Source organism: Roseivivax sp. (genome assembly GCF_054552075.1).
In genome coordinates, this window is sequence record NZ_JBTOLZ010000016.1 from 1 (window position 1) to 54,442 (window position 54,442).

Here is a 54,442-nt window from a genome sequence, read left to right on the forward strand (position 1 = left end):
CTTGGCCCCTATGCCGGCCTGGTGCTCCTTCAGGATGCCAATGATCTGCTCTTCGCTGAAACGGCTTTTCCGCATCGTCTGTCTCCTCGTTTGGAGAACAGGCTAACTTCAAACCGCGGATTTTTCAGGGGAGCAGGTCAAGCCCTGTGCCTTCCGCCGTGCCCGGCCCCATATCCTGTCCCATCTTCACCTCCCGATCCGCCGCTGCATCCCGGAAAGTCTAGTCAACCCAAGCGGGTGTTGCGTTGCGCGCATCCCGCAGCGCGCGGTTGGTTAAGAATTGTTTACGATCAGGAAACAAACACTTTTTCGAATGTGGCATCCTTGCCGCGTGGGTGGAGAAACGCGCCTGGGTTGAGCGGCTTTCGCGGTCCGGGCCTTTTTGAGCGAGGGGAATTGGATGCCGGTCACAGAACAGACGCGCGCGGCGCGCTTTCCGGGCGGGGTGCCCGCGGCGGCGCTGCATTACCTGGAACACACCGAGGGCGGGATCTCGCTTCGGGCCCTGGCGCGGCGCTCGGGCGTGCATGCCTCGACGATCCTGCGGCAGATCCGGCGGCTCGAGATGCGTCGCGACGATCCGCTCGTCGATGCCGCGCTGACGCGGCTCGGAGAGATGCCGGCGCTCGAGACGAAAAGCGCGGGCGGCGGCGGCGAGGCGGCGGAACAGGCCATGATCGGCGCGCTGGCGCGGTTGGCCGAACCGGGCGCGGTGCTGGCCGTGGCGCGCGACATGGACAAGGCGGTGGTGGTCCGCGACGAGGCGGGCGGCACCAGCGCGCGGCTCGCGGTCCTGCGCGCCGAGGAGGCCGAGGCCATGGCGCTGCGCGACTGGATCGCCTGCGCGAGCCCCGGGCGGATCTCGCGCTACCGGATCACCGCGGCGGGACGGCAGGCGCTGGCGCGGCAGGGGCCCGAGGCGCCGGGCACGCCCCTCCGGCCCTGCGCGCAGGACGACCCCGCGCCGGGCCCGCGGTTCTGCGCCTCAGAGGCGCCGCTGACGCTTCTGGCGCGGCGGCGCAGCCCGGACGGGCGGCCGTTCCTGCAGGAACGCCATGTCACGGCGGGGCGGCTCCTGCGTGAGGATTTCGAGCTTTCGGGCGTGCCGCCCCGCGCGGCGCTGGCGATCCTGCGCGGCACCCCGGCCGAGCGCGCGCTGGCCCAGGCCGGGCCCGGCCACGGCCCGGCGCGGGCGCGGTTCCTCGCGGTGCTGGAGCGGCTCGGCCCGGGGCTCGGCGACGTGGCGCTGCGGTGTTGCTGCCTGCTCGAGGGGATCGAGACCATCGAGAAGCGGCTCGGCTGGTCGGCGCGCTCGGGCAAGGTGGTGCTGCGCATCGCGCTGGAGCGGCTGGCGCAGTTCTACCGCTCGGACGAAGGGCAGGCGGCGGAGATGATCGGCTGAGCCGGGGCAGGGCGCGCGGCCCGCCCGGGCGGCGCGCGGCGCGGAAGTGACGCAGGCGCCGCCCGGAGCCGCGCGAAGCCCCTGGAAAGGCCGCAATACCGCCTGGGGCGCGGGCCGAACTCGTCACGGCGCTCGGGTGCGTCGCATGTCCGTTATGCGGCCGGCAGCACTGGCAAATCGGCCCGCTGGGCTTTATGTTGCGCCACAACCATTAAGAAATTGCGTGGACCCTCAAGATGCGCGACCTCAAGATCCCCGGAGAGCGTCACCCGGAAAAGGCCCATCGCCCCGACAATCCCCAGCCGAAGAAACCGGACTGGATTCGCGTGCGCGCGCCCGGCGGCAAGGGCTATGCCGACACCCGCAAGATCATGCGCGACAACAACCTGACCACGGTCTGCGAAGAGGCGGGCTGCCCCAACGTGGGCGAATGCTGGTCGGCGGGCCATGCCACCATGATGATCATGGGCGAGGTCTGCACCCGCGGCTGCACCTTCTGCAACGTCGCCACCGGCCGGCCCGATGCGCTGGATGTCTTCGAGCCGGGCCGGGTCGCCGACGCGGTGCAGAAGCTGGGGCTGAACCACGTGGTCATCACCTCGGTCGACCGCGACGACCTCGACGATGGCGGCGCGGAGCATTTCGCCCAGACCATCCGCGCCGTGCGCCACCGCGCGCCGGGCACCACCATCGAGATCCTGACCCCGGACTTCCTGAAGTGCGGCCCCGAGGCCCTGGAAGTGGTGGTCCGCGCCAAGCCGGATGTCTTCAACCACAACCTCGAGACGGTGCCGGCGCTTTATCCCTCGGTGCGTCCGGGCGCGCGCTATTTCCACTCGCTGCGGCTTCTGCAGCGGGTGAAGGAAATCGACCCTTCGGTCTTTACCAAGTCGGGCATCATGGCGGGCCTCGGCGAGGGCCGCGCCGAGGTGCACCAGGTCATGGACGACATGCGTTCGGCCAATGTCGATTTCCTGACCATCGGGCAATACCTGCAGCCGACCCGCAAGCACCACGCGGTCGACCGCTTCGTGACCCCGGAAGAGTTCCAGAGCTACGAGAAGGCGGCCTGGGGCAAGGGCTTCCTGATGGTCTCGGCGACGCCGCTGACGCGGTCCTCCTACCACGCCGGCGAGGATTTCGCCCGGCTGCGCGCCGCCCGCGAGGCGCAGCTGGCCCGCGCCTGAGCGCGCCTGTCCGAGAGTAACGCGAAAACGACTGGGGCCGCTTAGTCCCGGGCGTTTTTCGTCTCCGCCCTCACGTCCCGTCCGGCAGCGCCTTGAGATAGGCCGCCACCGCCTCGCGGTCCGCGGCGGGCAGCTTGGCGAAGTTCTCGATCACCGCGACCATATGGCCCCCGGCGCTGTCGTAATCCGGCGTGAAGCCGGTCTCGAGGTAATAGGCGATGTCGGTCGCCGACCAGTCCAGCGTGCCGGGCGTGATGCCCGGGATGCGCCCCTCGCCCGAGGGGTTCGGCGCGCCGGTCAGCCAGGCCGAAAGATCGAGCCCGCCCAGGGCGTTCCGCGGCGTGTGGCATTCGCCGCAATGGGCCAGCGCCTCGACCAGGTAGCGCCCGCGCGTCTCGGGACCCTCGGCGAGGTCGGTGACCACCCAGTCCTCCGAGAGGTAAAGCATCTTCCAGCCGCCGAGGCTCGCCCGGATCGAGAAGGGAAAACCCAGCTCGTGCGGCGCGGAGGTGTCCGCGCTTTCCGGCAGTTCCTGCATGTAGGCCCAGAGGTCGGCCACGTCCTGCGGCGCCATCCGCGCATAGGCGGCATAGGGGAAGGCAGGGTAATAATGGCTGCCCCCGGGCGTCGTGCCCCGGGTCACGGCGCTGGCGAAGTCCTCGAGCGTCCAGGCCCCGATCCCCGCCTCGGGATGCGGCGAGATATTGGGCGCGCGGAAGGTGCCGAACTCGGTCTCGAAGGCCTGCCCGCCGGCAAGGACCAGCTTGTCTTCGCCCTCGGCCTTGGGCGCATGGTGACAGGAGGCGCAGCCGGCGGCGGTGAAGACCGCCTCGCCGGCTGCGGCATCCGGGGTCAGATCGGCGTAGCGCGCGGCCTCCACCGCGCGCGGCTGGGTGACCCAGAGGCCCACCCCGGCCAGCACGATGAGCGTCGCGCCCGCGGCCAGCGCCTTGCGCAGCATCGCCGGCCGATCAGTTGGGCGAGGCGCGGTAGCTGTCGTGGCAGGCCTTGCAGGCGCCGCCCAGCTCGCGGAGCCCCGCGCCCACCGCCTCGCGGCCATCGCCCGCGCTGGCCTGAAGCGCCGTGGCCTGTTCGCCGAGCGCCGCCCACTTGGAAGTGAAATCGTCGAAATCGCCCCAGATCTCGGCCTTGGCGCGGGTGCCGTCGCGGGAATCCGCGCCCGAACCCTCGGGCCAGAGCGGCGGCTGGTTCACCATGGAGATCGCCTGGATCGAATCCGCCGCGTCCTGGGCGGCCTCGGCGCTGTAGTCGACCTCGCCCTTGGCCATGTCGCCGAGGATGCCGAGGTTGATCGCGAGGATCCGGAACTGGCCCTGGCGCGCCTTGAGCTGCGCGTCGAAGTCCTGGGCGACGGCGGGCATAGCCAGCCCGGCGATCGCGGCGGCGAGAACAAAGGTCTTCATGGAAAATCTCCCGAAAGCGGCAAGCGGTGCGGGAAGCCTAGGGCGGAGCTTCCGTTTCAGGAAAGCAACGCTTTCGTGATGACGCCGGGTCAGGCGGGGGCGCGTCACGCGCCCGGGCCGCTGTGGGAGAGAAAGCTCCGGCCCGGCACCGCGCGCGGCAGCCCCGGGCCGAGGCAGAGGGTCAGCCCTTGTCGTGCCCGCGCTTCTCGAAGCGCGGCAGCATGGCCGAGAAGTCCCGGCCCGCGCCGTCCTCGCCCTCGACGAAGGTGGCGTAAAGCGCCATGGCGGCGGCCCCGAGCGGCGTGTCGGCATCGGCGGAGCTCGCCGCATCCTGGGCAAGCCGCAGGTCCTTGAGCATGAGGTCGGCCGCGAAGCCCGGCTTGTAGTCGTTGTCGGCGGGGGACTTTGGCCCCACGCCCGGCGCCGGGCAATAGGTGTTCATCGACCAGCTCGAGCCGCTCGAGGTCGAGACCACGTCGAACATCGCCTGCCGGTCGAGGCCCAGCTTGTCGGCCAGCGCGAAGGCCTCGCAGGTGCCGATCATGGTGATCCCGAGGATCATGTTGTTGCAGATCTTCGCCGCCTGGCCGTTGCCCGAGGCGCCGCAATGCACCGCCTTCTGGCCCATGATGTCGAAGAGCGGCTTGGCCTTCTCGAAGCCCTGCGCGTCGCCGCCGACCATGAAGGTCAGCGTGCCGCCCTGGGCGCCGCCGACCCCGCCCGAGACCGGCGCGTCGAGCGGCAGGAGCCCCGCGGCGCTGGCCTTCTCGGCCACGGCCCGGGCGCTGTCCACGTCGACGGTGGAGCAGTCGAGGAAGACCGCGCCCGACGCCATGGCCGGGATCGCCTCGTCGGCGACGCGCCGCAGGATATCGCCGTTGGGCAGCATGGTGATGACCACCTCCGCGCCCGCGACCGCCTCTGTGGCGCTGGTGGCGGTGGTGATCCCCTGGAGCGACACCGTGGCGGTGTCGAAGCCGGTCACCTCGTGGCCCGCGCGGGCCAGGTTCTGGGCCATCGGCCCGCCCATGTTGCCGAGCCCGATGAATGCGATCTTCATGTTCCTGCCTCCTCAGTGAGCGCGTGAAAGTCGAGCGCCACCCCCGGCACCGGCGCCAGCATGGCGCGGGCCTCCTCGAGCGGCAGCGCCGCGAGGTCGTGCTGCCAGTTCGGGCTGCGGTCCTTGTCGATGACCTGGGCGCGGACGCCCTCGAGGAAATCGCCCTGGTCCATGGCCCGATGCGTGGCGCGGTATTCCAGCGCCAGGGCGGCGCGGATGTCCTGCGCCTCGGCGCGGTGGCGGCGGATCAGCTCGAGCGTGACGGCCAGCGACAGGGGCGAGCCCCGCGACAGACCCTTGAGCGCCTTGGCCGCCGTCTCCGAGCCATCGGCGCGCAGGGTCTCGAGGATGCCCGCCAGATCGCCCGACCCGAAAAGCGTGTCGAGCCGGTCCTGCTCGGCGGCCAGCGGGCTTTCGGGTGCGGGTGCCGTCGCCGCCTCGAGCGCGGCCAGGTCGCCGGTCTCCGAAAGCGAGGTCTTCAGCGCCTCCCAGCGGGCCTCGGGCACGAAGCGGTCGGCAAAGCCGCAATGGATCGCGTCGCCCGCGCCCATGCGCGCGCCGGTCAGCCCGAGGTATTCCCCCAGCCGCCCCGGTGCCCGGGACAACAGGAGCGAGCCGCCCACGTCGGGCACCAGCCCGATGCCGCATTCCGGCATGGCGACCTGGGTGCTTTCGCCGACGATCCGGTGCGAGACATGGCCGCCGAGGCCCACGCCGCCGCCCATGACGAAGCCCTGCGCGAAGGACAGGATGGGCTTCGGGTATTCCGCCAGAAGCGCGTTCATCCGGTATTCGTCGCGCCAGAAGGCGCGGGCGGCGTCGTAATTGCCCTTGATGCCCTCGTGATACATCGCGGCGATGTCGCCGCCGGCGCAGAAGGCCTTTTCGCCCGCCGCGTCCAGGATCACCAGGGACACCGCCTCGTCGGCGAGCCAGTCCAGAAGCGCCGCCTCGATCTGCAGGCACATCTTGTGGCTCAGCGCGTTCAGCGACTTCTCGCGGGTCAGCGTGATGCGGCCCGCGCGGCCTTCCTTGCGGATCGAAACCTCGCTCATCCCCGAGCCTCCAGCATCTTGCGCGCCACGATCAGGCGCATGATCTCGTTGGTGCCTTCCAGGATCTGGTGCACCCGCAGGTCGCGGACGATCTTCTCGATCCCGTAGTCGGCCAGGTAGCCGTAGCCTCCGTGCAGCTGCAGGCATTGGTCGGCGATGCGCGAGCCCGCTTCAGTGACGAATTTCTTCGCCATGGCGCAGCGCTTGGTCGCCTCGGGGTGCTTCTGGTCGAGCGACCAGGCGGCCTGGCGCAGGAAGACCCGCGCGGCCTCGAGCTCGATCTCCATGTCGGCGAGGCGGAACTGCAGCGCCTGGAACTGGTCGATGGTCTGCCCGAAGGCCTTGCGCTCGCCCATGTAGGAGAGCGTCGCGTCCAGCGCCGCCTGCGCGGCCCCCAGCGAACAGGCGGCGATGTTGAGCCGCCCGCCGTCGAGCCCGGCCATGGCGTATTTGAAGCCCTGGCCCTCTTCGCCCAGAAGGTTCTCGGCGCCGATCTTGCAGCCGTCCATCTGCACCTGGCGCGTGGGCTGGGAACGCCAGCCCATCTTGTCCTCGAGCGCGCCGAAGCTCAGCCCCTCGGTGCCGTCCTCGACCAGGAAGGCCGAGACCCCGCGCGGCCCGTCCTCGCCCGAGCGCGCCATGACGATATAGGCGTCGGAATAGCCGCCGCCCGAGATGAAGGCCTTGGTGCCGGTCAGGCTGTAGCCCTCGTTGGTGCGCTCGGCCTTGGACTTCATCGCCGCCGCATCCGAGCCCGAGCCCGGTTCGGTCAGGCAGTAGGAGAGCACGGTCTTCATCGCCACCGCGTCGGGCAGGACGCGGGCCTTCATCTCGTCGGAGCCGTAGCGGTCGATCATCGCCGCGCACATGTTGTGGATCGACAGGAAGGCCGCGACCGAGGCACAGGACTGGCTCAGCGCCTCGAAGACCAGCGTGGCGTCGAGCCGCGAGAGCCCCGCGCCGCCGGCCTCCTCGGAGACATAGAGCCCGCCCAGGCCCAGCTCGCCCAGTTCGGGCCAGAGCTCCTTGGGGATGGTGCCGTCCTTCTCCCAGGCCAGGGCGTTGGGGGCGATGCGGTCGGCGCCGAAGCTCTGGGCCATGTCGAAGATGGCCTGCGCTTCCTCGGAGAGCGTGAAGTCCATTATCGGCCTCCCTTCCGGTAAATGAACAAGTGTTTAATTGTTGTGGCAGCCGCGCTGTCCATGTGCAAGCGCGGTTGCCGCCCAGACGGGTCAGAGGACCCATCTGAAGTTGTGGCCGTTGCGATTTGAGACCGCAGCGGCTGTCGATTTTCCTTGATCCGAATAAGCGACCTAACGTTAGGTAAGGCCCAATTCAGTTCATCACCTTTTTTCCAAACCCTATTGTACAGGAGTTGAAACATGCGACGCGTGAAACTGTATTCCCTCGTTCCGATCTTGGTGCTTATCGGCTGCGGGCCCCAACCAGATCGCGGCCCGTACAATACTCCAACCCCAGTCACCAATCCGGTCGCCGAGAAAGCGCTCGGAAAAGGTGCATTCCACATTGATCCTTTCAGGGCGAATTTCATTACCACTCCTGGAATTTACAACGTGAGGGAAGGGCAGGTCCGCCAGATATGCGAGCGCGATACCAGCCTGATCGAAACGATTTCAGAGATGCGAAAGGCGCGTGTCCCTGAAGAGCGGATTATTGAAGACAGCCTTCTGGGTGCCTCCTTCACTGTGAACGTCTTGGGGCAGGACTGGACCTATCCCTACAGGAAAATCAAAGTCACGGGTTACACCATCGAGCGTGTGTTCTCCGGTGACAGCGGAAGTCCGGAAGACTGGATCCTGAAAAACCTCGGAGAGCAGTGTCGCGAGTCCGTTCTGCCCAGGAACAAGCCCTATATGGTCGTGACCGGTATTGCCCGCGCCAAATTCGTCGAGTCGGTGGTTGGCGGCGGCGATGTCGGCTTCGCCTTCGGAGTGGGTCCAGCTGTCATCCAAGGTAAGATCGCTCCCTACGAGGAAGAACGCGAGACGGATCGCATCTTTGCGGTGTCAGGCGACTTCGTTCCCGCCGAAGACGAGTAGTTCGGACGGGTCACCGTGTGACGGAGACGAGAGGCGGGCCGGAACCCGCCTCTCGTCCAGTATTCAGTCCATGGCCTTGAAGTTGAACTCGCCGCCTTCCTTGATGCCCGAGAACCACCGCGAGGTGACGGTCTTGGTCTTGGTGTAGAAGCGGAAGGCGTCGGGCCCGTACTGGTTGAGGTCGCCGAAGGCCGATTTCTTCCACCCGCCGAAGGTGTGGTAGCTCAGCGGCACCGGGATCGGGAAGTTGATGCCGACCATGCCGACATTGACCCGGTGCGCGAAGTCGCGCGCGGTGTCGCCGTCGGCGGTGAAGATCGCGCAGCCGTTGCCATAGGGGTTGTCCATGGTGATCTTCAGCGCCTCCTCGTAGGAGCCGGCGCGGACCTGGCTCAAGACCGGGCCGAAGATCTCTTCCTTGTAGATCTCCATCTCCGGGGTGACGTGGTCGAAGTAGGAGGGGCCGACGAAGAAGCCGTCCTCGTAGCCCTGCAGCTTGAAGCCGCGCCCGTCGACCACCAGGTCGGCGCCCGCGTCCACGCCCGAGCCGATCAGCTTCTCGATGCGCTCCTTGGCGGCGGCGGTGATCACCGGGCCGTAGTCGACCTCGTCCTCGGACGTATAGGGGCCGACGCGCAGCTTCTCGATGCGCGGCACCAGCCGCTCGCGCAGCGCCTCGGCGGTCTCCTCGCCGACCGGGACGGCGACCGAGATCGCCATGCAGCGTTCGCCCGCCGCGCCGAAGCCCGCGCCGACCAGCGCGTCGGCGGCCTTGTCCATGTCGGCATCCGGCATGACGATCATGTGGTTCTTGGCGCCGCCGAAGCACTGGGCGCGCTTGCCGTTGTTGGCGGCGCGGCCGTAGATGTACTGCGCGATCGGGGTCGAGCCGACGAAGCCCACCGCCTGCACGGTCTCGTTGTCGAGGATGGCGTCGACCACCTCCTTGTCGCCGTTGACCACCTGCAAGACGCCGTCGGGCAGGCCCGCTTCCTTCAGAAGCTCGGCCAGACGCAGCGAGGTCGAGGGGCAGCGCTCGGAGGGCTTGAGGATCATCGCGTTGCCCGCGACCAGCGCCGGGGCCATCTTCCAGAGCGGGATCATCGCCGGGAAGTTGAAGGGCGTGATGCCGGCCACGACGCCCAGCGGCTGGCGCATCGAATAAAGGTCGATGCCGGGGCCGCCGTCGTTGGTGTATTCACCCTTGAGCATATGCGGCGCGCCCATGCAGACCTCGACCACCTCGAGCCCGCGCTGCACGTCGCCGCGCCCGTCGGGCAGGGTCTTGCCGTGTTCCTTGGAGACCAGCTCGGCCAGTTCGTCCATATGCTCGTTGATGAGCTGGGCGAACTTCATCATCACCCGCGCGCGGCGCTGCGGGTTGGTGGCGCCCCAGCCCTTCTGGGCCTCGGCGGCGCGGGCCACGGCGTCGTCCAGCTCGGCCTTGGTGGCCAGCGGCGTGCGGCCCGAGACCTCGCCGGTGGCGGGGTTCATCACGTCCGAGAAGCGGCCCGAGCCGCCTTTGACATGCGCGCCGTCGATGTAATGGGTCAGTTCTGCGCTCATCTTCCGTCCTCCGGGATTCGTTTGGCCGGAGATTAGCCTTGCAAATTTGCGGGCAGAAGAGGCATCTCATCAAAAAGGATTTGCGAAAATGCAGGGGCGGGCGCTCCGGCGCGCGGAGGCACGATGTTCAGCTGGGACGACATGCGGATATTCCTCGCCACCGCGCGGGGCGAGAGCCTCTCGGCCGCCGGGCGCAGCCTGCGCATGGACCCCGCGACCGTCGGGCGGCGGATCGGCCGGCTCGAGGAAGACCTGGGCGCGCCGCTGTTTGCCAAGAGCCCGCAGGGCTACGCGCTGACCGAGGCGGGCACCCGGCTTCTGGCCCATGCCGAGGAGGCCGAACAGGCCATGCAGGCCGCCGCCGAGACTGTCGCGGGCCGCTCCGAGGGCATGTCGGGCCAGATCCGCATCGGCGCACCGGATGGCTGCGCGAACTACCTCCTGCCGCAGGTCTGCGCGCGCATCGTCGAGGAGAACCCCGACCTCGAGGTGCAGATCGTGGCGCTGCCGCGGGTGGTGAACCTCTCCAAGCGCGAGGCCGACATGGCGATCACCGTCTCGGCCCCCTCGGCGGGGCGGCTGACGGTGCAGAAGATCTGCGACTACCGCCTGCACCTGGCGGCGACCCGCGGCTACCTCACCGAGGCGCCTGCCATCGCGGCGCTCTCGGATCTGCGCGGGCATCGGGTGGTCGGCTATATCCCCGACATGATCTTCGACAAGGAGCTCGACTACCTCGGCGCGCTCGGGGTCGAGCAGGTGGCGCTGGCCTCGAACTCGGCCTCGGTGCAGTTCCAATGGGTGGCGCAGGGCGCGGGGCTGGGCATCGTGCATGACTTCGCCATGCCCACGGCGCCGGGGATGACCCGCATCCTGCCCGAGACGCTGAGCCTCACGCGGTCCTTCTATCTGGTGCGCCACGCCGACGACCGGCGGCTGGAACGGCTGAACCGCTTCGCCCGGATCCTCAGCGAGGGGATTCGCGCCGAGGTCGCGCGGTTGGAAGGTCTGACTTGACAGCCGGGGGGCGCCGCGTGGACGCTCAAGGTCCAACTTACCCGGAGAGGGAGGTCTCCCATGCAGGTCCAGCAGATCCTCAAACTCAAGGCCGATGACGGCGTCGTCACCCTCGGGCCCGATCGCCCGGTGCAGGACGTGGCGAAGATCCTGTCCGAGCGGCGCATCGGCACGGTGGTCATCTCGGAGGACGGCGAGACCGCGCTCGGCATCCTGTCCGAGCGCGACATCGTCCGCGAGCTGGGCGTGCAGGGCCCCGGCTGCATGGAGGAGCCGGTGGAGCGCTACATGACCCGCAAGCTCGAGACCTGCAGCCGCGGCGACAGCGCCCGCGAGGTGCTGGGCCGGATGACCGAGGGCCGCTTCCGCCACATGCCGGTGATCGAGAACGGCAAGATGGTCGGGCTGATCACCCTCGGCGACGTGGTCAAGGCGCTGCTCTCCGAGCTGGAAATGGAGAAAAACGCCCTCGAGGGCATGATCATGGGCTACTGAGAGGGGCGCCCGGGCGCGACCTGCTTGCAATGCGCGGCGCAATATTGTTGCGTGCGCGGAACAACTGACAGGCGCGAGGGAATGCCATGGCCATGCGGACGGCGCTCTATCCCGGGACTTTCGATCCGATCACGCTCGGGCATATCGACATCATCCGCCGCGCGGCGCGGCTCTGCGACAAGCTGGTGATCGGCGTGGCGATCAACCGCGACAAGGGCCCGCTCTTCGATCTCGAGGAGCGGGTCGCGATGATCCACGCCGAATGCGGCCCGCTGTCGGAGGAGACCGGCACCGAGATCGTCGTGCATCCCTTCGAAAATCTGCTGATCGACTGCGCCAACGACGTGGGCGCGGGGATCATCGTGCGCGGTCTGCGCGCGGTGGCGGATTTCGAATATGAATATCAGATGGTGGGGATGAACCGGGCGCTCGATTCGAGCGTCGAGACCGTGTTCCTCATGGCCGAGGCCCGGCACCAGGCCATCGCCTCGAAGCTGGTGAAGGAAATCGCGCGTCTCGGGGGCGACGTCACCAAGTTCGTCACCCCCGAGGTTCGAACCGCCCTGGTGGGCAAGTTCGGGGCTTAGCCGTAGACGGCGCTGCGCGCGACGTCGCGTTCGCGACCGTTGATGTTGAGGTCCACGCGGGTCTCCAGCGGCAGGCCCTCCAGCTCGTGGCGGGTGCGGCGGAAAGCGGCGCGCTTGCGCAGGCGGTCGTTCAGCGTTTCGAAAAATGCCATCTCGCATCTCCTTCGAAGTCTTCGTCTCTGTTGGCGCTAACTTATGCGTGCTGCGTCGCAGCACAACTTCGCTGAGGCGGAAGCCGCCATGCAAAAAGTGCATGGCGGGGAGAGGGTGTAGGGCATTGGTTTTGTTGGGTTAATTTGTGTGGGCTGGCGAGGTGGGAGGGCCTTGGGCGGTGCTCGGGGCCTTGAAAGGCGGGATCGGGTCACAGTGAACCGCGCCATGCCCCCGGCTTCGGGGCTTGTGTGAATCGCCTTGGCCCCTGCCTGAACCGCCCAGCCAAAGCCCCCCACAGCCACCAACTCACCCCCCTCAAACCCCGCTCAACCTGCGCCCGAATAGCACCGAAGGTGCCGGGCGCGCGCCGGACCGGCCCCTTGGGCCGGCGCTCTTGTGAGTGGGGCGCCTAGATCGCCGCTAGCCCTGACCTTGCAGGGATAAAGTGCGCCGTTCGACTGTCAGCAGCGCCGGCCCCCGGTCCGGCGCGCGCCCTCTGGCGGGAAGGCTGTAAGGGGCGGTAGGGCCTGTGGTGAGGGGTGTGCCTGGAGCATTGGGCGTTGGATGTATTGCGAGGGCGGAGCAGCTGCGTGGTGCTTGGTGCTGTTCTGGGTTTTAGGGCTCTAGCGCCTTCTCAGGCTTTCACAGTTCACGCGCTCGGCACATCTGTGCTTGGGCCTGAGCCTGAGCCTGCGCCTGCGCTTAAGCCTGCTCCTAAGCCTGTGCCTCAGCCTGAGCCTGAGCCTGTGAAAGCCCAGCAAACCCAACCCACACCACCACCACCACCCCACACACAAAAAAACGCCGGACCGATCCCTCGGCCCGGCGTCCCGGCGCGCACCCCTCAAGGCACGCCCCAAATCAAACCGCCTCAGACGAACTTGCCCAGTTCCACCGCGGTGTCGACCATGCGGCTCGAGAAGCCCCATTCGTTGTCATACCAGCTCAGCACCCGCACGAAGTTGCCGTCCATGACCTTGGTCTGGTCGGTCGCGAAGATCGAGGAATGCGAGTCGTGGTTGAAGTCCTGGCTCACCAGCTTGTGGTCGGTCACCCCCAGGATGCCCTCCAAGGGGCCGCTGGCGGCGGCCTTGCGGATCGCCTCGTTGACCTCCTCGGCGGTGGTGTCGCGGCCGGCCTCGAAGGTCAGGTCGACCACGGAGACGTTGGGCGTCGGCACCCGGATCGCCACGCCGTCGAGCTTGCCGGCGAGGTCGGGCAGCACCAGGCCCACGGCCTTGGCCGCACCGGTCGAGGTCGGGATCATGTTCAGCGCCGCGGCGCGGGCGCGGTAGAGATCCTTGTGCATCGTGTCCAGCGTCGGCTGGTCGCCGGTGTAGGAGTGGATCGTGGTCATGAAGCCGCGGGTGATGCCCATGGTGTCGTTCAGCACCTTGGCCACCGGCGACAGGCAGTTGGTGGTGCAGGAGGCGTTGGAGACCACCAGGTCGTCGGCGGTCAGCGTCTCGTGGTTCACGCCGTAGACGATGGTCTTATGCGCCTCGGAGCAGGGCGCCGAGACCAGCACGCGCTTGGAGCCGTTCTCGAGGTGCAGCGCGGCCTTCTCGCGGCTGGTGAAGATGCCGGTGCATTCCAGCACCACGTCCACGTCCGACCAGGGCAGCTCCTTGGGGTCGCGGATCGCGGTCACCCGGATCTTGCCGCGGCCCACGTCGATCCAGTCGTCGCCGGTGGTGACCGCGACCGGGAAGCGGCCGTGCACGCTGTCGTACTGCAGAAGATGCGCGTTGGTCTCGACCGGGCCGAGATCGTTGATCGCGACGACCTCGATGTCGGTGCGGTTCTGCTCGATGATCGCGCGCAGCACGTTGCGGCCGATCCGTCCGAAGCCATTGATCGCGACTTTGGTGGTCATGGAGGTTCTCCTTTGCGCCTGGGGCGGAGTGGTCTGGATCCAATTCGTTACCGCTAACAAGCAAAGCGGCCCGCGCCTGTCAAGGTGACGGAGCCCGCGGTCGGGTCAAGAGCGAAGAGAGATCAGCGCCAGAAGGCCAGCCATTCCAGCAGCTCGAAGAACTTCTGCCCGAGGAAGACTAGGTGCTCGGGGCCGAAGAGCGCGAGGTCCAGGACCACGGCGCCCAGGATCAGGAGGCCGAGGGACAGCGCGACGGAGTTGGTCATGGTGTGCGCTCCTGGGGGTGGGGGCGCCGCGGGCGCGCGGCATCGGGCGGGCTCAGCCTAGCAGGCCGCGGGGCGGGGATCACGCCCGGGGCGTGCCACGGAGGTGACGGCGCGGCGTGGCTGTGGCTTTCCGATCCTCGGCGGGCGCGGGGGCAGGGGCCGCGGGGCCAAGAAGGCCGCCGGATGCCGTGCCTTGGCAATGATCGCTGCTTAGACAGAAAAACGCCCGGACCGCTTGGCCCGGGCGTTTTCTATCTCTGCCTGCGGGACGCCTCAGCGCGCGCAAAGCCCGCTCCGCCAGCCTCCCAGCCAGCGCCAACCCCTCAGTGCAGCATTCGCCCCATGGCGGCGGCCACATCAGCCATGCGCGCCGAGAAGCCCCATTCGTTGTCATACCAGGCCAGCACCCGCACCAGCCGCTTGCCGGTCACCTTGGTCTGGTCGGGCGCGAAGATCGAGCTTTGCGTGGTGTGGTTGAAATCCACCGAGACCTTGGGCTCGGGGTCATAGGCCAGGACCGAGCCCATGCGGCCCGCGGCGGCCTCTGCCACCACCTCGTTCACATCCGCGACCGTCACGTCGCGGCCCGCCACGAAGGTCAGGTCCACCGCCGAGACATTGGGCGTCGGCACCCGGATCGCCGAGCCGTCGAGCTTGCCGCGCAGGTTCGGCAGCACCTCGCCCAGGGCCTTGGCCGCGCCGGTCGAGGTCGGGATCATCGCCATGGCCGCGGCGCGGGCGCGGTAGAGGTCGTCGTGCCGCCGGTCGAGCGTCGGCTGGTCGCCGGTGTAGGAATGGATCGTGGTCATGATGCCCGACTCGATGCCGATGGCCTCGTCCAGCACCTTGGCGAGCGGGGCCAGGCAGTTCGTCGTGCAGGAGCCATTCGAAATCAGCGTCTCGCCCTCGAGGAGATCGCGGTGGTTCACCCCGTAGACCACGGTGCGTTCGACGTTCTTGGCGGGCGCGGAGATCAGCACCGACTTGGCGCCGCGCGTCTTGTGGACCTGCGCCTTCAGCCCGTCGTTATACTTCCCGGTGCATTCCAGGACGACGTCGCAGCCCTCCCAGTCAAGCTCCTCGGGGTCATAGGTCGAGAACATCTTCATCGGCCCGCGCCCCAGGTCCATCGTGTCGCCCGAGACCCGGACCTCGCCGGGGAAGCGGCCATGCACGCTGTCGTAACGCAGAAGATGCGCCGAGGTCTCGATCGGGCCGGTGGCGTTGATCTTGACCACCTGCACATCGTTGCGTGCGCTTTCCGCGATATGGGCGAGCGTCGACCGCCCGATCCGTCCGAACCCGTTGATCCCGACCGTCACCGTCATGAAATGCCTCCGTCACAGCGTTTGTGAACCTTCGTATACGGAGGGGAGCGGGGGCGCCGCAATGCGGAAAACCGTGTTTTTCCAATATGTTGGCGTTAACATCTGGTCGCGGACCCATGGTTGCGCTAACCCTTTTGGCATGGTCGCGCTAACACCAAGGGCCGGGGGCTCCAGATGAACCTTTCCGATCTTGCCGCCCTTGTCGGGCGGCTCCTGATCGCGGCGCTCTTCGCCGCGGGGACCGTGCAGAAACTGGCCGATCCGGGGCCCGCCATGGCGCTTCTCACCGATCGCGGCTGGCCCGAATTGCTGATCTGGCCCGCGACGCTTTTCAACGGGGCGGCGGCGCTGGCGCTGATCCTGGGGCTCTGGACCCGGCCCGTGGCGGCGGCGCTCGCCGCCTATTGCATGGTCACCAGCTATTTCCACTTCCTGCCCGAGGACCCCTGGCAGATGTCGATCTTCGTAAAGAACTGGGCCGTGGCCGGCGGCTGCCTGGTGCTTTCCGCCCATGGTCCCGGCCGTTTCGCGCTTGCGCCCTTGCGTTGAGGGCGCGCGGGCTTACCTTGGCGCTCGGTTCAGGCAGAGGTGAGACATGAGCGGTCTTCTGGCGCTTCTCGACGACGTGGCGGGCATCGCCAAGGTGGCGGCGGCTTCGGTCGACGACATCGCGGGGCAGGCGGCCAAGGCCGGCTCCAAGGCCGCAGGCGCGGTGATCGACGACGCGGCGGTGACGCCGAAATACGTCCAGGGCTTCGAGCCCGCCCGCGAACTGCCGATCATCTGGAAGATCGCGCGCGGCTCGCTCTTCAACAAGCTGGTGTTCCTGCTGCCGGCGGGGCTTTTGCTCTCGGCCTTCGCGCCCTGGGCCATCGCGCCGCTCCTGATGCTGGGCGGGGGTTACCTCTGTTTCGAGGGCGCCGAGAAGATCGCCCATGCGCTGGGGCATCACGACGTCCAGGAAGAGGCCGGCCGCACCAAGGTCATCGACGACCCCCAGCACCTCGAGGAGGAGAAGGTCGAAGGCGCGATCAAGACCGATTTCATCCTCTCCGCCGAGATCATGACCATCGCGCTGGCGGCGATCCCGGCCAGCACCTTCTGGATGGAGGCCGCGACGCTGGCGACCGTGGCGGTGATAATCACCCTCGCGGTCTACGGCTCGGTGGCGCTGATCGTGAAGATGGACGACATCGGGCTCTGGATGACCCAGACCGCGCGGACCGGGCTTGGCCGGGGGCTCGGGCGCGGCATCGTGAAGTTCATGCCTTTCCTGATGAAGGCCCTGGCGGTGATCGGCACCGGCGCGATGCTCTGGGTCGGCGGGTCGATCATCGTGCACGGGCTAGGCCAGATGGGCTGGCACGGGCCGGAAGAGGTGATCCACGCGGTGGCCGTGGCCGTGGCGGGCGTGACTCCCGAGGGGCTGCACGGCGCGGTGGAATGGATCGTGACGGCGGCCATCGACGGCGTGTTGGGCCTGGCCCTTGGCCTGGCGCTGATCCCGGTCGGGCAGTGCTTCATCACGCCGCTCTGGCGGGCGACCTTCGGGGCCAAGAAAAAGGCCGCCTGAGCGGGCAGGCGGCCTGTTTCGGGTTGTTAGGGGGGCGTTAGGCCCCCGCGTCTCAGCTCGAGCCCTGCGGCGTGATCCGCACGATCCGCCCGTTGTCCGCATCGGTGATCGCCAGCAGGCTGCCGTCGGCATCCACGGTCACGTCGCGCACCCGGCCGAGCTGCATCAGCATCCGCTCTTCCTCGCCGACCCGGTCGCCCTCGAGGCCCAGCCGCACGATGCCGCCGGGATTGAGCGAGCCGATGAACATGTCGCCCTGCCACTCGGGGAAGAGATCGCCCTCGTAGATCGTCAGGTCGCCCGGTGCGATCACCGGGTCCCAGAAGTAGACCGGCTGCTCCATGCCCTCGGCCTGGGCTTCGCCCGAGCCGATCGGGCTGCCGCCGTAGGTCTCGCCGTAGGAGATCACCGGCCAGCCGTAGTTCTTGCCGGGCTCCGGCAGGTTCAGCTCGTCGCCGCCCCGGGGCCCGTGTTCGATGGTCCAGAGCTGGCCGTCGCGGACATGCGCGCCCTGCACGTTGCGGTGGCCGTAGGACCAGATCGAGGGCACAGCCTCGGGGTCATCCACGAAGGGATTGTCCTCGGGCACGGCGCCGTCCTCGGTGAAGCGCACGATCTTGCCGTAGGTCTTGTCGAGGTCCTGGGCAAAGACGCGCTCTTCCTCGGTGGAATGCTCGCCGGTCGTGACGAAGACATGCCCCGCGCCGTCGAAGACCACCCGGCTGCCGAAATGCGCGGGCGAGAAGGAGGAGGGCTCCTGCACGAAGAACTCGGTCACGTCCTCGAGGCGCGAGAGGTCTTCGGAGAGCCTGCCATAGGCCGCCGCCGTGGCGTTCTTCCGCAGCCCGATGGGCTTGGCGTAGGTCAGGTAGACCCGCCGGCTTTCGGCGAAATCGGGCGCGAGCGCCACGTCGAGAAGCCCGCCCTGGCCCTGGGCGCGCACCTTGGGCACGTTGCCGATGGGCTCGGAGATCCCGCCTTCGGGATCGACGAAGCGGAGCGCCCCGGGCCGTTCGGTGACCAGGTAGCCCGCGCCCTCGGGCAGGACCGCGATGCCCCAAGGATGGGTGAGCCCCTCGGCGAGGGTCTCGGTCGCCAGCGTGACCTCGCTCTGCACCAGCGGCGCGCGGAACTGGTCCTCTCGGGCGGGCGGGAAATCGGTGTTGCGCGGGCCGCGCTCGAAGCCCTGGCCGAAGGCCGGGGCGGCGAGGGTCAGCGCGAGGGCCGAGAGGCCGAGCGCGCGGAGCGGGGTCTGGGTCATGGAGCTCTCCCTTTGGACGGTTGTTCGGGATGCTACGCGCAGGGGTGGCGAAAGTTGCATCACAGGGGCGTGGGGGGGAGGTGGTTGGGGGTTGTGAGTGGGGCTGCGTGCTTGGGTCTGATGAGTGAGGCAGAAAGGCACAGGCAGTTCACTGAGAAAGACCTGGGCCGCTGGGAGGCTGGGTTGCCCGGCTTCCAGCACGGACTGGTGACATCCGAAGAACGCTTGGAGCTCTGCGCAAATCGTTCGAACCTCGACGAACCACGCCACCAACGGGCCCGCCAAGCCCAGCAAACCGCACCACGCCCCCTCAGGCCCCTGCAACATCGCACCCCAAACCCACCCCAGCGGGCAGAGGGCGCGCGCCGGACCGGGGGCCGGCGCTGCCAAGCTCTGAGCGAGGCGCTTTATCCCAACAAGGTCAGGGCTAGCGATGATCTAAGCACGCCACCCCAAGGAGCGCCGGCCCAAGGGGCCGGTCCGGCGCGCGCCCGGCATCTTTGATGCTGTTCGGGCGCAAGCGGGGCGTGTGATGGATGGGGCGGGCGTTTGTGGAAAAGGGGGATTAGGGAAGTGGAGTGCTGGCTGGGTAGGGGGGCTGGCCCTTCCGGCCCGGGAATTGGCGAGATGTTCCATGAGACCCGGCGCACCGGAGCACCGGAGCGGAGCGGTCCTTTCCTTCATGGAAAATTCTTCATGGAAAACCACACCCGCACAGGCCCCTAGAAACGACACCTGCACGGGCTGAGTACCAAGCAGACTTGGCTCCAACCGGACCCGGCTCCGTCCGGGCGCGCCACCACCCCCCAACCCAAAAAGCGCCCCGCGTCACCCGCGGAACGCCTTCTCTCACATCAAACCCGCAAGCCTTACAGCAGCGACTTCACCTTCTCGGCCACGGCCTCGGCGGTGATGCCGAAATGCTCGTAAAGCTCGCCCGCCGGCGCCGAGGCGCCGAAACCGGACATGCCCACGAAGCCCGCCTTCTTCTCGCGGCCGCGCTCGCCGATCAGCCAGCGGTCCCAGCCCAGCTCGACCGCGGCCTCGATACCGACCCGCACCGGGCCCGCGGGCAGCACGCGCTTGCGGTAGCTCTCGTCCTGCTCGGCGAAAAGCTCCCAGGACGGCATGGAGACCACCCGCGTGCCGATGCCCTCGGTCTGCAGCGCCTCGCGCGCGGCCATGGCCACCGAGACCTCGGAGCCGGTCGCCAGGAGGATCGCCTGGCGCTTGCCCTCGGCCTCGGCCAGCACATAGGCGCCCTGCGAGACGAGGTTCTTGGTCTTCACCTCCTTGCGCACCGCCGGCAGGCCCTGGCGCGAGAGCACCATGACCGAGGGGCGGTCGCTCTGGGTCAGCGCCAGTTCCCAGGCCTCGGCGGTCTCCACCGTGTCGGCGGGCCGGAAGGTCAGGGTGTTGGGCGTCGCCCGGCAAATCGCCAGGTGCTCGACCGGCTGGTGCGTCGGGCCGTCCTCGCCGAGACCGATGCTGTCATGGGTCATCACGAAGACCGTCGGCACCTTCTGCAGCGCCGCGAGCCGCATCGCGGGGCGGGCGTAATCGGTGAAGCAGAAGAAGGTGCCGCCATAGGGCCGCACGCCGCCGTGCAGCGCCATGCCGTTCATCGCTGCGGCCATGCCGTGCTCGCGAATGCCGTAGTAGACGTAGCGGCCCTCGCGGCTCTCGACGTCGAAGACGCCCAGATCGGCGGTCTTGGTGTTGTTCGAGCCGGTCAGGTCCGCCGACCCGCCGAGCGTCTCGGGCATGATCGGGTTCACCACCTCGAGCACCATCTCGGAGGATTTCCGCGTGGCGACCTTGGGCTGGGTCTCGACCAGCTGCTTCTTCAGCGCCTTGATCGTGGCCGAAAGCTTCTTCGGGGCCTCGCCGGCGAGCGTGCGGTCGAACTCGCGGCGCTTGGCGGCGGAGAGCTTCTCGGCGCGGGCCTCCCAGGCCTCGCGGTCGGCACCGCCGCGGCGGCCGGCCTCTTCCCACCAGCTCTTGATCTCGGCAGGGATGTCGAAGGGCGCGGCCTCCCAGCCCCAGGCCGCGCGGGCGGCGGTGTTCTGGTCGGCATCGGTCAGCGCGCCATGGCCCTTGGCGGTGTCCTGCGCGGCGTGGCCCAGCGCGATATGCGTCTTGCAGGCGATCATCGAGGGCCGCTTGTCGGCCTTGGCGGCGCGGATCGCGGCGTCGATGGCCTCGGGGTCGTGGCCGTCGATCTCCTGGACGTGCCAGCCGGAGGCGGCGAAGCGCTGCGGCTGGTCGGTCTTGTCGGCAATCGAGACCGCGCCGTCGATGGTGATGGCGTTGTTGTCCCAGAAGACCACGAGGTGGCCCAGCTCCTGGCGACCGGCGAGCGCGATGGCCTCCTGGCTGACGCCCTCCATCAGGCAGCCGTCGCCGGCGATGACATAGGTGTGGTGGTCGATCAGCTTCTTGCCGAAGCGCGCGCGCAGCGATTCCTCGGCGATGGCGAAGCCCACGGACATGGCGATGCCCTGGCCGAGCGGGCCGGTGGTGGTCTCGATGGCGCTGGCCAGGAAGTTCTCGGGGTGGCCCGCGGTCCGGGCGCCGAGCTGGCGGAAGTTGCGCAGCTGGTCGAGCGTGATCTCGCTGTCACCGGCAAGGTAAAGCAGCGCGTAAAGCAGCATCGAGCCGTGACCGGCGGAAAGGATGAAGCGGTCGCGGTCGGCCCAGTTCGGGGCGCTGGCGTCATATTTCAGGTGCTGGCCCCAGAGCACGGTGGCAACATCCGCCATGCCGATCGGCATGCCCGAATGCCCGGAGTTCGCTCCCGCCACGGCGTCGAGTGCCAGGGCGCGGATCGCCGCCGCCCGCTGCCAGTGTTCGGGGTGTTTCGCCTTGAGCGCGTCGATGTCCACGGGTCACTGTCCTGTCTGAGCAAAAAGGGATCAACCTGCGTCTAATCAGCGCCTGCGGCAAGATCAAGCTCGGGCGCCAAGGCCTTGACATCAAACGGGGGGCGCTTTCCCCTTTGACTTGTTAAATTCATCTGACACGACGCCAAAGACACGATTCGGGCCGCCCGCGGCCCGTGGCGGACCGGGCAAGAGGCAGACAGAATGAGCGATCTATCGGAGCTTGAGCGGCGCATCGCCGCCGCATTGGACCGCATCTCGCGCGGGGTCGAAGGGCTGGGCCATGACGCGCCCGCGGCCGGGGACGACGCCGAGGCGGGCGCGGCCCGCGCCGAGATCGCCCGGCTCGAGGCCGCGCTCGAGGACGAGCGCACCGCCAATGCCCAGCTCGAGGCGCGGGTGCGCGCCATCCGCGACAAGCAGGACGGCGAGGTCTCGGGCCTGCGCGGCGAGGCCGAAAGCACGCGCCAGGCGCTGGCCGATCTCGACGCCGAGCTGCAGCGCCTGCGCCACGCCAACGACATGCTGACCCGCACCAATGCCGAGATGCGCGAGGCGCTGCAGGACAACCTCGGCGAGCCGCATCTGATCAACCAGGCCATGCTGGCCGAGCTCGAGGCCCTGCGCGCCGCGCGCAGCGCCGAGGGCGCCGAGAGCCGCGCGGTCCTCTCCGCGCTCACCCCGCTTCTGGCCGAGGCCGAGGCGCGCGCCAGCGAAGAGGAGGTCTCCTGATGCCCGAGATCGACATTTCCATCGGCAACCGTTCCTTCGCCGTCGCCTGCCAGGACGGCGAGGAGCAGTTCCTGATCACCGCCGCCGAGATGCTCGACCAGGAGGCGCAATCGCTGGTCAGCCAGATCGGGCGGCTGCCCGAGACGCGGATGCTGCTGATGGCCGGGCTGATGCTGGCCGACAAGACCGCGGGGCTCGAGGACAAGCTGGCGGTGGCCGAGGCCCGGGTGGCCGAGCTCGAGACGCGGATCAAGCAGGAGGCGCAGCGGCCCCAGCCCAGCCCGCAGAAGGTCGAGGTGCCGGTCCTGCCCGAGGGCGTGCTGGAAAGCATGGCCGAGCTGGCCGCCCGCGCCGAGGCGGTGGCCGAGGAGGTCGAGGAGAAGGCCGAGGGGTGAGCCGGTTCGGCCGCGCCAGTCAGTGCTGAGAAAAAAGGCCGGCGCCCGTCTGGGGCACCGGCCTTTACTGTGTGATGCGGGCCGCGCAATGTCTGGTGTCGCGGTGTGCCTGCCAATCAGTCTAACGACGCCTGTGGCGGTCAGCTCAAGTGGTGGGTCCAGCGACTTGCCGCGCGGACCCGCCCACAGCTCTCCTCACCGGCGCGCCCGGCCTCAGCCGTTGGCTTCGCGGATCTTCTCGGCGGCGTCCTTGTCGTAGCTCACGCCGTTGTCGGAGAAGAGCTGGTCCAGCTCGCCCGAGAGCGTCATCTCGGTGATGATGTCGCAGCCGCCGACGAACTCGCCCTTCACGTAGAGCTGCGGGATGGTCGGCCAGTCGGAGTAATCCTTGATGCCCTGGCGGATCGCCTCGTCGGAGAGGACGTTCACGTCGGTATACTCCACGCCCATGTAGTTCAGGACGCCCGCCACGCGGCTCGAGAAGCCGCATTGGGGCATCGACTTGGTGCCCTTCATGTACAGGACCACGTCGTGGGATTTGACCGTCTCGTCGATCTGGGTCTGCGCGTCGGTGGTGCTCATGTCCGTTCCCTTCGGAAGTTCGTGTTTGCCGGAGGTGCCCGCCTTGGGGGCCGTCAGTCCGGCACCTTGGTGGTCAGCGCCAGGGCGTGCAGCTCGCCCTGGCTGCCGTCCATCTTGCCTTTCAGCGCCGAGTAGACCGCGCGTTGCTGCTGCACGCGGTTCTTGCCCCGGAAGCTCTCGTCGATGACCTCGGCGGCATAGTGGTTCCCGTCGCCGGCCAGATCGGTGATCGTGATCTTGGCGTCGGGAAACTCTGCGCGGATCAGCGCTTCGATTTCGTGGGCCTGCATAGCCATGAATAGGGGCTCCGATGTCTCGTATTGGTCCAGATGTAAGGGGGGCTTGCGGGCCACGCAAGCGGGCTCAGGCCGTGATCTCGGCCCAGACCGGCACGTGGTCCGAAGGTTTCTCGCGTCCGCGCTGCTCCCGGTCGATGCCCGCCTCGACCAGGAGGTCGGCGCAGGCGGGGGTCAGGAGCAGGTGGTCGATGCGGATGCCGTTGTTCCGGTTCCAGGCCCCGGCCTGGTAGTCCCAGAAGGAGTAGTGCCCGGGCCCGGGGTGGCGGGCGCGGAAGGCCTCGGTGAAGCCCAGGTTCAGGATCCGCCGGAAGGCCGCGCGGCTTTCCGGCAGGAAAAGCGCGTCCTCGCGCCAGCTCTCGGGCTTGGCGGCATCCTCGGCCTGGGGGATGATGTTGTAATCGCCCGCCATGAGCGCCGGTTCCTCGCTCGCGATGAGCTCTTCGGCGCGGGTCCTGAGGCGCTCCATCCAGGCCAGCTTGTAGTCGTATTTCGGCCCCGGCGCGGGGTTGCCGTTGGGCAGGTAGAGCCCGCAAATCCGCAAGGGCAGGCTGTCGCCCATGACCGTGGCCTCGATCCAGCGCGCCTGTTCGTCGCTGTCGTCCCCGGGCAGACCGCGGCGCACGTCCTCGAGCGGGCGCTTGGACAGGATCGCGACCCCGTTGAAGCTTTTCTGGCCGTGGGTCTCGACGTTGTAGCCCATGTCCTCGAAGTGCTCGCGGGGGAAGTTCTCGTCGACCGATTTGATCTCCTGGAGCAGCGCGACGTCGGGCTGGGCCTCGGAGAGCCAGGCCGAGAGTGCCTCGAACCGGGCCTTGATGCCGTTGATGTTGAAGGTCGCGATCTTCATGGGGCAGGGGCCTCCGGTGGCGTTGAGCTGCGCCGTTTCTGGGCGAGGCCGCGGCGCATTGCAAGCGGTGGGGGTGGCGCGTTCCCTGGCTCGCCGCCGGTTTGAAGCACCCCGAGCGCGTCAAGCGACTTCTTCTGCGCCCGGACCGCGCCGCAGGCGCAGGGCGCGCGCCGGACCGGCCCCTTGGGCCGGCGCTTCTTGGGATGGTGCGCCTAGTTCGTCGTTCGTCCCGACCTTGTTGGGATAAAGTGCACAGCTCAGAGGGCAGCAGCGCCGGCCCCCGGTCCGGCGCGCGCCCTTTGCCCGCCGGGGGTGTGCTGGGTGTCGAGGGCGGATGCGCGGGAGGGCCGACGGGTGGTTCGCGCTTAATCTGACGGTGTATCCACGGAGACCTTGCGGGGCGCCTAGCCGTCGAGCCTTGTGAAACGATCCGCCTGCCAATGCGAACAGCGGCCCAGCCGAGCCAAACACCCGCGCGGCCCGACCATGCAACCATCCACCCTCAACAAAACCAAAAACGCCCGCATCATCCGACACGGGCGCTCTCCATCCGAACAAAACCGGCGCCCACCAATCAGGCCACCCGGCGCGCTTCAATCACATCGCGAAACTCGTCCCGCAGCCGCAGGAGCTCGCCACATTCGGGTTCTCGATCACGAATCGCGCGCCGATCAGCTCGTCGGAGAAGTCGATCACGGCGTTTTCCAGGAACTGCAGCGACACCTGGTCGACCACCACCTTCTGGCCCTGGCCCTCGAGCACCAGGTCCTCGTCCTCGGGCGCATCGAGCTTGATGTCGTATTGGAACCCCGAGCAGCCGCCGCCCTCGACGGCCACGCGCAGGGCCTGTCCCTGGTCGCCCGCGCCGATCTCGGCCAGGCGGGCAAAGGCGCGCTCGGTCACTTTCGGGGGCAGTTGCATCGATAATCCTCGCAAAACAGGGGGTTTGAGCTGTCTCTGGGCGTTTTCATCCCGCGCAGACCCCAATATATGAAGGTCCGGGACAGCCGACAAGGACAGGACCGGAATGACTGCCGCCTATGCATGCTCGCCCGCCTTCGCGCGCGGGCGGCTCCACCCCGAGGAGGAAAGCGCCTTCCGCTCCTGCTTCCAGCGGGACCGGGACCGCATCATCCATGCCTCGGCCTTTCGCCGCCTGAAGCACAAGACCCAGGTCTTCGTGGAACACGAGGGCGATTTCTACCGCACCAGGCTCACCCATTCGATCGAGGTGGCGCAGGTGGCGCGGACCATCTCCAACGCCATCGGGCTCGACATCGACCTGACCGAGGCGGTGGCGCTGGCCCATGACCTCGGCCACACGCCCTTCGGCCATACCGGCGAGGATGCGCTCGACGCGCTGATGCAGCCCTACGGCGGCTTCGACCACAACGCCCAGACGCTGCGCATCGTGACCACGCTGGAACGCCACTACGCCGAGTTCGACGGGCTGAACCTGACCTGGGACACGCTGGAAGGCATCGCCAAGCACAACGGCCCGGTCACCGGCGAGCTGCCGCATGCGCTGGCCGAATACGACGCGGTGCAGGACCTCGAGCTGCACACCCATGCCAGCGCCGAGGCGCAGGTGGCGGCACTCTCGGACGACATCGCCTACAACAACCACGACCTGCACGACGGGCTCCGGGCGGGGCTTTTCACCGAGGCGGACATCGCCGAGCTGCCGCTGGTGCGCGAGGCCTATGCCGAGGTCGACCGCGCCTATCCCGCGACCGATGCCACCCGGCGGCGGCACGAGGCGCTGCGGCGGGTCTTCGGCTACATGGTGGGCGACCTGATCGACACCTCGCGGGCGGCGCTGCTGGCCTCGGGGGCAAACCACCCGCAGGAGATCCGCGAGCTCGGCCGGCCGGTCATCTCCTTCTCCAACGGGCTCTGGGCCGACCTGAAGGAGATCCGGGCCTTCCTCTTCACGCGGATGTATCGCGCCCCCTCGGTCATGGCGCAGCGCGCCAAGGTCACCCGTGCGGTGCACGAGCTGTTCCCGATCTACCTTGGCGATCCGGCGCTGCTGCCGCGCCGCTGGCAGGGCGACATCGAGAGCGCCGCCGACGAGGCCGCGCTGGCGCGGCTGGTGGCCGATTACATCGCGGGCATGACCGACCGTTTCGCGCTGCAGGAACACGCGCGGCTGACCGGCGAACACGTGCTGGCCGACCAGACCTGAGCGTGGCAGGGGGGCTTTGACCGCGCCGGGCTGACCGTGGCGCGGCGCGCCGTTTGCCCGGTTTCGAGGCAGCCCCAGCGGCCCCCGCGCATCGGTGCCGCAAGCCTCTGCGCAGACAGCACGAATTTCCCTCGAAACCCCGCGTGACCCCGCTACACTCGGGCGGGTCACGGGCAGAGAGGGCAGCATGGCGACAGCAGAGACCGCGGGGCTTGCCCCGGTCATGGCCTTCGCGCTGGTGGGCGCGCTTGGCGTGGGCTCGCAATGGATCGCCTGGCGGCTGAGGATGCCGGCCATCGTGCTGATGCTGGTCGCGGGCCTCGCCGTGGGGCCGGGGCTGGGCATTCTTGATCCCGGGCGCGATTTCGGCGCGCTCCTCCAGCCCATGGTGGCCATCGCCGTGGCGATCATCCTCTTCGAGGGCGGGCTGACGCTGAACCTCGGCGGCCTGCGCGACGCGGCGACCGGGGTGAAGCGGCTGGTGGTGCTGGGCGCGCCGCTGGGATGGATCGCCTCGGCGGCGGCGCTGCATTACGTGGCGGGGCTGAGTTGGGCGACCTCGGCGGTCTTCGGCGGCATCATGATCGTCACCGGCCCGACGGTGATTGCGCCGCTCCTGCGGCAGGCGCGGCTCCGGCGGCGGCCCGCGGCGCTTCTGCAATGGGAGGCCATCGTCAACGACCCCGTGGGGGCGCTGGCGGCGGTCCTCGCCTTCGAAGTGGTGGTCGTCACCCAAAGCGCGGGCAGTGCGGGGCACGCGGCGCTCGACGTGGCGAGCGGCATCGCGCTGGCGGCCTTCCTGGGCCTTGCCGCGGGCTGGGGCATGGCCCGCGCCTTCGCCCGCGGCATGGTGCCGGAATACATGAAGGTGCCGGTGCTCTTCGTGCTGGTCCTCGGCGTCTTCGGCGTCTCGGACTGGGTGCTGCACGAGGCGGGGCTCCTGGCGGTGACGCTCATGGGGCTGGTGATCGCCAATGTCGAACTGCCCTCCTACACCGAGCTGCGGCGTTTCAAGGAGCAGGCGACCGTCATGCTGGTTTCCGGCGTCTTCATCCTGCTGGCCGCCAACATGGACCGCGCGACGCTGGCGGCGCTCGACATCCGGGCGCTGCTTTTCGTGCTGGCGGTGATCCTGCTGGCGCGCCCCGCGGCGGTGCTTCTGTCGCTGGCCTTCTCGGATGTGCCCTGGGCCGAGCGGCTCCTGATCGCGCTGACCGGCCCGCGCGGGGTGGTGCTGGTCGCGGTCGCGGGGCTTTTCGGCGAACGGCTCGCGGGCATCGGCATCGAGGACGGCGCGCAGATCGCGCCCCTGGCCTTCGCGCTGGTGGCCGCGACGGTGGTGCTGCACGGCTTCACCCTCTCGCCGCTGGCGCGTCTCCTGGGGCTGACCGCGGCGGACCGGCCGGGCGTGATGATCGTCGGCGGCTCGCCCTGGTCGGTGGCACTGGCGCGCGCGCTCAAGGGGCTCGATCTGCCGGTCATCGTGGTCGATCCGAACTACATGCGGCTGCGTGGCGCGCGCGAGGCCGAGATCGAGACCTATTTCGGTGATCTTCTGTCCGAGGACGCCGAGCACCGGCTCGACCTGGTGCGCTATGAGCATGTCATCGCGGCCACCGACAACGACGCCTACAACACGCTTGTGACCACCGACCTCGGGCCGGAGTTCGGCCGCGAGAAGGTCTTCCAGCTCAAACGCTCGCGCGAGACCTCGGCGCGGCACACGCTGCCCGCGACGCTGGGCGGGCGGCCCGTGGCCCCGAACGAGACCTACCTCGAGGCCAACCGCCGCATCTCCGAGGGCTGGGAGTTCCGCACCACGCGCCTGACCGACGAGTTCGACCTCGAGGATTGGCGCAGCCGCAACCCCGAGGCGGTGCTGGTGGCCGATCTCGACGCGGCGGGCACGCTGCGCTTCCTCGGTCCCGAGGAGAGCCCGCGCGAGCAGCCCGGCACCCGCATCCTGGTGCTGGCGCCGAAGCGGCCCGAGCGCAAGGAGGCCTGAGCGCAAGGAGGGCCAAGCGTAAGGCGGCCCAAGCGTAAGAAGGCCCGAGGCCTGAGGCTGCATTGACGCCCCTTGCCGGCATGGTAGACGGAGCCCCGAAGTCAGGAGCACGCCGTCATGAACCTCTTTTCCGAGATCGGAACCCTTGTCACCGACGCCATCGGCAAGCTGCAGACCGAAGGCCGCCTGCCGGGCGAGCTGAACCTCGGCCCGGTCACCGTCGAGCCGCCGCGCGACCCCGCGCATGGCGACATGGCGACCAATGCGGCCATGGTGCTGGCCAAGCCCGCGGGGCAGAAGCCGCGCGACATCGCCGAGGCGCTGGTGCCGCATCTCTCCGCCGATCCGCGCGTGGCCGAGGCCAGCGTGGCGGGCCCGGGCTTCATCAACCTGCGGCTCTCGGGCGCGGTCTGGCAGGCGCTGCCCGCCGCCGTCCTTAAGGCCGGCGAGGCTTATGGCCGTTCCGCCATGGGGCAGGGCCAGCGGGTCAACGTGGAATATGTCTCGGCCAATCCCACCGGCCCGCTGCACGTCGGCCATACCCGGGGCGCGGTCTTCGGCGACGCGCTGGCGGCGCTGCTCGACTATGCGGGCTACGAGGTCACGCGGGAATATTACATCAACGACGGCGGCGCCCAGGTCGACGTGCTCGCGCGGTCGGTCTACCTGCGCTACCTTGAGGCGCATGGCCACGAGGTCGAGTTCGCCGAGGGCACCTATCCCGGCGACTACTTGATCGCGGTCGGCGCGGCGCTGAAAGAAGAGGTCGGCGAGGCTTATCTCGACCAGCCCGAGGAGGTCTGGCTCGAGAAGGTGCGCCTCTTCGCGACCGAGCGGATGCTCGACCTGATCCGCGAGGACCTCGCGCTTCTGGGCGTGAAGATGGATGTCTTCTTCTCGGAGAAGTCGCTCTACGGCACCGGCCGGATCGAGGCGGCGATCGAGAGCCTGCGCGACAAGGGCCTGATCTACAAGGGCGTGCTGGAGCCGCCGAAGGGCAAGACCCCCGAGGACTGGGAGCCGCGCGAACAGACGCTCTTCAAGTCGACCGAATACGGTGACGACGTCGACCGGCCGATCATGAAGTCGGACGGCGCCTGGACCTATTTCGCCCCCGACATCGCCTATCACTACGACAAGGTGGAACGCGGCTTCGACCTGCTGATCGACGTCTTCGGCGCCGATCACGGCGGCTACGTGAAGCGGATGAAGGCGGCGGTCGCGGCGCTCTCGCAGGAGAAGACGCCGCTCGACATCAAGCTCACGCAGCTGGTGAAGCTCTACAAGAACGGCGAGCCCTTCAAGATGTCGAAGCGCGCCGGCACCTTCGTCACCCTGCGCGACGTGGTCGAGGAGGTGGGCTCCGATGTGACCCGCTTCGTCATGCTGACCCGCAAGAACGACGCGCCGCTGGACTTCGACTTCGACAAGGTGCTGGAGCAGTCCAAGGACAATCCGGTCTTCTACGTGCAATACGCCCATGCGCGGATCTCCTCGGTGCTGCGCAAGGCCCAGGCCGCGGGCATCGACGTGAGCGACGCCACGCTGGCCGGCATCGACGCCACCGACGCGGCGCATCCCTCCGAGCTGGCGCTGGCCAAGAAGCTCGCCGAATGGCCGCGCCTCGTGGAGATCGCCGCGCGCACCTCCGAGCCGCATCGGGTGGCCTTCTACCTCTACGAGCTGGCCTCGGAACTGCACGCGCTCTGGAACCGCGGCAACGACGAGCCCGGGCTGCGCTTCCTGCAGGAAGACAACCCCGCAACAAGCCAGTCGAAAATCGCCCTGGCGCGGGCTGTCTCGGTTGTTTTGGCAGCGGGATTGGGTATCTTGGGCGTCGAACCGGCAGAAGAAATGCGCTGATACAAAAAAGCGCCCGCCGGACTGGCAGAGCAGCAGACCGGCGGGATGTCCGCCGGAACGAGAGGCAGGCATGGCGGAGACCTATCGCTCCGGTCCCGACGAGGGGGGCCATCCCAAGAATCCATTTGCGACCCTGACGCATCTGACCGGCGCGGCGGTATCGCTTGCGCTGATCGTCGGCGTCGGCGTCTGGGGCACGAAGCTGGTGATGCGCGACGTCTCGGGCATCCCGGTGGTGCGCGCGGCCGAAGGGCCGATGCGCGTCCAGCCCGAGAACCCCGGCGGCCAGCCCGCCGATCACCAGGGGCTCGCGGTCAACGACGTGGCCGGGCAGGGCGTGGCGCCGCCGCCGCCCGAGACCCTGACGCTTGCCCCCGAGGACGCGCGCCTCTCAGATGAGGACACCCCGCAGGAGGTGGCCGCCGCCGATCCGGTGGTGCCGCAGCCGAAACCCGAGGCCGGCGCGGCCGAGGGTGAGGGCGAGGAAGAGCTGACGCTCGCCGCGCTCGTCGAAGAGGTCACCGCCGGGGCCAAGCCCCTGTCGCCGCTCGCCCCCGGTGAGGCGGGCGAGGGGGCCGCCGATCAGGCCGAGGCCGAGCGCCCCGCCTCCGGCAAAGAGGAGATGGAGCGCGCCGCCATCGACGCGACCATCGCCATGGCGCTTGGCGGCGAGGACGGCATGGCCCGCTCGCTGAAGCCGCGCGCCCGGCCCAGCGGGCTGCGCACCGCCGCGCTGAGCCCCGTCACCCCCGAGGAGGCCGAGGCCGCCCGCGAGATCGCCCCCGAGGACCTCGCCTCCGGCACCCGGCTGGTGCAGCTCGGTGCCTTCGACAGCGCCGAGACCGCGCGGCAGGAATGGGCCAAGCTCTCGACCCGCTTCGAGGATTACCTCGGGCCTAAGTCGCGGGTGATCCAGCAGGCGCAATCCGGCGGCAAGACCTTCTACCGGCTGCGCGCCCATGGCTTCACCGATCTCTCCGACGCGCGGCGCTTCTGCGCGGCGCTGGTGGCCGAGGGCAGCGACTGCATCCCGGTGGTGGCCCGGTGAGCCGGTTCGGGGCGGCGATCCTCGCCCCCCTGGGGCCGCGGATCACCGAGGAGGAGCGGCGGCTCTTCGCCCGCAGCAACCCCTTCGGCTTCATCCTCTTCGCGCGCAACCTCGAGACGCCGGACCAGATCCGGGCGCTGACGGCAGAGCTGCGCGACGCCGTGGGCCGCGATGCGCCGGTCTTCATCGACCAGGAGGGAGGCCGCGTCCAGCGCCTGCGCCCGCCGCTGGCGCGCGGCTGGACCCCGCCGCTTGATTTCGCCGGGGCGCATGGCGATGTCGCGGCCAAGGCGCTTTACCTGCGCTACCGGATCATCGCCGCCGAGCTGCGCAGCTACGGCATCGACGGCAATTGCGCGCCGACCCTCGACGTGGCGCGGCCCGACACCCATGCGATCCTGCGCGACCGCTGCCTCGGCACCGGCGTCACCGAGGTGACCGAGCGCGGCCGCGCCGTGGCGCAGGCGCATTTCGACGGCGGCGTCCTGCCGGTGATGAAGCACATGCCGGGCCACGGGCTTGCGCAGCTCGACAGCCACCTGGCGCTGCCGCGCATCTCCGAGGCGCCGGATGTGCTCATGGGCACCGATTTCGCGGTCTTCCGGGCCTTCGCGGACCTGCCGCTCGGCATGTCCGCGCATCTGGTCTTCGAGGCCTTCGATCCAGCGAACCCGGCCACGGTCTCGCCGCGCATGATCGAGCTCATCCGCGCCGAACTGGGCTTCCGCGGCTTCCTGATGACCGACGACATCTCCATGGAGGCGCTCTCGGGCAGCGTGCCCGAGCGGGGCGCCGCGGCCAAGGCGGCGGGCTGCGACTGCGTCTTGCACTGCAACGGCGATTACGCGGAAATGGCCCCGCTGATGGAAGAGGTCGGCGAGATGAGCGCCGAAAGCCATGTCCGCGCCGTTGCCGCCCTGACCGCCCGCCGCGACCCCGGCGAGGTTGACATCGAGGCTCTCACCGCCAAGCTGGAGGCGCTTGGCTCCGGGCGCGCGGGATGACAGACGACCAACCCGAATTCGACATCCAGCCGATCTCTGTCGCCGACCGCCTCGAAGCGGAGGCGCTGATCGTCGACGTGGACGGCTTCGAGGGGCCGCTCGACCTGCTTCTGACGCTGTCGCGGACGCAGAAGGTCGACCTGCGGAAGATCTCGGTCCTGCAGCTCTCGCGGCAATACCTGGCCTTCGTCGAGAAGGCCCGCGCGCTGCGCATCGAGCTGGCGGCGGATTACCTGGTCATGGCGGCCTGGCTGGCCTTCCTGAAATCGCGGCTGCTGCTGCCGCCCGATCCCACCGAGGAAGGCCCCTCGGGCGAGGAACTGGCCGCGCATCTGGCCTTCCAGCTCGAACGGCTGCAGGCCATGCGCGAGGTTGCCGCCCGGCTCATGGGCCGCGACCAGCTGGGCCGGGATTTCTTCGTGCGCGGCATCCCCGAAAAAATGGAGCGGGTGCGCCGGGTGCGCTATTCGGCCTCGATCCTCGACCTGATGCAGGCCTATGCGCGGATCCGCACCCGCGACGATTTCCGCCCCTTCGTGATGGACCGCGACCATGTCTTCACGCTGGAGATGGCGCTGGACCGGATGCGCGGCATGATCGGCTTTGCGGGCACCTGGACGGATATTTCCTCCTATCTGCCCGAAGGCTGGGACCGTGACCCGATGCGCCTGCGCTCGGCCACCGCGGCGACCTTTGCCGCCTCGCTGGAACTGGTGAAGGAGGGCCGGGCGGAATTGCGCCAGTCCGAGATGTTCGCCCCGATCGAGTTGCGCCGCCGCGACGGGCGCGAGACATGAGCGCCATGGCCGACGATCCGATTCCCGAAGACGAGACCCCGATGCCCGAGACCCCGGAGGGTGGCGAGACGCCGCTGCGCCGCGCGGAGGCGGATGCGATGCAGGATGCGCGGGCCGAGGGGGCTGGGAGCGCTTCGGGTGAGGTTGCTGGTCAGCACGGGGCGGACGTGGAGAGCGGCGACGCCTCTGCCGGGGCTGCGGGCGCGGGCGGTGCGGAAGCCCCCGAAGCCGACGCCGAAACCCCCGAGGACGAGGCCCCGCAAGAGACCCTCTTCGAGGCCCCGCCCATCGGCGAGCAGGAGCGCATGGTCGAAGCCATCCTCTTCGCCTCCGCCGAACCCGTCACCGTGCGCGAGCTCGACGACCGGATGCCGCATGGGGCTGACGCCGCCGAGGCGCTGGTGCACCTGCAAAAGCGCTACGAGGGCCGGGGCGTGCGCGTCACCCGCGTCGGCGACGCCTGGGCGATCCGCACCGCGCCGGACCTCGGCTTCCTGATGCAGAAGGAGACCGTCGAGACCCGCAAGCTGTCGCGCGCGGCGATCGAGACCCTGGCCATCGTCGCCTATCACCAGCCCGTCACCCGCGCCGAGATCGAGGAGATCCGCGGCGTCTCGGTCAGCCGGGGCACCGTCGACCAGCTGCTCGAGATGGAGTGGATCCGCTTCGGCCGCCGCCGCATGACGCCGGGCCGCCCGGTGACCTTCGTGGTGACGCAGGAGTTCCTCGACCACTTCGGCCTCGAAAGCGCGCGCGACCTGCCGGGCCTGAAGGAGCTGCGCGCCGCGGGGCTCCTGGAGAGCCGCCCGCCGCCGGGCACGCTGCCGCAGTCGGGCGAGGGCGACCTCGACGCCGAGGAAGAGACCGACGAGGGGCAGAGCGAGTTGTTCGAGGACTGAGGCGGGCGCGTTCGGCCTAGCCGCGAAGCGCGTCTGCCGCGTTGTCGGTCTGAGCAGCAGACTGCGCAAGGCAGGCGCCGCCCGCCCACACCACGGCCCAATGCCACCCAAACACCGCACACCAAAAGAAAACGCCGCACCCCGGTCAGGGCGCGGCGCTTCCGCCGTCCGAAGGCTCCGCCCGCTCAGTCGCGGAGCGCGCCTTCCTCGTCCCGGCGCTGCTGCATCTTGGCCTTCACCCGGCGACCGACGATCACCGGCAGCACGAAGCCCACGATGGCCACGGCCCAGAGCCCGATCGACAGCGGGCTGTCGACCAGCGTCCACCAGTTGCCGTTGTCGATGGTGATCGCCCGGCGCAGGTTGCTCTCCATCGCGTTGCCTAGAAGCGTGCCGAGGATGATCGGCACCAGCGGCACGTCGAGCTTGCGCAGCCCCCAGCCCATGACCCCGAAGCCGATCATCACCATCAGGTCGAAGCTCGAGCCCGAGATGCCGTAGATGCCCACGAAGCTCACCATGGCCACGATCGGCATGAGGATCCGCGAGGGCACCATGAGCACCCGGGTAAAGAGCCCCACCATCGGGATGTTCATCGCCAGCAGCATGAAGTTGGCGATGAAGAGCGCCGCGATCAGGCCCCAGACCACGTCGGGGTTCTGGGTGAACAGAAGCGGCCCCGGCGTGATGTTCAGCGCCAGAAGCACCGCCAGCAGCACCGCCGTGGTACCCGAACCCGGCACGCCGAGCGCCAGCATCGGCACCAGCGCGCCCCCGGCGGCGGCGTTGTTGCCGGTCTCGGGGGCCGCGACGCCGCGCGGATCGCCGGTGCCGAAGGTGTTCTCGCGGTCGACCAGGCGCTTCTCCATCGAGTAGGAGATGAAGGAGCCAAGCGAGGCCCCCGCGCCGGGCAGAACACCCGCGATGAAGCCCAAGACGCTGGTCCGCAGCATGGTGGGCGTGCAGCGCTTGATCATCGAGAGCGGCGGGTAGAGCCGGCCGATCTCCATCTTCTTGCCCGAGGCGTCCGAGCCGCCGTGGCGATGCTCGAGGAAGATCAAGACTTCGGAGAGCGCGAAGAGCCCAACGATGGCGACCAGGAAGTCGATGCCGTCGTAGAGGTGCACCTCGCCGAAGGTGAAACGCGGCACGCCGGTCTGGGTGTCGACGCCGATCATGGCGAGCCCGATACCAAGCGCCGCGGCAAAGGCCGATTTCGCCTGGTTGGTCGAGGAGACCCCGCCGAGCGTCATGAAGGCCAGCGCGAAGAGCGCGAAATATTCCGCCGGACCGAAGAGCAGCGCGATCTTCACCAGCTGCGGCGCCAGGAAGATCAGCCCCCAGGTGGCGAAGAAGGCGCCGACGAAGCTCGCGATGCCCGAAAGCGACAGCGCCTCGCCGGCGAGCCCCTTCTTGGCCATCGGGTGGCCGTCGAGACAGGTCATCATCGCCGGCTCGTCACCGGGAATGTTCAGAAGGATCGACGAGATCCGCCCGCCGTACATGGCCCCGTAATAGACCGAGGTCAGCAGGATCAGCGAGGGCGTCGCGCCGAGGCCCATGGTGAAGGCCAGCGGGATCAGGATCGCCACGCCGTTCGAGGGGCCGAGCCCCGGCATGGCGCCCATGACGGTGCCGAGAAAGCAGCCAAGCAGCGCCAGCGCCAGGTTCTGCCAGGTGAGCGCGATGGCGAAGCCGTCGCCGAGGGATGCGAAGATATCCATGGTGCCCCCTCAGAAGCCCCAGGGGCCGCGGGCCAGCGAAAGCCCGAGCACCAGGTGAAAGATGACGTAGATGCCGACCGAGGTGCCGACGCCGGTGGCCACGGCCTCGAGCGGGCGCGAGCCCAGGCGCCAGGCCAGGTAGCCGGCGGCGAAGGCGGTGGCGATGACGAAGCCCGCCTCGGGAAGAAGCTGCGCATAGGCGATCATCACGATCACCGCGGCGGCGATTTCCGCGAGCCGCCCCAGCGCGGGCCAGCGCGGTTCCGCGTCGGGCTTGAGGATGATGGCCAGCGAGGACAGGCCGAGGATGGCGGCCAGGATCAGCGGAAAGGCCTTCGGTCCGACGGCATCGGAGAGGAAGCTTTCCTCGATCGCCAGCGCCGCCATGGCGTAGGCGAAAGCCAGCAGGATGCCGAAGACCCCGAAGATACGATCGCTCATGGGGGATCTCCTGAGTGAAAGGGTGAGGGGAAAGGGGGGCCGCCACGCGCGGGAGGGCGGGTGGCGGCCCCGGGGAGGCCGGGGCGGGGCGGCTGCCTCAAGCCACCCCGCGCGGAGCCTCACTTGATGATGCCGATCTCTTTCGAGATGCCCTCGATGCGGGCCACCGATTCCGAGACGAAGGTCTCGAACTCTTCGCCCTGCAGGTCGAGCGGCGCGAGGCCGTTGGCGTCCATGACGGCTTTCCACTCGTCGGTGGCGTAGAGCTCGGAAAGCTTCGAGACCCAGGTGTCATAGGCCGCGTCCGACATGTCGCCCGGCGCGTAGAAGCCGCGCCAGTTGGCGCCGATGGCGTCCACGCCCTGCTCCTTGGCGGTCGGGAAGTCGGCGAACTCGCCCGGCAGGCGCTCGGGTGCGAGCACCGCGATCACCTTGATGTCGCCCGAATCGACGAAGCCCTTGGCCTCGGAGATGTCGCCGGTGAAGGCCTGGACCGAGCCCGCGAGAAGCTGGGTCACCGCCTCGCCGCCGCCGTCGAAGGCGATGTATTTCACCGAACGGACGTCATCGATGCCATAGGCATTGGCCGCGATCAGCACCTTGAGGTGGTCCCAGCCGCCCACGGCGGAGCCGCCCGCGACCGACACGCTGGTCGGATCGGCCTTGATCTGGTCCAGCAGTTCGGGAAGCGTCTCGACCTCGCTGTCGGCGGCCACGGCGATCACGCCGTAATCCGCGCCGATGGTGGCCAGCCAGCGCACCTGATCCATGGAATTGCCCGGGTAGGCGCCCTGCGCCAGCCGGGTCGCGGTGGCCGAGGAGGCCGCGACGATCAGGTCGTTGTCGTCGCCGCGCTTGTTCACGACTTCCGCGAAGGCCACGCCGCCGCCGCCGCCGGCGAGGTTCACGACCTGCATGGTCTTGTCGATGAGGCCCTGGTCCTGAAGCGACTTGCCGACCTGGCGGCAGGTGAAGTCCCAGCCGCCGCCCGGGTTGGCCGGGGCGATGCACTCGGGGTTTTCCGGGGTGTAGTCCTGCGCCTGCGCCGCGACGGCGGACAGGCCGAGGATCGCGGCCGTCATCAGGCCGCGGGTTGCCGATTTGATCATGGTTTCCTCCACTTGGTGGCCGCCTGGCGCCCTCCGCGCCGCGACCGAAAGTCCCCCGCGGGGTCCAAGGCGGCTTTTCAGCCTCCCGGGTTGCGGGTTACGAGAGGGGATAGCCGATAAAGCTGTCGTGAACCTGTCACCGGGCCGCGCCGGCGCTTTGGGAGGAGATTCGGCGATGCGGGTTCTGATGGTCGAGGATGCCACCGACCTGGCCGAGGGCGTGGTCGCGCGCTTCGCCCGGGTGGGAATCACCTGCGACCTGGCCGCCAGCCTCGAAGAGGCGCGCGACTGCCGGGCGGTGCAGGGATTCGACGCGATGATCGTCGACATCAACCTGCCCGACGGCTCGGGCATCGACTTTTTGCGCGAGGTGCGCGCCGCGGGCGATGCCACGCCGGTCCTGATGCTGACGGCGCTGGCCTCGATCGACGACCGGGTCGGCGCGCTCGATCGCGGTGCGGACGATTACCTGGGCAAACCCTTCGACCAGCGCGAGCTCGAGGCGCGGCTGCGGGCGCTGGTGCGCCGCAACGCCGCCCAGCCGCAGAAGGGCGAGGCGATCACGCTGGGGCCGCTCTGTTACCTGCCGGCCGAGCGCAGCGCCACGCTGCAGGGCCGCCACCTCGAGCTGACCCGCCGCGAGGCGGCGCTTCTCGACGTGCTCCTGCGGCAGGAAGGGCACTTCCTGACCAAGCAGCGGCTCTACGATTCGCTCTTCGGCTTCGACGACACCGATGTGGGCGTGAACGCCATCGAGCTTTACATCGCGCGGCTGCGCAAGAAGCTCGCGGGCACCCCGGTGGTGATCGAGACCCGACGCGGCGTCGGCTACCGGATCGGGCTGCATGCCTAGGCCCGCGCCCGCGGCCCCGAGCCTGGCCTACCGCGTCCTGGGCGCGGTCCTGGTGATCCTGCTCGCGGGCGGGCTGCTGGTCGCGGGCTCGACCTGGTTCAACGGGCGGCAGGCGGCGCGGCAGGCCTACGACCGGATCCTGGTGGGGGCCGCCAACGACATCGCCGAATCGATCCGCATCCAGGACGGCGGGCCTTTCGTGGACCTGCCGGTCTCGGCCTTCGAGCTTCTGGCCCAGGCCCCCGACGACCGCATCCACTACGCGGTGACGGGGCCCGGCGGCGAGCCGGTGACCGGCTTCGGCGTGCTGCCGGGCCATCCCGAACACGCCCCCGGCCGCATCGAGCCGGAGTTCTTCGACGCCGATCTGCAGGGCGAGGCCGCGCGCTTCGTCACCGTGACGCGGCGCTTCGCCGAGCGGGATTTCTCGGGCGAGGTCACCGTGACCGTGGGCCAGACCCTGCGCGCGCGGCGCGCCATGGCGCTGGCGCTCATGGTCGATGCGCTGCTGCCCATGGTGCTGGCGGGAATCGCGCTCATGGGCATCTCCTGGGTGGTGATCCGGGGCGCGGTGCGCCCGCTCGGCGCGCTCTCGCAGGATCTGGCCTTCCGGGACCCCTACGACCTGACACCCATGCCGACCGAAGGCGTGCCGCAGGAGCTGCGGGTCATGCTCGACGCGATGAACCGCTTCATGGGGCGGCTCGACCGGCAGATGGGCTCCATGCGCAACCTGATCTCGGACACCGCCCACCAGCTGCGGACCCCGGTCGCGGCGATAAGGGTGCAGGCCGAGACGCTTCTGGAGGAGGACAGCCCGCCGGGCCGCGCGCGGGCGGGCGAGCGGCTCCTGGCGCGGACCCGATCGCTGGGGCGTCTCCTCGACCAGCTCCTGAGCCGCGCGCTGGTGATCCACCGCACCGACAGCGCGCCCCGGGTGCCCGTCGATCTGCGCGAGATCGCGCTCGAGATCGTCGAGCGGCGCGACCACGAGCTGCTGGCCCCCGGCGCCGAGATGCGGCTGGAAATCGGGCCTGAGCCGGTCATGGTCATGGCCGAGGTCTTTTCGCTCGAGGAGGCGGCGAAGAACCTTCTGGCCAATGCGCTGCGCCACGGCGTGCCGCCGGTCGTGCTGGGCGCCGAGGAGCGCGATGGGCAGGCCGCGCTCTGGGTCGCCGACGCGGGGCCGGGGCCGGCGCCGGAGCTTCTGGCGCGGCTCGGCGGACGGTTCGAGCGCACCGCCCAGAGCCAGGAACAAAGCGCGGGCCTTGGCCTCGCCATCGTGAAATCCGTGGCCGAAGCCTTCGGCGGGCGGGTCGAGATGACCCAAGAAAAAACGGGCTTCCGGGTGGTGCTGATCCTGCCCACAGCCCCCAGCGAGGAGGCCCCATGACCCTGCTGCGTTACGCCCTCGCCGCCTTCCTGGCGCTCATCGCCGTGCCCGCCACCGCGCAGGAGGACATCGCCGAGTTCGGCACCGGTGCGACCGAGATGACGCTCATGTCGACCACCGACATCGCCATCATCGCGCCGGTCATGCAGCGGTTCGCCGATCTCAACCCCGACCTGCTCCTGCGCTACGAGCAATGGGGCTCGAACGCGCTGTTCGCGCGCAGCCGCGCGGCCTGCGAGGACGGAGGGCAGGGCGCGCCCGCCGATGCGATCCTCTCTTCGGCGGTGCATCACATGGTCTGGCTGGTGAACGCCGCCTGCGCGCATCGCTACGTCTCGCCGCGGACCTCGGCGCTGCCGCCGGTGCGGCGCTGGCGCGACGAGGTCTGGGGCCTGACCGAAGAACCGGCGGTCATCATATACAACAAGCGCGCCCTTGGTGGGGCCGAGGTGCCGCGCAGCCGTTTCGCGCTGCTCGACCTGATGCGCGAGGCCCCCGAGGCGCTGCGCGGGCGGATCGCCACCTATGACATCGCGGCATCGGGGCTGGGTTATCTCTTCGCCCATAGCGACAGCCTCGAGGCCAGCACCTTCGGCGCCATGCTCGAAGGCTTCGCCCGGGTCGACGCGGTGGCGACCTGCTGCTCGACCGAGATCATCCGCGGGGTGGCCGAGGGCCAATACGATTTCGCCTACAACGTGCTGGGCTCTTACGTGGCCAGCGTCGCGGAGCCCGACGTGGGCGTCATCCTGCCCGAGGATTACACGCTGATCCTCTCGCGCAGCTACATGATCCCGCACGGCGCCCGCCAGAAGGAGGGTGCGACGCGGCTTCTGGATTTCCTCCTGTCGGCGGAGGCGCAGGGCATGCTGGCCGAGATAGGCCTGGTGATGAGTGCCGATGCCGACGAACACGGGCTGGTGCCGAGCGCCCGGCGGCTGATCGCGCTGTCCCCGTCGCTTCTGGTGGCACTCGATGCCAACACCCGCGAGGGGCTTTTCTCGATCTGGAACAATGCCTTCAGCCTGGGCGGCTCGCCCTGAGGGGGCCACACCACGTCAGATCGCCAAGCATTGCGATTGACCGGGGGTGCGGCCTTCTGTAGCGAGGAAGATGTGATCGGTTCCGGCAGCCCGCCGGAGGAAAGAGGGAATGCAGTGCGGCGCCCCAGGCGTCAAACCTGCAGCTGCCCCCGCAACTGTGAGCGGCGAGCGCAGGCCGGGATACCACTGGAGCAATCCGGGAAGGTCGGCCGAAGCAAAGACCCGCGAGCCAGGAGACCTGCCTGTCACGGGCGACACCACGAACCCCCTCGGGTGAGAGGGAAAGGAGAACGACCATGACCACCACGACCCTCACGGCAGGCCAGAGCGGTTCGCGCAGCATCCTCGCGGCGCTGTCGGCGGCAGTCCTCGGGCTCGGCATCCTCTGGATGGCCGGCCACGCGCAGGCGGGCGCCCTGCATGACGCGGCGCATGACGTGCGCCACGCCACCGGCTTCCCCTGCCACTGACCTCATGTTCACCCGGATTCTGACCAGCGCGCTCTTCGCTGGGGCTGCCGCGGGGCTGATTGCCGCCCTGCTGCAGCTTGTCTTCGTGCAGCCGGTGCTGCTGCACGCGGAGCTCTACGAGGGCGGGGAGCTGGTGCATTTCGGCCCCGGCGGCGAGGCCAATTCGGCCAGGCCCGCGCTTGGCGGCTTCGACGCGCTGCGCGACGGCCTGAGCATCATCTTCACCATGCTGATCTACGCGGGCTATGCGCTGGTGCTGATCCCGCTCATGGCGCTCGCGCAGGAGCGCGGCGCCCAGATCAATGCGCGGTCCGGCCTTCTCTGGGGCGCGGCGGGCTTTGTCACCGTGCACATGGCGCCGGCCTTCGGCCTGCCGCCCGAGGTGCCGGGCGTTGCCGCCGCCGACCTCATGGCGCGGCAGCTTTGGTGGGGCGCGACGGTGCTGGCGACCGGCATCGGCCTCTGGCTCGCGGCCTTCGGGCGGAGCTGGGCGGCCTGGGGCGGCGCCGTGGTGCTGCTGCTCGCGCCGCATCTCGTCGGCGCGCCCTCGCCCGAGGTCTTCTCGGGTCCGGTTCCGACCGAGCTTGGCGCGCTTTTCGCGGCGCGGGCGCTTGGCACCGGGCTCGCGGCCTGGGTGCTGCTGGGCGGTTTCGCCGGGTTCTTCTGGGCCCGCGAGACGCAAGGGCAGGGCGCGGCGCAGACCGCCTGAGCCCCGCCTGACAGGAGAGCACCGGCATGGACCGATCCATTCCGCTTCTGGTGATCGGGCTCGTCCTCGGGGGCGGGCTCGGCTTCACCTTCGCGGCCGGCCAGGGCATCACGCTGGACGGCCACGACCATTCCGACCCTGCCCATCACGGCGCCCATGCGGGCGGCGCGGGCGGCGGTCAGGGCGCGGCGCACGACCACGGCGAGATGCTGGAGCTGCCCGCGGGGCCCGATGCCCCGGCGCTTGCGCTCGCGCTCAGCGAGGATCCGGCCTCGGGCTGGAACCTGCAGATCCAGACGCAGAACTTCACCTTCGCGCCCGCCAATGCCAGCACCGCGCATGTGCCCGGAGAGGGCCACGCCCATCTCTACGTGAACGGCGAAAAGCGCGCGCGGCTCTATGGCCCCTGGGTGCATCTGGCCGATCTGCCTGACGGTCCGGTCGAACTGGCGGTGACGCTGAACGCCAATGATCACCGGCTTCTGGCGGTCGAAGGTAAAGCTTTGCGTGAAGTCGTGACGCTGCAGAACTGAGCGCGGCGAGGGGCCGCGTCCCCTCACTCGGGCAGCGCGGGCACCCGGCCTTTCAGGCAGTGCCGGAGCCGCCCGCAGGGGCGCGCATCCTCGATCCATCCTCCGGGCGCCGCGAGGTAGGCGCGCAGCGTCCCGATGATGTCGGCGCGGTCGGCCTCAGGGTCGACGCCCGCGAAGAAATAGGTCGCCCGCCCGGGCGCCTGCAGCGCCATGGAGACCGGCGCGCCGCAGCCGTTCATGCAGTCCTGCGGGGCGATCCGCACTTCGAGCCCCGCCGCCGCGATCTCGGCTCGGAGCGCGTCCCAGCCCGGCCCCTCGCAGGTCCGGCAGAGGCGCAGCACCGCCGTCACGGCGCCACGCGGCGCAGAAGGTAGGTGTCCATGATCCAGCCATGCGCCGCGCGCGCCTTGGCGCGGGCGTCCACCACGCGCGGGCCGGCCTCGGCCAGCGGCCCGGCGTCGAGCACCTGGTTCTCCATCCCGAGGTAGGCGCCCCACCAGAGGTGCAGCCCCTCGGGCGCCAGCCCCTGGAAGCTGCACTCCCCGTCGAGCATGACCACCACAGTCTCGGCGCCCTCGGGCCAACCGTGGTCGCGCAACCGCCGCCCGGTGGTCACCGTCACCGCGCCGTTCACCGTGTTGAAAGGGATCGCATGGGCCGCGGTCAGCGCCTGCAGCGCGGTGACGCCCGGCACCACCCGCAGGCGCGGCGCGGGCGAGAGCCGCTCGGCGATGCGCAGGGTGCTGTCGTAAAGCCCCGGGTCGCCCCAGACCAGAAGCGCCACGGGGCCCTCCGCCTCGGCGCCCGCGATTGCCGCCTGCCAGCGCGCCGCGATCTCGTCGTGCCAGCGCGAAACGCGGGTCTGGTAGGGCAGGCTCTCGTCGCGCACCGGCATGTCGAAGGGCACGACGCGCCCCTTTGCCCCGGCCTCTTCGATGATCCGCAGGCGCAACTCGGCCAGGTCGTCCTTCCCGGGGCCTTTGCGCGGCACCAGGATCAGCCCCGCCTCGGCGAGCGCGCGCAGGCCTTCGCGGGTCAAGTGGTCGGGGCTGCCGGTGCCGATGCCGATGAGCCAGAGGTCCCTCACACCGCCGTCTCCTCGGCCAGGGGACCGTAGAGGATCAGCGCCGGCAGCGGGCTTGTCGCGCCCTCGAGCGCCGTGGCCAAGCCGCCCACCGTGCTGCGCGTCAGCCGCTGGTCGGGGGTCGAGACCGCCTCGGCCAGAAGCGCAGGCGTCTCGGGCGGCAGTCCGCGCTCGATCAGCATGGCGGCCAGCGCCGGGAAGGTGCGCTTGCCCATGTAGACCACCGTGCAGGCGCGCGGATCGGCCAGCGCCGTCAGGTCCAGGTCGCGCGGCAGCTCGCCGGTGACGTCATGACCGGTCACGAATTGCACCCGCCGCGCGGTAAGCCGACGGGTCAGCGGGATGCCCGCCGCCGCCGCCGCTGCGAAAGCCGAGGGCAGGCCGGGCACGATCTCGTAGGCGACGCCCGCGGCGCGCAGCGCCACCAGCTCTTCCTCGAGCCGTCCGAACAGCCCGCCGTCGCCGGATTTCAGCCGCACGATCCGCCCGCCTTCCAGCGCGTAGTCCACCAAGAGCTGCGAGACATGGCCCTGTTTCGGTGATGGCCGCCCGGCGCGTTTGCCGACGCCCACGAGGTCCGCCCCGGGCCGCGCGTAGGACAGGATCGGGCCCGAGGAGAGGTCGTCGAAGAGCACCGCATCGGCGCGCTTCAGCCGGTCCACGGCCTTCAGGGTCAGAAGCTCCGGGTCGCCCGGCCCGCTGCCGACGAAGCTGACGAACCCGGTCATGCCGCCTCCTCCGCCGCGATCAGGTGGAAGAAGGTGCCCGAGACATGGCCCCGGCGCGAGCCGGTCTCCGGCACCGCGTTGCCATCGGCGTCGGCGACCTCGGCCAGCGGCGCGTCGGGCTGCTCGAGGATGGTGGAATAATGGAACTCATGGCCCCTGAGCGCGGCGCCCGGCGCATGGCCCGGCATCTCCGCGACCAGCCGCGCGCGGCGGTAGCCGAGGTGGAACTTGCGCTTCTCGTAAGAGGTCACGAGACCCAGGAGCCCCGCCATCTCGTGGCGCGTGCCCTCCTTGTCGATCAGTGCTGTGCCAAGCGCCATGTAGCCCCCGCATTCGCCGTGCACGGGCCGCGTCTCGGCGTGACGGCGCAGGCCCGCCCGGAAGGTTTCGGCGGCGGCGAGCTGGCCGGCGTAGAGCTCCGGGTAGCCGCCCGGCAGCCAGACGAGGTCCGCCTGCGGGTCCGGCGCCTCGTCGGCCAGGGGCGAGAAGGGCAGGATCTCGGCGCCTGCCGCGCGCCAGCCCTCGAGGAGATGCGGATAGGTGAAGGAGAAGGCCGCGTCGCGGGCAATCGCGATGCGCTGCGCGGGCGGGCGCGGCAGACGGCCCGCCTCGGGCCTGGCCCCGCCAAGCGCCGCGGCGCGGATCGCGGGCAGGTCCACGTGCTCGCGCAGGAAGGCCGCATAGCCCGCGATGGCGGCCTCGAGGTCGGGATGTTCCACCGCCTGGATCAGCCCCAGGTGCCGCTCGGGCAGGGCCAGGTCGCCCCGGCGCGGCAGCACGCCCAGGACCGGCAGGCCCGCGCGCTCCATCCCGAGCCGGATCAGCCGCTCGTGGCGCGGGCTCGCGACGCGGTTCAGGATGACCCCGGCGAAGGGCAGGTCGGGCTGATAGGCGGCAAAGCCCATGGCCGTGGCGGCGGCGGATTGCGCCTGGCCGCCCGCGTCGACGACCAGCACCACCGGCCAGCCCATGCGCCTTGCGGTCTCGGCCGAGGAGCCGAAGCCCGTCTGACCTTGCGTCGCGACCCCGTCGTAGAGCCCCATGGAGCCCTCGCCGAGGCAGATGTCGGCGCCCGCGCTTTGGCCCGCGATGGCGCCGAGAAGCCCGCCGTCCATCGCCCAGGTGTCGAGGTTGAAGCTTGCCCGCCCGGCGGCGGCGAGGTGAAAGGCGGGATCGATGTAATCCGGCCCCGACTTGAAGGGCTGGACCGACAGGCCATCCTCGGCGAGCGCGCGCAAGAGCCCCAGCATGACCGTGGTCTTGCCGGTGCCCGAGGCGGGAGCCGAGACCAGAAGCCCCGGCGGCAGCAGTGCGGGATCAGTCATCGCCGGCGCTCCAGTCTGCCCAGGGGCTGTCGGCCGATTGCGGGCGGTAGCGGCGGTCGTAGTCGGTGGCGTAAAGGCGGCTCTCGGTGAAGCCCTCGCGCCCGAGCGCCGGGCCCACGATGATCAGCGCTGTGCGCGAGATGCCCTCGGGCAGTTGCGCCTCGATGTCGCCCAGCGTGCCGCGCAGCACCCGCTCGTCGGGCCAGCTCGCGCGCCAGACGATGGCGGCGGGGCAATCGGCGCCGTAATGCGGGGTGAGGTCCGCGACCACCTGCGCGAGGTTCTGGATCGAGAGGTGAATGGCCAACGTCGCCCCGGTGCGGGCAAAGGCGGTCAGCGTCTCGCCCTCGGGCATGGAGCTCGCGCGCCCCGGCGTCCGGGTCAGCACCACCGATTGCGCGAGCCCCGGCAGGGTCAGCTCGGCGCCAAGCGCCGCGGCGCTGGCGGAAAAGGCGGGCACGCCGGGGGTGACGGTATAGGCGATGCCAAGCGCCTCGAGCCGGCGGATCTGCTCGCCCATGGCCGACCAGACCGAGAGGTCGCCCGAATGCAGCCGCGCCACGTCCTGCCCGCGGGCCTCGGCGGCCTCGATCTCGGCGATGATGCCGTCGAGGTCCATGGGCGCGGTGTTCACCACCCGCGCGCCCGCGGGGCAATGGCCCAGCACCGCCTCGGGCACCAGCGAGCCCGCGTAGAGGCAGACCGGGCAGGCCGCGATCAGGTCGCGCCCGCGCAGGGTCAGAAGGTCCGGCGCGCCGGGGCCGGCGCCGATGAAATGCACCGTCACAAGGTCTCTCCCATAGCCAGGGCACAGGTTGCCATGCGGTCGCCCGAGATCACGCGCGGGCCGATCAGACGGGCCCCGGGGCCGGCGGCGGCCAGGGCGGCCGCCTCGGCGAGGCTTCCGGTGCCGCGCGCGGCCCGCGCGGCGGGCGATTGCGTGGCGGTCTGTTGGCGGGCGAGCGCGGCGCTGTCAACGCCCCGCGCGGGCAGGCCGACCTCTCGGGCGAAAGCGGCGAAGGCCGGGGCGCGGGCCTTGTCCTCGGCCGTGGCGAGGACCTGCGCGCGGGCGGCGCCGCCGGCCTTCTCGAAGGCATCGGCGAGGCTCGCGGCGCTGGCGCCCGCGCGGAAGCCGAAACCCGCGACGATCACAGGCGCCCCCGGTATTGCACCACCGGATAGGCGGCGGCCCAGCCGCGCCGGCTGCCGAGCGGGCGGGCCTCGGCCAGCTCGATCCGCAGGAGCTCTCCGCCCTGCTTGGCCTGCCAATCGGCAAGCAGTGCCTCGCTTTCGAGCGTCACCGCATGGGCCACGAGCCGCGCGCCGGGGGCTTGTTCGGTGAGCGCGTCGAGCAGCGCGCGCGACAGCCCGCCGCCGATGAAGACGACGTCCGGCGCGGGCAAGCCCGCCAGCGCCTCGGGGGCCGTGCCCTCGACGACCAGCAAGCGGTCGACGCCAAGCGCCGCGGCATTGGCGCGGATGTTCGCGGCGCGCGCCGGGCGGGGTTCGATCGAGGTGGCTTGGGTCGTGTGGTGTGCCAGCAGCCATTCGATGGCGATCGAGCCCGAGCCGCCGCCGATGTCCCAGAGCCGCTCTCCGGGCCGGGGGGCCAGGGCGGACAGCGCCAGCGCCCGCACCGGCCGCTTGGTCATCTGCCCGTCGCTGGCGAACAGCGCATCCTCGCGGCCGCTGGCGCAGGTCATCACCGCGCCCGGACCCGCGATTTCGAGGCCCAGTGCGACCGGATGGCTGGCGCCGCCAGTCCAGTCGCAGGCCCTCACGTGAAGGACCCGTTCGCGCGGGCCGCCAAGCGCCTCGCAAAGCGTCAGGCTGCTCTCGCCGAAGCCCAGCTCGCAAAGGAGCTCCGCCACGGCGTCCACCGCCGCGCCGTCGCGCAGCAGCGCCAGGATCCGCGCACCCGGCGCGAGATGCGGGCGCAACCGGGTCAGCGGCGCGGCATGCAGGCCGAGGCAGGTGGTCCGCTCCAGCCCCCAGCCGAGCCGCGCGGCGGCCAGCGAGAAGGTCGAAGGCCCGGGCAGGGCGCGCCATTCGCCGGGCTCTAGCGCTTCGGCCAGGACCCGGCCCGCGCCGAACCAGAAGGGATCGCCCGAGGCCAGCGCCACGGTGGGCCTGCCCCGGCGGGCGAGGATAAGCGGCAGCCCCTCGGCGAAGGGCACCGGCCATTCGATGCGCTCGGCGGCGAGATCGGGCAGCAGCGCCAGGTGGCGCGCGGGGCCGATCACGCAGTCGGCGGCTTCGAGCGCGGCGCGGCTTGCAGGCGGCAGCCCTTCCGGTCCATCTTCGCCGAGACCGAGAATGGTAAGCCAGGGTCGATCAGCCATGACGCCGAACCTCCTGATCCTCGCGGGCACTAGCGAGGCCACCGCCTTTGCGCGCCGCGCCGCCGATGCCGGGCTCTCCGGCACGGTGTCCTTCGCGGGCCGCGTTGCACGGCCGCTGCGCCAACCCTTGCCGCAGCGGATCGGCGGCTTCGGCGGGTCTGAGGGGCTGGCCGATTACCTGCGCGCGGAGAAGATCACGCATCTGGTCGATGCGACCCATCCCTTCGCCTCGCAGATGAGCCGCAACGCCGTGGAAGCGGCCCGGGCCACCGGCGTGCCGCTCGTGGCGCTGACCCGTCCGCCCTGGCAGGCTCAAGCGGGCGACGCCTGGCAGCATGTGCCCGACATCGCGGGCGCGGTCGCGGCGCTTTCCCGTCCGGCGGCGCGGGTCATGCTGGCGGTGGGGCGGATGCACCTCGCGGAGTTCGCGCCGAACCCGCAGCATTTCTACCTGCTGCGGCTCGTCGATCCGCCCGAGGCGCCGCCGCCCTTTCCCGATCACGCCGTGGTCGTCGACCGCGGGCATTTCGACGAAGCCGCCGACCGGGCGCTGATGGAGGAGCACGGGATCGACCTCGTGGTCTCCAAGAACGCCGGGGGCAGCGGGGCTTACGCGAAGATCGCCGCCGCCCGCGCGCTTGGCCTGCCGGTCGTGATGATCGACCGCCCGGCGCTGCCCGCGCGGGACGAGGTCCATGACGTCGAGGCGGCGCTGGCCTGGGTTCATGCGGGCACCGAGCGGGGCGTGTAGACGAAGGGCGCGCCTTCGGGCCGGGCGATCACCCGGGTCGCCGAGGAGCCGACCAGGACCACGGTGCGCATGTCCGCCATCTCCGGGGTCGCCTCGGCCAGGGTGGTGACGCGGAGCGCCTCCTCCGGGGTCGAGACGGCGCGGGCGAAGATGATGACGCGGGACGGCTCGCAGCCTTCGCGCAGCACCTCCAGCGTGCGGGCGAAGCCCTCGGGCCGCGACTTGGAGCGCGGGTTGTAGAAGGCCATGGCGAAATCCGCCTCGGCGGCGAGCCGCAGCCGTTTCTCGATCAGCGCCCAGGGCTTGAGGTTGTCCGACAGGTTGATGGCGCAGAAGTCATGCCCCAGGGGCGCGCCCGCGCGGGCCGCGGCGGCGAGCATGGCGGTGATCCCGGGCAGGACGCCGATCTCCAGCGCGCGCCAGGCCTCAGGGCCGTCCTCCACCGCCTCGAAAACCGCCGAGGCCATGGCGAAGACGCCGGGATCGCCCGAGCTGACAACCACCACGCGGCGGCCCTCCGCGGCCATCTCGAGCGCATGGCGCGCGCGGTCGATCTCGACCCGGTTGTCGCTTTCGTGCAGGCGCAGGTCGGGGCGCGGGGCCACGCGGCGGACATAGGGGATGTAGCCCACCACATCCGTCGCCTCCGCCAGAGCCGCCTGCACCTCGGGGGTCACCAGCGCCTCCGCGCCGGGGCCGAGGCCCGCGATCCGCACCCAGCCGCTCATGGCCGGCGTCCCTCGCCGTGGACGACGACGATGGAGAAATAGGGCAGCGCCCGGTCGCCGATCTGGTCGAGCGGCGTGACCGCCTGGCGCTCCATGCTGGCGTATTCGATGACCTGGGCGCGCGCGGCCTTGCCCGCGGCCTGAAGCGCGCGGGCGATCTTCGGCAGGTTACGCCCGACCTTCATGACAACCAGCGCGTCGGCCTCGCGGGCGCGGGTCGCCAGCACCTCCTCGTCCAGCGTGCCCATCAGCACCGAGAGCACGTCGTCGCCCCAGGTGATCGGCGCGCCGGTCGCCGTCCAGGCCGCCGACATGCCGGTGATCGCGGGCACCACCCGGACCGGCACATGCGGCGAGAGCCGGGTGTAGAGATGCATGAAGGAGCCGTAGAAGAAGGGGTCGCCCTCGCAGAGGACTACCACGTCCTCGCCGCCTTCCGCGATGGCGCGCAGCTTGGCGGTGACCTCTTCGTAGAAGGCCGAGAGGCATTGGTTGTAGCGCGGATCGGACAGCGGGATCTCGGTCGTGACCGGGTATTCCATGGCGATCTCGCGGGCCTCGGGGTGCAGCATGCCCTCGACGATGGCGCGGGACTGGCCGCGCCGCCCGGCCTTGCGGAAGAAGGCCACGTGCCGTGCGCCGCGCACCAGCCGGTCGGCGCGCACCGACATCAGGTCGGGATCGCCGGGGCCGAGGCCGACGCCGTGGATGGTGCCCGGCGCGGTCATTCCGCGCGGCTCGCGATGGCGTTGATCGCGGCGACGGTGATGGCGCTGCCGCCGAGCCGGCCCTCGACGATGATCGCGGGCACCGGCTGCGCGGCCCAGAGCGCGTCCTTCGATTCCCGCGCGCCGACGAAGCCCACCGGGCAGCCGATGATCGCCGCGGGGCGCGGGCAGGTCGGGTCTTCCAGCATCTCGAGGAGATGGAACAGCGCCGTCGGCGCGTTGCCGATGGCGACCAGCGCGCCCTCCAGCTTGTCGCGCCAGAGCTCCAGCGCCGCGGCCGAGCGGGTGGTGCCCAGCTCCGCCGCCAGCCCCGGCACGCGCGGGTCCTGCAGGGTGCAGATCACCTCGTTCTCGGCAGGCAGGCGCTTGCGGGTCACGCCCTCGCTGACCATGCGCGCGTCACAGAGGATCGGCGCGCCGCCCTCGAGCGCCCGGCGGGCGGCGGCGACCGCGCCGTCGGATATCCGCACATGCGCCTCGAGCCCGACCATGCCGGCGGCATGGATCATCCGCACCACCACCTGTTCGGCATCGGGGGCGAGCCCTGCGAGGTCGGCCTCGGCCCGGATGGTGGCGAAGCTTTCGGCATAGATCGCCGCGCCGTCCTTTTCGTAGGCGTAAGGCATGTCAGTCGTCCCAGAGATCAGTGAGGTCGTCGGGCGCGAGGCCCCGGCGGAAGGGCTCATCCCATGCCGCCCCGCCGTGCACAAGGTCGAAGCGCCCGGCGCGGCCGGTCAGGGTGAGATCGGCGTGGCCGCTGCCCGCGCAGCCCTTGGCGCAGCCCGAGACATGCAGGCTTTTGCGCGCGGGCAGGCGCGCGGCGAGGCGGCGGGCGGTGTCTTCGGTCGGCATCTCGCCCTGCGGACAGGCGGGCGCGCCGGGGCAGGCCTCGACACGCAGGAGCGGGTCGTCGGGGCGGGTGATGAGACCGGGGAGGGTCGCGCAACCGGCGGCGCTGCGGCCTGGCGCGAAGACCATGCGCCAGGGGGTGATCGCGAGCGGACCTTCGGCGAGGGCGGCGAAACTGCTGGCGGGGAAGCGCCCGAAGGCGGCGGCGATAAGCGCGCCGCCTGCCGTGTCGCCGGGCTCCGGGCGCGCGGCCTCGGGGGCCGGCTCGGCGTCTCCGGCGAGCTCGGGCGGCAGCGCCTCGCCGCTTCCCAGGTGCCGCGCCATGCGGCCGCGCCCGTCTGGACCGACGCCTCCCGAGGTCAGGAACCAGCGCGCCAGCTCCAGCGCGGCGCGGATCGCGGCGGGGGCATCAGCGACGGCGCGGCCCGTGGGGGCGCCCTCGGCGCGGACCAGGAGGCCGCCCTCCGCCGCACCCTCGATCCGCACGTCGCCGCTGATGCCCGCAAGAACGCGGGACGGCCCGGGGTCGAGCGCGAAACCGAACTTCGAGGGCAGGGGGGCGAGGTCTTTCGCCTCGGCCAGGGCCTCTTCCAGAGCCTTTGCCAGCGCGCGGGTTTCAGCGCCGCCGAAAGGGTCGCTCACGAGGTTGCGCCGGGCCTCGACCGCCGGGTCGGTGTCGAGCAGGTCGAGCGCGGACAGGCGCGCGCGCAGCGGGGCGAGTGCATCCTCGGCCACGCCCCGGATCTGCAGGTTCGCGCGGCGGGTCAGGGCGATCTCGCCATTCCCAAACGCCTCCGCCGCCGCAGCCAGCCCCGCGACCTGTTGGGGCGACAGGTGACCCGCGCGCGGGCGCACCCGCAGCACGTAGCCGTCGCCCGAGGCCATGGGCCGCAGCGCCCCGGGGCACCAGCCGCGCACCGCGCCGCTCATGCCTCGGCCTCGAGCGCGGGGCCGGTGGCGTTGCGGCGGCTCTGCCAGAGACCCGCCGCGCGCAGCGCCTCGAAGCGCGCGCGCATGGCCTCGAGCGCCTCGGGGTTGGCCTCGGAAAGGAAGTCGCGCACCTCGGCGTCGCCGAGCGTCGCGGCGTGGAAGGCGTCGAAGAGATGCGGCGCGACCGCGTCGGCCAGATGCGCGAAGGCGGCCATGTTCTCGAGCGTGGCGGCGATCTCGGCGGCGCCTCGGAAACCGTGGCGCCTCATGCCGGCGATCCAGCCGGGATGGGTGGCGCGGGCGCGGACCACGCGGGCGACCTCTTCGGAAAGCGCCCGGGCGCGGGGTTCCTCGGGGTTGGTCGCATCGAGGTGCCAGAGCCGCGCCGCGCCGCCCGCGACGCCCTGGGCTGCGGCGAAGCCCGCCTCGTGGCTGGCGTAATCCTCGGCCAGCAGGATGTCGGTCTCGGGCAGGTCCTGGAGGTGCACGAAAGCCTCGGCGCCCGCCACCCGGTCGCGGATCGCGGATCGGTCCTCGACCGCGGCCTCGCCGTCGAGCGCCCAGGCCGAGGCGGCGAGCCAGGCCTCGCCCGCCCGGGCGCGGGCCTCGTCGCTGTAGTCGGTCAGTTCGGGCCCCATGGCGAGGCCGAAGGAGCCGGGCGCGGGGCCGAAGACCCGCGCGCCCTCGTGGCCGACATAGGGGTTCCAGTCCGCCGCCTCGTCGCGGGCGGCCAGCGCGCGCACCGCCTGCTGGAAAAGCGCGGTCAGCACCGGGAAGACATCGCGGAAGAGGCCCGAGACCCGCAGGGTGACGTCGATGCGCGGGCGCTCCAGCTCGGCGATGGGCAGGACCTCGATGCCCGAGACCCGCTCGGTGCCCTCGTCCCAGACCGGCCGCACGCCCAGGAGCGCGAGCGCCATGGCGAACTCCTCGCCCGCGGTGCGCATGGTGGCCGAGCCCCAGAGGTCCACCACCACGCTTTTCGGCCAGTCGCCCTCGTCCTGCAGGTGGCGGCGCACCAGTTCCTCGGCGAGGCGGCCGCCCTGGGCGTAGGCCGCCCGGCTCGGCACCGCGCGGGGGTCGGTGGTGAAGAGGTTGCGGCCCGTCGGCAGCACGTCGCGCCGGCCGCGCCAGGGCGAGCCCGAGGGTCCGGGCGCGATGCGCCGCCCGGCAAGCGCGTCGAGCAGCCCCTGCCGCTCGGCGCGGGCGGCCTCGGCCATGTCGTCCGGGTGGTCCTCCCGCGTGCGGCCCCAGACGTGCAGCCCGTCGCCGTAGCGGCTTTCCTTCACGTCGCAGACGAAGCGGTCGATGCGGGTCACCGCCTCGGCCTCGCACATGGCGCCGTCGATGCCGAGGTCCTCCTCGACGCCCTCGGCGCGGGCCTCCATGCGGATGTCGTCGATCAGCCGGTCGCGGCGGCGCGGGTCGAGCCCGTCGGCGTTGGAGAACTCGTCGAGCAGCGCCTCGAGCCGCAGGAGCCGGTCGGGCGTCTTGCTGTCGGCCAGCGGCGGCGGGACATGGCCCAGCGTCACCGCGCCGATCCGGCGCTTGGCCTGGGCGGCCTCGCCGGGGTCGTTGACGATGAAGGGATAGATCACCGGCAGCGCGCCGGTCAGCGCCTCGGGCCAGCACTCGGAAGACAGCGCCACCGATTTCCCTGGCAGCCATTCCAGCGTGCCATGGGCGCCGACATGAACCAGTGCGTCGGCCTCTCCGCGGAGCCAGAGGTAGAAGGCGACATAGGCATGGCAGGGCGTGCGGGCGAGGTCGTGGTAGTCGTCCTCGCGCTCTGCGCGGTGCCCGCGTTCGGGCTGCAGCGCGACCAGGGCCTGGCCGCGGCGAAGCGCGCGGAAGCGCAGCGCACCGTTGTCCGCGGCGTCACGGGCGGGCCCCCAGGCGGCTTCGAGGTCGTCGCGGAGCGCCTGCGGCAGCCGGGCCAGCGCGGCCTCGTAGTCGGCGAGCGGCCAGGTGATCTCGGCGGTCTCGAGCGCCTCGGCAAGCGGCGCGCCGGGGGCGAGGGTGTAGCCCGCCTCGGCCAGGTCGCCGAGGATCGCCTCGCCCGAGGCCAGCGCGTCGAGGCCCACCGCATGGGCCATGTTCCAGTCCCGCCCGGGATAGGTCGAGAGGACCAGCGCCACCCGGCGCCGGGCCGTGGGGCAGGCGGCGAGCCGGTGCCAGCCCGCCACCCGGTCGGCGAGCGCGGCGATGCGGTCGGGCTCGGGCACATGGCGCAGGCGGGCGAACTGCAGGTCGGGGTCGCGGGGCTCGGGCTCCTTGAAGCTCGCGACACCCGCGAAGAGCCGTCCGTCGACCTCGGGCAGCACGACATGCATGGCGAGGTCGGCGGGCGAGAAGCCGCGCTCGGCCTCGTCCCAGGCTTTCCGGGTCGAGGTGGCGAGCGCCACCTGGAAGACCGGCACGCCGCCCGCGTCGAGCGGCGAGCTGCCCGCGCTGCCCTTGCCGGAGAAGGCCGTGGCATTGACCACCGCGACCGGGTCGAGCCCCGCCACCTGCCGCTCGAGCCAGCCCGACGCGTCGGGCGCCTTGAGCGAGGGGGCAAAAAGGCCGAGGACCGCGAAGCCGCGGTGCCTGAGCGCGGTGAAAAGCGCCTCGACCGGGGCGAGGTCGGCGGCGGCGAGGAAGGAGCGGTAGAAGACGACGAGGACCAGGGGTTTTTCGGGGGCCTCGGGGGCGCGGGCGGGCTGCGTGTCGCCCTCGTCGAAAGACCCCGCGTCCGGCAGCGCCCCGAGGCGCGCCAGCGCCGGGCAGGTCACGCCATGTTCCGGCGTCCAGGCGCCGACCAGCGGGAGCGCCTTCACGCCCCGCACCGGACCCGCGTAGAGCCCCGCCG

The 54,442-nt window shown here is 70.2% G+C and carries 55 protein-coding genes and 1 riboswitch (1 of these 56 cut by a window edge); of the genes, 24 read left to right on the plus strand and 31 right to left on the minus strand.

Going from position 1 to position 54,442, the window contains the following annotated elements:
* Positions 1-400 precede the first annotated feature (400 nt).
* A complete protein-coding gene (locus tag ACX938_RS12680; protein ID WP_459431330.1) occupies positions 401-1,402 on the plus strand; it encodes a DUF6456 domain-containing protein in 1,002 nt (333 codons plus the stop codon).
* A 236-nt stretch (positions 1,403-1,638) separates the two neighbouring features.
* Positions 1,639-2,589: a lipoyl synthase gene (gene lipA / locus ACX938_RS12685; RefSeq protein ID WP_232753019.1), complete on the plus strand. Its 951-nt coding sequence runs from the start codon at positions 1,639-1,641 to the stop codon at positions 2,587-2,589.
* A gap of 70 nt (positions 2,590-2,659) precedes the next feature.
* On the opposite strand, the gene ACX938_RS12690 is transcribed toward lipA, so the two are convergent.
* From ACX938_RS12690 to ACX938_RS12710, 5 genes are all read right to left on the minus strand, one after another.
* A complete protein-coding gene (locus tag ACX938_RS12690) occupies positions 2,660-3,550 on the minus strand; it encodes a c-type cytochrome (RefSeq protein ID WP_459431331.1) in 891 nt (296 codons plus the stop codon).
* A 10-nt stretch (positions 3,551-3,560) separates the two neighbouring features.
* On the minus strand, positions 3,561-4,013 hold the full coding sequence (locus ACX938_RS12695) for a c-type cytochrome (RefSeq protein ID WP_232753017.1): 453 nt from the start codon (positions 4,011-4,013) through the stop codon (positions 3,561-3,563).
* A 181-nt stretch (positions 4,014-4,194) separates the two neighbouring features.
* Entirely contained in the window at positions 4,195-5,073 is an 879-nt protein-coding gene (gene mmsB / locus ACX938_RS12700; RefSeq protein ID WP_459431332.1) for a 3-hydroxyisobutyrate dehydrogenase, read from the minus strand.
* Complete coding sequence (locus ACX938_RS12705; RefSeq protein WP_459431333.1) at positions 5,070-6,128, minus strand: enoyl-CoA hydratase/isomerase family protein; 1,059 nt, start codon at positions 6,126-6,128, stop codon at positions 5,070-5,072. Before ACX938_RS12705 ends, mmsB begins: the two co-directional genes overlap by 4 nt.
* Complete coding sequence (locus ACX938_RS12710; RefSeq protein ID WP_232753014.1) at positions 6,125-7,270, minus strand: acyl-CoA dehydrogenase family protein; 1,146 nt, start codon at positions 7,268-7,270, stop codon at positions 6,125-6,127. The genes ACX938_RS12705 and ACX938_RS12710 overlap by 4 nt, the downstream gene beginning before the upstream one ends.
* 240 nt (positions 7,271-7,510) lie before the next feature.
* Between ACX938_RS12710 and ACX938_RS12715 the strand changes: the two genes are divergently transcribed.
* The gene (locus ACX938_RS12715) at positions 7,511-8,188 is read left to right on the plus strand and encodes a hypothetical protein (protein WP_459431334.1); all 678 of its coding nucleotides are present in this window, start codon (positions 7,511-7,513) and stop codon (positions 8,186-8,188) included.
* Between the two features lie 63 nt (positions 8,189-8,251).
* Here the strand turns inward: ACX938_RS12715 and ACX938_RS12720 are convergent, their stop codons facing one another.
* Positions 8,252-9,754 carry a CoA-acylating methylmalonate-semialdehyde dehydrogenase gene (locus ACX938_RS12720; RefSeq protein WP_232753013.1) on the minus strand — a complete coding sequence of 501 codons (1,503 nt, stop codon included), beginning with the start codon at positions 9,752-9,754 and terminating at the stop codon, positions 8,252-8,254.
* Positions 9,755-9,877: 123 nt separating this feature from the next.
* Between ACX938_RS12720 and ACX938_RS12725 the strand changes: the two genes are divergently transcribed.
* From ACX938_RS12725 to coaD, 3 genes are all read left to right on the plus strand, one after another.
* Positions 9,878-10,771 (plus strand): LysR family transcriptional regulator, encoded by an 894-nt coding sequence (locus ACX938_RS12725; RefSeq protein ID WP_459431335.1) that lies wholly within the window; start codon positions 9,878-9,880, stop codon positions 10,769-10,771.
* Positions 10,772-10,831: 60 nt separating this feature from the next.
* Positions 10,832-11,266 carry a CBS domain-containing protein gene (locus ACX938_RS12730; RefSeq protein WP_232753011.1) on the plus strand — a complete coding sequence of 145 codons (435 nt, stop codon included), beginning with the start codon at positions 10,832-10,834 and terminating at the stop codon, positions 11,264-11,266.
* A gap of 92 nt (positions 11,267-11,358) precedes the next feature.
* Positions 11,359-11,853, plus strand: a complete 495-nt coding sequence (gene coaD / locus ACX938_RS12735) for a pantetheine-phosphate adenylyltransferase (protein WP_232753179.1) — start codon at positions 11,359-11,361, stop codon at positions 11,851-11,853.
* On the opposite strand, the gene ACX938_RS12740 is transcribed toward coaD, so the two are convergent.
* The 4 genes from ACX938_RS12740 to gap (ACX938_RS12755) form a co-directional block, all read right to left on the minus strand.
* Positions 11,850-12,005 (minus strand): hypothetical protein, encoded by a 156-nt coding sequence (locus ACX938_RS12740; protein WP_232753010.1) that lies wholly within the window; start codon positions 12,003-12,005, stop codon positions 11,850-11,852. The two genes, coaD and ACX938_RS12740, sit on opposite strands and share 4 nt — an antisense overlap.
* Positions 12,006-12,877: 872 nt before the next feature.
* Positions 12,878-13,882 (minus strand): type I glyceraldehyde-3-phosphate dehydrogenase, encoded by a 1,005-nt coding sequence (gene gap, locus ACX938_RS12745; protein ID WP_232753009.1) that lies wholly within the window; start codon positions 13,880-13,882, stop codon positions 12,878-12,880.
* 122 nt (positions 13,883-14,004) lie between these two features.
* Positions 14,005-14,148, minus strand: a complete 144-nt coding sequence (locus ACX938_RS12750; protein WP_232753008.1) for a hypothetical protein — start codon at positions 14,146-14,148, stop codon at positions 14,005-14,007.
* 323 nt (positions 14,149-14,471) lie between these two features.
* Positions 14,472-15,476, minus strand: a complete 1,005-nt coding sequence (gap, locus tag ACX938_RS12755; protein WP_459431336.1) for a type I glyceraldehyde-3-phosphate dehydrogenase — start codon at positions 15,474-15,476, stop codon at positions 14,472-14,474.
* Between the two features lie 174 nt (positions 15,477-15,650).
* Here gap (ACX938_RS12755) and ACX938_RS12760 point away from each other — a divergent pair, with 174 nt between their 5' ends.
* Positions 15,651-16,025: a DoxX family protein gene (locus ACX938_RS12760; protein ID WP_459431337.1), complete on the plus strand. Its 375-nt coding sequence runs from the start codon at positions 15,651-15,653 to the stop codon at positions 16,023-16,025.
* A 46-nt stretch (positions 16,026-16,071) separates the two neighbouring features.
* Positions 16,072-17,049 carry a DUF808 domain-containing protein gene (locus tag ACX938_RS12765; RefSeq protein WP_459431338.1) on the plus strand — a complete coding sequence of 326 codons (978 nt, stop codon included), beginning with the start codon at positions 16,072-16,074 and terminating at the stop codon, positions 17,047-17,049.
* A gap of 52 nt (positions 17,050-17,101) precedes the next feature.
* On the opposite strand, the gene ACX938_RS12770 is transcribed toward ACX938_RS12765, so the two are convergent.
* Complete coding sequence (locus tag ACX938_RS12770) at positions 17,102-18,310, minus strand: PQQ-dependent sugar dehydrogenase (protein WP_459431339.1); 1,209 nt, start codon at positions 18,308-18,310, stop codon at positions 17,102-17,104.
* Positions 18,311-19,179: 869 nt separating this feature from the next.
* A complete protein-coding gene (tkt, locus tag ACX938_RS12775; RefSeq protein WP_459431340.1) occupies positions 19,180-21,195 on the minus strand; it encodes a transketolase in 2,016 nt (671 codons plus the stop codon).
* Between the two features lie 201 nt (positions 21,196-21,396).
* Between tkt and ACX938_RS12780 the strand changes: the two genes are divergently transcribed.
* Positions 21,397-21,924: a hypothetical protein gene (locus tag ACX938_RS12780; RefSeq protein WP_459431341.1), complete on the plus strand. Its 528-nt coding sequence runs from the start codon at positions 21,397-21,399 to the stop codon at positions 21,922-21,924.
* Complete coding sequence (locus ACX938_RS12785) at positions 21,924-22,319, plus strand: cell division protein ZapA (RefSeq protein WP_232753001.1); 396 nt, start codon at positions 21,924-21,926, stop codon at positions 22,317-22,319. The genes ACX938_RS12780 and ACX938_RS12785 overlap by 1 nt, the downstream gene beginning before the upstream one ends.
* A gap of 213 nt (positions 22,320-22,532) precedes the next feature.
* Here the strand turns inward: ACX938_RS12785 and grxD are convergent, their stop codons facing one another.
* The 4 genes from grxD to ACX938_RS12805 all read right to left on the minus strand — a co-directional run bounded on the left by grxD (position 22,533) and on the right by ACX938_RS12805 (position 24,968).
* A complete protein-coding gene (grxD, locus tag ACX938_RS12790; RefSeq protein ID WP_459431342.1) occupies positions 22,533-22,901 on the minus strand; it encodes a Grx4 family monothiol glutaredoxin in 369 nt (122 codons plus the stop codon).
* Between the two features lie 53 nt (positions 22,902-22,954).
* The gene (locus ACX938_RS12795; protein ID WP_459431343.1) at positions 22,955-23,197 is read right to left on the minus strand and encodes a BolA/IbaG family iron-sulfur metabolism protein; all 243 of its coding nucleotides are present in this window, start codon (positions 23,195-23,197) and stop codon (positions 22,955-22,957) included.
* A gap of 67 nt (positions 23,198-23,264) precedes the next feature.
* Entirely contained in the window at positions 23,265-24,047 is a 783-nt protein-coding gene (xth, locus tag ACX938_RS12800; RefSeq protein WP_459431344.1) for an exodeoxyribonuclease III, read from the minus strand.
* Between the two features lie 597 nt (positions 24,048-24,644).
* A complete protein-coding gene (locus ACX938_RS12805; protein WP_232752997.1) occupies positions 24,645-24,968 on the minus strand; it encodes a HesB/IscA family protein in 324 nt (107 codons plus the stop codon).
* Positions 24,969-25,074: 106 nt separating this feature from the next.
* Here ACX938_RS12805 and ACX938_RS12810 point away from each other — a divergent pair, with 106 nt between their 5' ends.
* From ACX938_RS12810 to scpB, 7 genes are all read left to right on the plus strand, one after another.
* Positions 25,075-26,235, plus strand: a complete 1,161-nt coding sequence (locus ACX938_RS12810; protein ID WP_459431345.1) for a deoxyguanosinetriphosphate triphosphohydrolase — start codon at positions 25,075-25,077, stop codon at positions 26,233-26,235.
* 187 nt (positions 26,236-26,422) lie between these two features.
* Entirely contained in the window at positions 26,423-28,240 is a 1,818-nt protein-coding gene (locus ACX938_RS12815) for a cation:proton antiporter (RefSeq protein WP_459431346.1), read from the plus strand.
* A gap of 117 nt (positions 28,241-28,357) precedes the next feature.
* Positions 28,358-30,103, plus strand: a complete 1,746-nt coding sequence (gene argS / locus ACX938_RS12820; RefSeq protein WP_459431347.1) for an arginine--tRNA ligase — start codon at positions 28,358-28,360, stop codon at positions 30,101-30,103.
* 70 nt (positions 30,104-30,173) lie between these two features.
* A complete protein-coding gene (locus ACX938_RS12825) occupies positions 30,174-31,151 on the plus strand; it encodes an SPOR domain-containing protein (RefSeq protein ID WP_459431348.1) in 978 nt (325 codons plus the stop codon).
* Positions 31,148-32,155: a glycoside hydrolase family 3 N-terminal domain-containing protein gene (locus ACX938_RS12830; RefSeq protein ID WP_459431349.1), complete on the plus strand. Its 1,008-nt coding sequence runs from the start codon at positions 31,148-31,150 to the stop codon at positions 32,153-32,155. Before ACX938_RS12825 ends, ACX938_RS12830 begins: the two co-directional genes overlap by 4 nt.
* The gene (locus ACX938_RS12835) at positions 32,152-32,952 is read left to right on the plus strand and encodes a segregation and condensation protein A (protein ID WP_232752991.1); all 801 of its coding nucleotides are present in this window, start codon (positions 32,152-32,154) and stop codon (positions 32,950-32,952) included. The genes ACX938_RS12830 and ACX938_RS12835 overlap by 4 nt, the downstream gene beginning before the upstream one ends.
* Positions 32,953-33,239: 287 nt before the next feature.
* On the plus strand, positions 33,240-33,851 hold the full coding sequence (gene scpB, locus ACX938_RS12840; RefSeq protein ID WP_459431394.1) for an SMC-Scp complex subunit ScpB: 612 nt from the start codon (positions 33,240-33,242) through the stop codon (positions 33,849-33,851).
* Between the two features lie 185 nt (positions 33,852-34,036).
* On the opposite strand, the gene ACX938_RS12845 is transcribed toward scpB, so the two are convergent.
* The 3 genes from ACX938_RS12845 to ACX938_RS12855 all read right to left on the minus strand — a co-directional run bounded on the left by ACX938_RS12845 (position 34,037) and on the right by ACX938_RS12855 (position 37,125).
* Entirely contained in the window at positions 34,037-35,575 is a 1,539-nt protein-coding gene (locus ACX938_RS12845; RefSeq protein WP_232752990.1) for a tripartite tricarboxylate transporter permease, read from the minus strand.
* Between the two features lie 9 nt (positions 35,576-35,584).
* Complete coding sequence (locus ACX938_RS12850) at positions 35,585-36,016, minus strand: tripartite tricarboxylate transporter TctB family protein (protein ID WP_232752989.1); 432 nt, start codon at positions 36,014-36,016, stop codon at positions 35,585-35,587.
* Between the two features lie 119 nt (positions 36,017-36,135).
* Positions 36,136-37,125 (minus strand): Bug family tripartite tricarboxylate transporter substrate binding protein, encoded by a 990-nt coding sequence (locus ACX938_RS12855; RefSeq protein ID WP_232752988.1) that lies wholly within the window; start codon positions 37,123-37,125, stop codon positions 36,136-36,138.
* A 175-nt stretch (positions 37,126-37,300) separates the two neighbouring features.
* Between ACX938_RS12855 and ACX938_RS12860 the strand changes: the two genes are divergently transcribed.
* The 6 genes from ACX938_RS12860 (at position 37,301) to ACX938_RS12885 (ending at position 42,126) form a co-directional block, all read left to right on the plus strand.
* Positions 37,301-37,978 (plus strand): response regulator transcription factor, encoded by a 678-nt coding sequence (locus ACX938_RS12860; protein ID WP_232752987.1) that lies wholly within the window; start codon positions 37,301-37,303, stop codon positions 37,976-37,978.
* The gene (locus ACX938_RS12865; protein WP_459431350.1) at positions 37,971-39,371 is read left to right on the plus strand and encodes a sensor histidine kinase N-terminal domain-containing protein; all 1,401 of its coding nucleotides are present in this window, start codon (positions 37,971-37,973) and stop codon (positions 39,369-39,371) included. Before ACX938_RS12860 ends, ACX938_RS12865 begins: the two co-directional genes overlap by 8 nt.
* Positions 39,368-40,414: an ABC transporter substrate-binding protein gene (locus tag ACX938_RS12870; protein WP_459431351.1), complete on the plus strand. Its 1,047-nt coding sequence runs from the start codon at positions 39,368-39,370 to the stop codon at positions 40,412-40,414. The genes ACX938_RS12865 and ACX938_RS12870 overlap by 4 nt, the downstream gene beginning before the upstream one ends.
* Before the next feature lie 60 nt (positions 40,415-40,474).
* Positions 40,475-40,674: riboswitch (cobalamin riboswitch) on the plus strand.
* Between the two features lie 36 nt (positions 40,675-40,710).
* Positions 40,711-40,884, plus strand: coding sequence for a CbtB domain-containing protein (locus tag ACX938_RS12875; RefSeq protein ID WP_232752984.1), 174 nt, complete (start codon positions 40,711-40,713; stop codon positions 40,882-40,884).
* Positions 40,885-40,888: 4 nt separating this feature from the next.
* A complete protein-coding gene (locus tag ACX938_RS12880) occupies positions 40,889-41,593 on the plus strand; it encodes a CbtA family protein (protein WP_459431352.1) in 705 nt (234 codons plus the stop codon).
* Between the two features lie 26 nt (positions 41,594-41,619).
* Positions 41,620-42,126 (plus strand): hypothetical protein, encoded by a 507-nt coding sequence (locus ACX938_RS12885; RefSeq protein WP_459431353.1) that lies wholly within the window; start codon positions 41,620-41,622, stop codon positions 42,124-42,126.
* A gap of 23 nt (positions 42,127-42,149) precedes the next feature.
* On the opposite strand, the gene ACX938_RS12890 is transcribed toward ACX938_RS12885, so the two are convergent.
* From ACX938_RS12890 to cbiE, 7 genes are read right to left on the minus strand one after another with little or no spacing between them, the layout of a single operon-like run.
* Positions 42,150-42,476 carry a DUF1636 family protein gene (locus ACX938_RS12890; protein ID WP_459431354.1) on the minus strand — a complete coding sequence of 109 codons (327 nt, stop codon included), beginning with the start codon at positions 42,474-42,476 and terminating at the stop codon, positions 42,150-42,152.
* Entirely contained in the window at positions 42,473-43,213 is a 741-nt protein-coding gene (cobF, locus tag ACX938_RS12895; RefSeq protein WP_459431355.1) for a precorrin-6A synthase (deacetylating), read from the minus strand. Before cobF ends, ACX938_RS12890 begins: the two co-directional genes overlap by 4 nt.
* Positions 43,210-43,938 (minus strand): uroporphyrinogen-III C-methyltransferase, encoded by a 729-nt coding sequence (cobA, locus tag ACX938_RS12900; RefSeq protein WP_459431356.1) that lies wholly within the window; start codon positions 43,936-43,938, stop codon positions 43,210-43,212. The genes cobF and cobA overlap by 4 nt, the downstream gene beginning before the upstream one ends.
* On the minus strand, positions 43,935-45,263 hold the full coding sequence (locus ACX938_RS12905; protein ID WP_459431357.1) for a cobyrinate a,c-diamide synthase: 1,329 nt from the start codon (positions 45,261-45,263) through the stop codon (positions 43,935-43,937). Before ACX938_RS12905 ends, cobA begins: the two co-directional genes overlap by 4 nt.
* Positions 45,256-46,050, minus strand: coding sequence for a precorrin-4 C(11)-methyltransferase (gene cobM / locus ACX938_RS12910; RefSeq protein ID WP_459431358.1), 795 nt, complete (start codon positions 46,048-46,050; stop codon positions 45,256-45,258). Before cobM ends, ACX938_RS12905 begins: the two co-directional genes overlap by 8 nt.
* Positions 46,047-46,415, minus strand: a complete 369-nt coding sequence (locus tag ACX938_RS12915) for a cobalamin biosynthesis protein (RefSeq protein WP_459431359.1) — start codon at positions 46,413-46,415, stop codon at positions 46,047-46,049. Before ACX938_RS12915 ends, cobM begins: the two co-directional genes overlap by 4 nt.
* Positions 46,412-47,605 carry a precorrin-6y C5,15-methyltransferase (decarboxylating) subunit CbiE gene (cbiE, locus tag ACX938_RS12920; protein WP_459431360.1) on the minus strand — a complete coding sequence of 398 codons (1,194 nt, stop codon included), beginning with the start codon at positions 47,603-47,605 and terminating at the stop codon, positions 46,412-46,414. The genes ACX938_RS12915 and cbiE overlap by 4 nt, the downstream gene beginning before the upstream one ends.
* On the opposite strand from cbiE, the gene ACX938_RS12925 reads away from it, so the two are divergent.
* Positions 47,604-48,356, plus strand: a complete 753-nt coding sequence (locus tag ACX938_RS12925; RefSeq protein WP_459431361.1) for a cobalt-precorrin-6A reductase — start codon at positions 47,604-47,606, stop codon at positions 48,354-48,356. The two genes, cbiE and ACX938_RS12925, sit on opposite strands and share 2 nt — an antisense overlap.
* Here ACX938_RS12925 and cobJ read toward each other — a convergent pair.
* The 5 genes in view from cobJ to cobN are tightly spaced (at most 1 nt apart) and all read right to left on the minus strand, a layout consistent with a single transcriptional unit that may run on beyond the window.
* On the minus strand, positions 48,329-49,084 hold the full coding sequence (cobJ, locus tag ACX938_RS12930) for a precorrin-3B C(17)-methyltransferase (RefSeq protein ID WP_459431362.1): 756 nt from the start codon (positions 49,082-49,084) through the stop codon (positions 48,329-48,331). The two genes, ACX938_RS12925 and cobJ, sit on opposite strands and share 28 nt — an antisense overlap.
* Positions 49,081-49,812, minus strand: a complete 732-nt coding sequence (locus ACX938_RS12935) for a precorrin-2 C(20)-methyltransferase (RefSeq protein WP_232752972.1) — start codon at positions 49,810-49,812, stop codon at positions 49,081-49,083. Before ACX938_RS12935 ends, cobJ begins: the two co-directional genes overlap by 4 nt.
* Complete coding sequence (locus ACX938_RS12940) at positions 49,809-50,438, minus strand: precorrin-8X methylmutase (RefSeq protein WP_459431363.1); 630 nt, start codon at positions 50,436-50,438, stop codon at positions 49,809-49,811. Before ACX938_RS12940 ends, ACX938_RS12935 begins: the two co-directional genes overlap by 4 nt.
* A 1-nt stretch (position 50,439) precedes the next feature.
* Positions 50,440-51,591, minus strand: a complete 1,152-nt coding sequence (cobG, locus tag ACX938_RS12945) for a precorrin-3B synthase (RefSeq protein ID WP_459431364.1) — start codon at positions 51,589-51,591, stop codon at positions 50,440-50,442.
* Positions 51,588-54,442: the 3' portion of a cobaltochelatase subunit CobN gene (gene cobN, locus ACX938_RS12950; RefSeq protein WP_459431365.1), read on the minus strand. It continues 487 nt past the right edge of the window; 2,855 of the gene's 3,342 nt are visible here — the last part of the coding sequence; its start codon lies beyond the right edge, outside the window — the gene reads right to left on this strand; its stop codon occupies positions 51,588-51,590. The genes cobG and cobN overlap by 4 nt, the downstream gene beginning before the upstream one ends.

Coding starts and splice junctions, on each gene's coding strand:
- ACX938_RS12680 (WP_459431330.1), top strand. CDS start 401: ATGCCGGTCACAGAACAGACGCGCGCGGCGCGCTTTCCGGGCGGGGTG.
- lipA (WP_232753019.1), top strand. CDS start 1,639: ATGCGCGACCTCAAGATCCCCGGAGAGCGTCACCCGGAAAAGGCCCAT.
- ACX938_RS12690 (WP_459431331.1), bottom strand. CDS start 3,550: ATGCTGCGCAAGGCGCTGGCCGCGGGCGCGACGCTCATCGTGCTGGCC.
- ACX938_RS12695 (WP_232753017.1), bottom strand. CDS start 4,013: ATGAAGACCTTTGTTCTCGCCGCCGCGATCGCCGGGCTGGCTATGCCC.
- mmsB (WP_459431332.1), bottom strand. CDS start 5,073: ATGAAGATCGCATTCATCGGGCTCGGCAACATGGGCGGGCCGATGGCC.
- ACX938_RS12705 (WP_459431333.1), bottom strand. CDS start 6,128: ATGAGCGAGGTTTCGATCCGCAAGGAAGGCCGCGCGGGCCGCATCACG.
- ACX938_RS12710 (WP_232753014.1), bottom strand. CDS start 7,270: ATGGACTTCACGCTCTCCGAGGAAGCGCAGGCCATCTTCGACATGGCC.
- ACX938_RS12715 (WP_459431334.1), top strand. CDS start 7,511: ATGCGACGCGTGAAACTGTATTCCCTCGTTCCGATCTTGGTGCTTATC.
- ACX938_RS12720 (WP_232753013.1), bottom strand. CDS start 9,754: ATGAGCGCAGAACTGACCCATTACATCGACGGCGCGCATGTCAAAGGC.
- ACX938_RS12725 (WP_459431335.1), top strand. CDS start 9,878: ATGTTCAGCTGGGACGACATGCGGATATTCCTCGCCACCGCGCGGGGC.
- ACX938_RS12730 (WP_232753011.1), top strand. CDS start 10,832: ATGCAGGTCCAGCAGATCCTCAAACTCAAGGCCGATGACGGCGTCGTC.
- coaD (WP_232753179.1), top strand. CDS start 11,359: ATGCGGACGGCGCTCTATCCCGGGACTTTCGATCCGATCACGCTCGGG.
- ACX938_RS12740 (WP_232753010.1), bottom strand. CDS start 12,005: ATGGCATTTTTCGAAACGCTGAACGACCGCCTGCGCAAGCGCGCCGCT.
- gap (WP_232753009.1), bottom strand. CDS start 13,882: ATGACCACCAAAGTCGCGATCAATGGCTTCGGACGGATCGGCCGCAAC.
- ACX938_RS12750 (WP_232753008.1), bottom strand. CDS start 14,148: ATGACCAACTCCGTCGCGCTGTCCCTCGGCCTCCTGATCCTGGGCGCC.
- gap (WP_459431336.1), bottom strand. CDS start 15,476: ATGACGGTGACGGTCGGGATCAACGGGTTCGGACGGATCGGGCGGTCG.
- ACX938_RS12760 (WP_459431337.1), top strand. CDS start 15,651: ATGAACCTTTCCGATCTTGCCGCCCTTGTCGGGCGGCTCCTGATCGCG.
- ACX938_RS12765 (WP_459431338.1), top strand. CDS start 16,072: ATGAGCGGTCTTCTGGCGCTTCTCGACGACGTGGCGGGCATCGCCAAG.
- ACX938_RS12770 (WP_459431339.1), bottom strand. CDS start 18,310: ATGACCCAGACCCCGCTCCGCGCGCTCGGCCTCTCGGCCCTCGCGCTG.
- ACX938_RS12780 (WP_459431341.1), top strand. CDS start 21,397: ATGAGCGATCTATCGGAGCTTGAGCGGCGCATCGCCGCCGCATTGGAC.
- ACX938_RS12785 (WP_232753001.1), top strand. CDS start 21,924: ATGCCCGAGATCGACATTTCCATCGGCAACCGTTCCTTCGCCGTCGCC.
- grxD (WP_459431342.1), bottom strand. CDS start 22,901: ATGAGCACCACCGACGCGCAGACCCAGATCGACGAGACGGTCAAATCC.
- ACX938_RS12795 (WP_459431343.1), bottom strand. CDS start 23,197: ATGGCTATGCAGGCCCACGAAATCGAAGCGCTGATCCGCGCAGAGTTT.
- xth (WP_459431344.1), bottom strand. CDS start 24,047: ATGAAGATCGCGACCTTCAACATCAACGGCATCAAGGCCCGGTTCGAG.
- ACX938_RS12805 (WP_232752997.1), bottom strand. CDS start 24,968: ATGCAACTGCCCCCGAAAGTGACCGAGCGCGCCTTTGCCCGCCTGGCC.
- ACX938_RS12810 (WP_459431345.1), top strand. CDS start 25,075: ATGACTGCCGCCTATGCATGCTCGCCCGCCTTCGCGCGCGGGCGGCTC.
- ACX938_RS12815 (WP_459431346.1), top strand. CDS start 26,423: ATGGCGACAGCAGAGACCGCGGGGCTTGCCCCGGTCATGGCCTTCGCG.
- argS (WP_459431347.1), top strand. CDS start 28,358: ATGAACCTCTTTTCCGAGATCGGAACCCTTGTCACCGACGCCATCGGC.
- ACX938_RS12825 (WP_459431348.1), top strand. CDS start 30,174: ATGGCGGAGACCTATCGCTCCGGTCCCGACGAGGGGGGCCATCCCAAG.
- ACX938_RS12835 (WP_232752991.1), top strand. CDS start 32,152: ATGACAGACGACCAACCCGAATTCGACATCCAGCCGATCTCTGTCGCC.
- ACX938_RS12845 (WP_232752990.1), bottom strand. CDS start 35,575: ATGGATATCTTCGCATCCCTCGGCGACGGCTTCGCCATCGCGCTCACC.
- ACX938_RS12850 (WP_232752989.1), bottom strand. CDS start 36,016: ATGAGCGATCGTATCTTCGGGGTCTTCGGCATCCTGCTGGCTTTCGCC.
- ACX938_RS12855 (WP_232752988.1), bottom strand. CDS start 37,125: ATGATCAAATCGGCAACCCGCGGCCTGATGACGGCCGCGATCCTCGGC.
- ACX938_RS12860 (WP_232752987.1), top strand. CDS start 37,301: ATGCGGGTTCTGATGGTCGAGGATGCCACCGACCTGGCCGAGGGCGTG.
- ACX938_RS12865 (WP_459431350.1), top strand. CDS start 37,971: ATGCCTAGGCCCGCGCCCGCGGCCCCGAGCCTGGCCTACCGCGTCCTG.
- ACX938_RS12870 (WP_459431351.1), top strand. CDS start 39,368: ATGACCCTGCTGCGTTACGCCCTCGCCGCCTTCCTGGCGCTCATCGCC.
- ACX938_RS12875 (WP_232752984.1), top strand. CDS start 40,711: ATGACCACCACGACCCTCACGGCAGGCCAGAGCGGTTCGCGCAGCATC.
- ACX938_RS12880 (WP_459431352.1), top strand. CDS start 40,889: ATGTTCACCCGGATTCTGACCAGCGCGCTCTTCGCTGGGGCTGCCGCG.
- ACX938_RS12885 (WP_459431353.1), top strand. CDS start 41,620: ATGGACCGATCCATTCCGCTTCTGGTGATCGGGCTCGTCCTCGGGGGC.
- cobA (WP_459431356.1), bottom strand. CDS start 43,938: ATGACCGGGTTCGTCAGCTTCGTCGGCAGCGGGCCGGGCGACCCGGAG.
- ACX938_RS12905 (WP_459431357.1), bottom strand. CDS start 45,263: ATGACTGATCCCGCACTGCTGCCGCCGGGGCTTCTGGTCTCGGCTCCC.
- ACX938_RS12925 (WP_459431361.1), top strand. CDS start 47,604: ATGACGCCGAACCTCCTGATCCTCGCGGGCACTAGCGAGGCCACCGCC.
- cbiE (WP_459431360.1), bottom strand. CDS start 47,605: ATGGCTGATCGACCCTGGCTTACCATTCTCGGTCTCGGCGAAGATGGA.
- cobJ (WP_459431362.1), bottom strand. CDS start 49,084: ATGAGCGGCTGGGTGCGGATCGCGGGCCTCGGCCCCGGCGCGGAGGCG.
- ACX938_RS12935 (WP_232752972.1), bottom strand. CDS start 49,812: ATGACCGCGCCGGGCACCATCCACGGCGTCGGCCTCGGCCCCGGCGAT.
- ACX938_RS12940 (WP_459431363.1), bottom strand. CDS start 50,438: ATGCCTTACGCCTACGAAAAGGACGGCGCGGCGATCTATGCCGAAAGC.
- cobG (WP_459431364.1), bottom strand. CDS start 51,591: ATGAGCGGCGCGGTGCGCGGCTGGTGCCCCGGGGCGCTGCGGCCCATG.